This is a genomic window from Actinomadura madurae (genome assembly GCF_047130825.1).
GTDB classification, from domain to species: Bacteria; Actinomycetota; Actinomycetes; order Streptosporangiales; family Streptosporangiaceae; genus Spirillospora; species Spirillospora madurae.
This window is the reverse complement of record NZ_CP083237.1, coordinates 3,116,982-3,173,238: the sequence shown is the minus strand read 5'-3', so window position 1 is coordinate 3,173,238 and position 56,257 is coordinate 3,116,982. Positions and strand designations below refer to the sequence as shown.

The window sequence follows — 56,257 nt, the reverse complement described above, 5'->3', positions numbered from 1 at the left end:
TCGCCGCGTGGACGGAGACGCTGGACGGGCGGGCGTGGGTCGTCCCGCGCGAGGAGGCCGTCGCGCGCGGCTGGTTCGGTCCGGTCGGCGACGGGATGCTGGGGCGCGTCGGCGACGTGGTCGCCGTCCCGCACGCCGACCTCGCGATCGTCGCGACCGAGCGGGAACCATGGCTGAACAGGATGGTCGGCATGCACGGCTCCCTCGTCCCGGCCGAGCAACTGGTGCCGCTGCTCGGCACGTCCCGGCCCTGATACCTGGGGAGTTGAGATGAGTCCCGATTCGCCCCTCCCTAATCGGGGCATCGGCGGTCAAACTGGCGATGTGCACCCTCTCATCGAAGTGCCCGCGCTGGACCGGCTGCTCCGGCGGCAGACGCCCGTGGTCCTGCTGGACGTCCGATGGCATCTGGCGGGACCGCCGGGGATCGAGTCCTACCGCAGGGGGCACCTGCCCGGCGCCGTGTTCGTCGACCTCGACCGCGACGTGGCCGGCCCGCCCGGCCCCGGCGGCCGGCATCCCCTTCCCGAACCCGTCGTCTTCGAGGCCGCCATGCGCCGCGCCGGCGTCTCGGCGGACAGCATGGTCGTCGCCTACGACGACGCCGACTCCACGTCCGCGGCGCGGGTCTGGTGGTCGCTGCGCTACTTCGGGCACGACCGGGTCCGCGTCCTGGACGGCGGCTACCGCGCCTGGACGGAGGCGGGCCTCCCGGTGACCACCGCGGAGCCGGAGCCCAAACCGGGCGACTACATCGCCAACCCGGGCCGGCTGCCCGTCCTGGACGCCGAGGGCGCCGCCGAGCTGGCGACGGCGGGCGTGCTGCTGGACGCCCGCGCCGCCGAGCGCTACCGCGGCGAGCAGGAGCCCGTGGACCCGGTCGCGGGGCACATCCCGGGCGCCCGCAACGCCCCCACGTCCGGCAACGTCGGGGTGGACGGCCGGTTCCTGCCCCCCGAACTGCTCCGCGAGCGGTTCGCGCAGCTCGGCGCCACGGACGCCCTCGACGTGGGCGCCTACTGCGGGTCCGGCGTCACCGCGGCCCACGAGATCCTCGCCCTCACCCTCGCCGGGATCCCCGCCGCCCTCTACGTCGGGTCCTGGTCGAACTGGGTGACCGACCCGTCCAACCCGATCGCCACCGGCGAGAACTGACCGGCCCGCCCGGCGTCAGCCCGCGCCCATCGCGAGGAACCCGGCCGTCGCCGGCGCCCGGGGGATCGCGGCCAGGGCGCGGGCGGGGCTCAGGCCGGCCGCGAGGGAGGCGTGGAAGGCCGCCATGAACGCGGGGGTCGCCTCGTCGCGGACCGGGGTGACGCTGGCGATCACCGTGGCGGTGCCGAGCGCGAGCAGGGCGCCCGCCATGCCGAGGACGGCGTCGCCCCCGTCCGCGCGGCCGATGTCGCAGGCGGACAGGACGACCAGGCGCGGCGGCGCGGCCAGCTCGTCGAGGTCGTGGACCAGCAGCGGGCCGTCGGCGAGGCGCAGGCGGGAGAACAGGGCGTTCCCCTCGCGGAACTCGCCGTGGGCGGCGATGTGGGCCAGCGCCGCGCCGTCGAGGGCGTCCCGGACGGTCTCCGCCCGCGCGCCGTCGCCGTCCAGGACGACCGCCTCCGGGTGAAGGCGGTGCAGCGAGGCGATCTCCTCGCCGGCGTGGTGGAGGTCCGGGCCCGCCACGAGGACGGTGTGCCCGCCCGACGGCGCGCGCGTGCGGGCGTGCAGCCACGCGCCGGCGGACGGGACGATCGCGTGCGGGCGTCCGGCCAGCGAGGGGAGCACCGCCCACGGCAGGCCGTGGAGGGCGCCGGTCGGGGCGATGACCAGCTCCCGGTCGCCGAGGACGGGACGCGGCGGGGCGAGCAGGAGCCGGTCGAGGCGTCCGGCGGTGGCGGTGAGGGCGGACAGCGCCGCGGTGTCGTCCCGCTCGGCGAGGCGGCGGGCGGCGAAGCGCAGCAGGCCGATCTCGCGGAGGGCCTCCTCGCACGGCCCGAGGTGGTGGCGGCGCGGCCGGCCGTCGGCGACGGTGACGGCGTGCAGCTCGCCGCCGATGTCGACCAGCTCGACCAGGGCGCGGTCGCCGAGCGCCGCGGCGATCTCGGTGGCCGCCCCCGAGCACGGCGGGGACGCGCCGGACGGCCGGCGCCGCGTCCGGGCGCGGATCGCCGCCTCCAGCTCGGCCATCCGGGCCGGCGGCGCGGACGGGACGCCGCCGCGGGCCGTGTCGGCCGTGTGGTCGACGCTGAGGGAGCGCAGCGCGGCCAGCGCGGCGGCGCGCTCGGGGTCCCGCGGCGGCCGGACCCGGACCGGGCGCGCGATCGCCCGCCGCCGCTCCTCCACCGCGAGCAGCTCCCGCGCCGAGCCGGCGAGGCGGAGGCCGAACCCGGCCAGCTCGGCGGCGCATCCCGCCGCGCGGGCGCGCAGGTCGAGCGCGTCGAGCACCTCCGCGTGCTCCTCGGTCACCTCCAGGCCGTTCCTGACCGCCGCCACCGCGCCGCTGTGGTCGTCGCGCGCCGCGCGTTCGAGGGCCAGCGCGTGCCAGGCGGCGATCCGGGCGGGCGCTGGGCCGCGGGACCGTCCGACGGAGGTGAGCAGATGCCCCGCCGGACGTCCCAGCGACAGCGCCACACGCGCGGCGACGATCCGGGCCTCGTCGGCGGCGTCGGACCAGCCGCCGCCCTCCAGCCGGTCGGCGACCGCCACGGCGGAGCGGAGCAGGACGGCGGAACGCTCACCGCACGCCCACCGGGCCTTGAGCAGCAGATGCTCGGCCAGGAGCATCCATCCGGTGCGCTCCTGCTCGGCGAACGTCGTGCGGGCCTGTTCGGCCGCTTCCGTGGCCCGTTCGGCGTTGCCGTCGGCCAGCTCGGCGTGCGCGAGGAGCAGGAAGCCGTCCGCGACGTCGCATCCGTAGCCGTGCTCGATGGCCGCGTCCAGGGCGGCGGTCAGGACGGGGCGGGCCTCGCCCGGCAGGCCGGCCATGATGAGCGTCTCGGCCTGGTCGAACCGGCACTGCGCGAGGCGTTCGCCGGTCAGGCCGGGTTCGGCCTCGGCGAACAGGTCGAGCGCGCGCGGGACGTCCCCGCGCCGCGACGCCACGAACGCGAGGTTCCCCTTCGACATGGCCGTCTGGTGGCGCAGCCCCGCGGCCTCCCCGACGGCGACGGCTTCCACCAGCGCCTCCTCCGCACCGACGTGGTCACCGCGGAACGCCCGCGCCAGACCCAGATTGGTCAGCAACCCGTTGAGCGCGGCGGGGTCGTGTCCCTCGCGGAGGCGGGGCAGGGCGTCGGCCGCGACATCGTGCGCCTCGTCCAGCCGTCCGGCCCGCGCCAGCGCGCATGCTCTGTTCGCGGCGAGGCGATCCGCGTCGAGACCGCGCAGGGCGGTCTCCGCACGGGACGCGTTGGCCAACGCCTCGGTGACGTCCCCGCGTGCGGTAAGCAGGCCGACCAGGTTCATCCGCACCTGAGCCGCCGCATACGGGTCGGACCCGGACGCCAGTTCCAGCGCACGATGCAGGAAGGCGAGCCCTTCTTCCAGCCTCCCCAGTTCCTTGGCCGCCAGCCCGGCCACCCGCAAGGCGAGGATTCCGCCGCCGCTCTCAAGGAGGGTCTTCGCCCGCGCGAAGGCCGCCGCCGGGTCCATGGCGGCCATCCGCAGGAGCGCGCGCTCGTCCCGGCCTGTCACAGCCGGACCCAGCTCGTGACGACCGATGCCCCGCCGTCCAGCCGGAAGACCAGGCTGACCAGCCCGGACGGGACGCGCGGCAGGCAGAACAGCCCGCCCGGCTCGGCGCGCGCGGTGAGCGCGCCCGCCGTCAGGTCGCGGTGCCGGACCTGGACCAGCGCCGCCGCGGGCGGGACGAGCCGCCCGGTGATCTCGCGGTGCCGTCCGTCCCGCGTCACCTCGATCTCCACCGTGCGGTCCGGGCACGCGAACGTCAGCGTGCGGCCCGCGCCGCCTCGGACCCCGGCCGCCGCGCGCCCGCCCCGGTCGAGGGCCAGCTCCGCGAGCGCCGCGGACGGCGTCCGCCACGCGATCGACGCGCGAGCCGCCGCCAGGACGTCCGCGGGCACCGGGTCGAGGATCTCGAAGGCGTCCCGTACCTGCGCCATGAGCTCGTCGTCGTTCACGGGACGAGCCTCCGCAGCGCCTCCACGCAGCGCGCCCGTGTCGGCCCGACGCTGCCGAGGGGGATGCCGAGGGCGGCGGCCAGCTCGGCGTGCGTCGGCGCGAGCGCGAACAGCCGCAGCAGCGTGCGGCACCGCCGCGGCAGCGCCTCCAGCGCCGCGCCGACCAGGCCGAGCCGCTCGCGCGCCGCGACGACCCGGTCGGGGCCGGGCTCGGGCGCGCGCGGCGCGGGCACCGCCGGCAGCTCCCGGCCGCGGCGGCGCAGCAGCCGCAGGCACTCGTTGCGCGCGGTCGTGGCCAGCCAGCACGCCGTCGCGGCGGGCTCGCGCAGGCCGTCGATCCGCTCCACCAGCCGCAGCCAGGTGGTCTGCACCACGTCGCCCGAATCGGCGTCGTTCAACCCGTGCGAGCGGGCGATCGACCACAGCAGCCCGCTGTGCCGCTCGACCAGCCGGGCCCACGCGTCACCGTCGCCGTCGCGTGCCCGGACCACCAGCTCGTCCGTACCGTCCCTGTGGGCCACCGAAGTCTCCTCCCGAGGCCCCCCGCTCCTCGTTCACCCTAGGGCATCGGACGCTGACGAAGCGTGAACTTCGGTGCCGAGATCCGCGCGAACCCGATGCCGCGCCGGATCGAGGACGCGATCGGCCGCCGCGGCGGCGTCGATGCCCTCCACCGCGGCGAGACGGGCGATCCGCCCGGCCACGACCGGCGCCGCGAACGAGGTGCCGCTCCAGGTCGCGTAGCCGTCGAACCGGTCCGGGTCGATCCCGCCCTCGGCCGTCCGCCGTCCGTCGAACCGCACGAAGGTGCTGGCCACCCCGACGCCCTGCGCGCACGCGTCCACCCACCAGCCGTAGTTGGAGAACCAGGCCCGGTCGGCGTCGTCCAGCGCGGCGACGGCGATGACCGGTTTCATGGCGGCGGGCCAGAACGGGCGGTCCGTCGCCGCGTTCCCCGCGCACGCCACGACCACCGTGCGGCGGCCGAGCGCGGCGACCGCCTGCGCCAGCACGGGCGACGGCCGGTCGTCATAGGTGTGGCAGCCGAGCGAGATGTTGACGACGTCGGCGCGCTTCCGCTCGGCGAGCCATTCCAGCGCCCGGATCACGTCGAGTTCGTCGCCGACCCCGTCACCGCCGATGACGCGCCGGGCCCACAGCTCGGCGGACGGGGCCTGCGACAGGACGACGCCCGCGATGAACGTGCCGTGCCCCGCCTGCGCGTCGAGGTCGAAGTCCAGGTCGGCGTCCAGGACCTCCGCCACCTCGGCGCGCTGCTCGCGGTACCACTCGGTCTCCGCGTACCAGGGATGCGGCGCCAGGCCGGTGTCGAGGATCGCGACGGTCACGTCCCGCCGTGCCGCGACCGCCTCGGGGGCGGGCACGGGCGGTGCCGGACGGGGCCGGTCCGCGGGCCCGCTCCACCACATCGGCTGCCCGAGGACGAGATGGTTCGGCGAGACGCTCAGCCGGCGGTGCCGTCCACCGGAGCCGAGCGCGGACGCGAGCTCGCACACGTCCACCTTGGCCGGGGGACGCAGCCGCAGCCGGGTGGTGCCGCGGCCGTCGTGCCGCGAGTCGCACCATCGGCGGACCAGGTCCTCGGCGGCCGCGGCGTCCCGCCCGGCGACCAGGATCTCGTCGCGGCGGATCAGCGCCGGCCGTCCCGGCAGCGGTTCCACCACGACCGCGTCCGCGTGCCGCGCGAGCACCCGGTCCAGCCGTGCCTGCTGGTCGAACATTGAGTCCCTGCCTTCCCCGGACCGTCCCTGCGCCCATGGTGCCGGATCGGCGACGGTGCGTGACAAGAGATCAACCGAAAGTACTCAGTTGCGGTCACGCGAAAGATGAGGTCGCCTTGTGCGCTTTGCGCCCGCGGCCGGCCCGCGAAGGCCTACCCTTATCGCGCGAGCCGGGTGAACGGCGAGCATCCCGTGATCAAGTGTTCGACAAACAGCGAATCCACGGTGGTGCGACACGGGCCGATGATGCACAATGAGGGACGCGGACGCCGACTTGGGACGTACGAGGCCGTAGGGGAAGACGAGCCTCGGTACAGATCCAGGAGGTCCGGTGACCGCACGTGGCGTCTTCTACGTCCACTCCGCGCCACCTGCGCTGAGCCCGCACATCGAGTGGGCCGCCGCAGGTGTCCTTGGGGTGCCCGTTTCCCTTGAGTGGGCCGATCAGGCTGCGGCGCCGGGAACGCTCCGCGCCGAGCTTCATTGGGAGGGACGGCCCGGCACCGCCGCGGGCATCACCTCCGCGCTGCGGAACTGGAAACTGGTGCGGTTCGAGGCGACCGAGGACCCGACGCCCGGCACCGACGGCGTCCGCTTCAGCTTCACCCCGTCGCTCGGGGTGTTCACCGGGGTCATCGGGGCCAACGGCGACATCATGGTCCCCGAGGACCGGCTCCGCGCCGTGATGGCCAACGCCGCCGTCGGCAAGACCAGCCTGGAGAGCGAGCTCGACCGCCTGCTCGGCACCCCGTGGGACAACGAGCTGGAGCCCTTCCGCAGGGCGGGCGACGGCGCGCCCGTCCGCTGGCTCCACGCTGCTGTGTGACCGTCCGCCCGCGCGGCCGGAAGCCGCCGGCGTGGAGCGTGCCCGTCCCGCAACTCGCACGCTTCGCCCCCGGGCGGCGCCCACCCGCGGTCACGGCGCCCGCGGTCACGGCGCCCGCGGTCACGGCGCCCGCGGTCACGGCGCCCGCCGGTGGTCGCGGCGCCCGCCGGTGGTCGCGGCGCGGCGGCGGACGCGAAACGGCCCGGTGAGCCGAGAGGCTCACCGGGCCGTCGCCGTACGGGGGATCAGAGGGCGCGCTGGAAGGCCACCGACACGTTGTGGCCGCCGAACCCGAACGAGTTGTTCAGCGCCGCGGCGGGGCCGTCCGGCAGCTTGCGCGGCTCGTCGCGCGCGATGTCCAGGTCGACGTCGTCGTCGAGGTCCTCCAGGTTGGCGACGAACGGGACGATGCCGTCCCGCAGCGCCAGCACCGTGAAGATCGACTCCAGCGCGCCGGCGCCGCCGAGCAGGTGCCCGGTCATCGACTTGGTCGCGGTGATGACCACCTGCCGGGCCGCGTCCTCGCCGAGCCCCGCCTTGATCGACGCGAGCTCCGCGACGTCGCCGGCCGGGGTCGAGGTGGCGTGGGCGTTGATGTGCACGAGGTCGGCGGGCTCCAGCCCGGCGTCCTTGAGCGCCCGCTGCATCGCCTTGGCCTGCCCCGCGCCGGACGGGTCGGGCAGCACGATGTCGTAGGCGTCGCCGGAGTAGCCGCAGCCCGCCGCGATGCCGTGGATCTGGGCGCCGCGTGCGCGCGCGTGCTCCTCCGACTCCAGGATCATGACCGCGGAGCCCTCGCCGAGCACGAACCCGTCGCGGTTCTTGTCGTAGGGCCGGGACGCCCGCGCGGGCTCCTCGTTGCGGGTCGACATCGCGCGCATCGCGCCGAACGAGGCCATCTGCAGCGGGTGTATGCACGACTCGGTGCCGCCGCAGATCACCACGTCCGCGCGGCCGGCGCGGATCATGTCGATGGCGTAGCCGACCGCCTCGCCGCTGGACGCGCAGGCGCTGACCAGGGCGTGCGAGCCGGCCATCGCGCCGAACTCGATGCCGACGTGCCCGGACGCTCCGTTCGGCATCAGCATCGGGACGGTGAAGGGCGAGACCCGCGACCAGCCCTTCTCCCGGAAGACGTCGTAGCTGTTCAGGGCGGTGTGCAGGCCGCCGATGCCGCTGGAGAACACGACGCCGAGGCGCTCGCCGTCCACGGTGAAGCCGCCGTCCACGCCGGCCCGGTCCATGCCCTTCTGCGGCTTGCCGCCGGTCGGCGGGGCGAACCCGGCGGCGTTCCACGCCTCGCGGGCGGCGATCAGCGCGATCGCCTGGTTGCGGTCGAGCCGCCGCAGGTTCTGCCGCGGCATCACCTCGGACGGGTCGACCTTGAGCGTCGCGGCGAAGCGGACCGGCAGGTCCTCGACGCCCTCCCAGTCCAGCGGGCGGATGCCGGACTCTCCGGCGAGCAGGGCGGACCAGGTCGACGGGAGGTCTCCGCCGAGTGGCGTCGTTGCACCGAGACCCGTCACGACGACTCTGGTCTGGCTCTTGCTCATGGTGGGCTCTCCTTGCGGACTGTGAGGGGGGAGGGTCGGGCGCGCCGCCTCCCGGGCGGGCGGCGCGCCGTCCCCGCGGCTCAGCTCTGGAGGTTCTGGACGAAGTTGACGACGTCCTTGACCGTCTTCAGGTTGCGCAGCTCGTCGTCGGGGATCTCGACGCCGAACTGGTCCTGCGCGGCGACGGCGATCTCCACCATCGACAGCGAGTCGATGTCGAGATCGTCGATGAAGTTCTTCTCCGGGGTGACCTCGGACTTGTCGATGCCGACGATCTCGTCGATGATCTCGGCGAGGCCGTCCAGGATCTGCTGTTCGGTGGCGACGTCTGCCATGGTTCCGCTTTCTCCTTCGGTGGGTTGGTCCAGAGCCTGCGAGCAGGCGTGACGGCCTACGGGATCTGGATGACTTGGGCAGCGTAGGACAGCCCGGCGCCGAACCCGACCAGCAGGGCCGGGGCGCCGGACGGCACGTCGCCGCGTTCGATCATGCGGGACAGGGCGAGCGGGATGGAGGCGCCCGAGGTGTTCCCGGACTGCACGATGTCGTCGGCCACGACGGCGTTGGTGGCCTTCACCTTGCGGGCGATCGCCTCGATGATCCGCAGGTTGGCCTGGTGCGGGACGACGGCGGCGAGGTCGGCGGGCGTGATCCCGGCGCGCTCGCACGCCTCCGCCGCGATCGGCGCGATGGCGGTGGTGGCCCAGCGGAACACCGCCTGGCCCTCCTGCCGGATGAACGAGTTGCGGTCCTCGATGATGATCTTGTCGTACTTGTCGCCGGCGCTGCCCCACACGACCGGTCCGATGCCGGGCGTCTCGCTGCCCGCCACGACCGCCGCGCCGGCCCCGTCCGCGAAGATGATGCAGGTGGACCGGTCGGTCCAGTCGATCCACTGGGACATCTTCTCCGAGCCGATGACCAGCACGTTGCGGGCGCTCCCGGCGCGGACGGCGGCGCTGGCGGTGGCGAGGGAGTAGCAGAAGCCGGCGCAGGCGGCGTTCAGGTCGAAGGCGCCCGGCGCGTCGATGCCGAGCCGGTGCGCGACCTGCGCGGCGTGGCCCGGCATCGGCGACTCCGCGGAGCAGGTCGCGAGGATGACCAGGTCGATGTCGGACGGGTCGAGGCCGCTGTTGGCGAGGGCCTTGCCGCCCGCGTGCACGCCGAGCTCGACGATGCCCTCGTCGTCGCCGGCGATGCGGCGCTCGGCGATGCCGACGCGGGTGCGGATCCACTCGTCGTCGGTGTCGACCGTCTCGGCGAGCTCGTCGTTGGTGACGATCCGGGCGGGCCGGTAGTCGCCGAAGGCCAGGATGCGGGCGCCGGGCGCGGCCTCGGGGATGCGCAGTGCGGCGGTCATGACGCGTGCGCCTTGATCAGCTCGCGGGCCTTGTCCAGGTCCGCGGGGGTCTTGAGGGCGACCAGCTCGACGCCCTTCAGCTCGCGGCGGGCGAGGCCGGTGAGCGTCCCGGCGGGCGGCAGCTCGATGATCGCGGTGACGCCGAGGTCGCGCATCGTCGCCATGCACGCGTCCCAGCGGACGGGGGCGCTGACCTGGTCGACGAGCCGGGCGAGGAAGTCGCGTCCGGACGTGACGACGGCGCCGTCGCGGTTCTGCAGCAGCGTCGCCCGGGGGTCGGCGACGGGCGCGCCGGGCGCGAGCCGGGCGAGGGTGCCGACGGCGGGCTCCATGTGCTCGGTGTGGAACGCGCCCGCGACCTGCAGCGGCCGGAGCCGGGCCTTGGCGGGCGGCTCGTCGGCGAACCGTGCGAGCCGCTCCAGCGTTCCGGCGGCGACGACCTGGCCCGCGCCGTTGACGTTGGCGGGGGTGAGCCCGTGCTTGTCGATGGAGGCGAGGACCTCCTCGGTGTCGCCGCCGAGGACGGCGGTCATGCCGGTCTCGGTGACGGCGGCGGCCTCGGCCATCGCCCGCCCCCGCTCCCGGACGAGGACCAGCGCGGCCTCGGGGGTCAGCACCCCGGCGATGGCGGCGGCGGCCAGCTCGCCCACGCTGTGCCCGGCGACCGCGTCCGGGACGGCGTCCTCGTAGAGCACCTCGCAGGCGGCGAGCGCGGCGGCGACCAGCAGCGGCTGCGCCACCGCGGTGTCGCGGATCTCCTCGGCGTCCGCGGTCGTCCCGTAGCGGGCCAGGTCGAGACCCGTGACGGCCGACCACCAGGCGAGACGGTCGGCGACTCCGGGTATCTCTAGCCATGGCCGCAGGAAGCCGGGGGTCTGGGCGCCCTGGCCGGGCGATGCGAGGAGTATCACAGCGACCAGCCTGCCGTGATCGTCCCTTCCGCCACGATGCGGATCGCGACCAACTTTGGTCAGGGCGGTTTGTACGACCTCTACAAGCCGCGCTGGTCAGGCGTACCGGCCGGTTCAGCGGGCCTGGAAGCGTCCGAGGGCCAGGGCGATGCGCAGGGTGAAGGCGTTGCGGCCGTCGGTGGGGGCCAGGCCCGTCAGCTCGGTGACGCGGCGCAGCCGGTACCGGACGGTGTTGGGGTGGACGAACAGCAGCCGCGCGGTCGCCTCCAGCGACGACCCCTGTTCGAGGTAGGTGGTGAGCGTGTCGAGGAGCGGGGCGCCGGCGGCGAGCATCGGGTTGTAGACGTCCTCCACGAGGTGGCGGCGCGCCTCGGCGTCGCCGTCCAGGGCGCGCTCGGGGAGGAGCTCGGCGGCCTGGACGGGGCGGGGCGCGTCCGGCCAGCCGGCGGCGGCGCGCAGGCCGGCGACGGCCGCGCGCGCGGAGCGGGTGGAGTCGTAGAGGTCGGCGACCTGCGGGCCGACGACGACGGGGCCGGGGCCGCACTTGGCGGCGATCGGCCGCGCGGCCTCCATGGGGTCGGTGTCGCCGCCCACGATGACGATGACCCGGTGCCCCTGGACGCCGGCCAGGACGTCGGAGCGGGCGCGGCGGGCGGCCAGCTGCATCTGGTCGATGGTGACCTCGGGCTCCTCGTCCTCCGGGGTCATCCCCGCGATGACGGTGACGGGCTTGGAGGTCCAGCCGAGCGCGGCGGCCCAGGAGTGCATGCCGTCGTCGACCTCGCCGCGCAGCACGGCGTTGACGACGAGGGCCTCCAGCCGCGCGTCCCAGGCGGCGCGCGTCTCGGCGGCGCGCGCGTACACCTGGGCGGCGCCGAACGCCACGTCCCGCGTGTAGCGCAGGATGGCCTCGCGCAGCTGGGCCTCGCCGCCGGGCGCGGCGAGCTCGTCCAGCCGGGTCTCCACCACGTCGATGATGACGCGGATCATGTCGATGGTGTGCTGGAGCTTGACCGAGCGCAGCAGCTCGCGGGGCGCGGTGCCGAACACCTCGCCGGCGATGGCGGGCCGGGACCGCTCGGCGCTCTTGAACCACTCCACGAACGCGGCGATGCCGGCCTGGGCGACGAGGCCGATCCAGGACCGCTGGTCGGCGGGCATGCGCCGGAACCAGGGGAGCTGCTCTTCCATCCGGCTCAGCGCCGCCGTGCCGAACGTCCCCATGGCCTTCTCCAGGCGCTGGGTGGTCTGCTCGCGGATCTCGGCCTCGTTCGCGGTGTTCACCTCCCCAGAGTGCCACCACCCCGGCGGTGGCCCGCCCGAAAGCATGCATCGTGTCCCCGATCACCCGGGCATCAGCCCGGCGTCACCCCGGTGGGACGTCCGAGCGCGATGGCGGTGATGTTGCGCAGGGAGACCGACCCCGGGGCGAGGTAGTCGCTGTGGCCGCCGGGCCCCGCGTCGAAGACCCGCGCGCCGAAGGAGGGGGAGACCGGGTCGGGTCCGAGTCCCAGTCCGAAGATGCGGACGTGGGGGACGTCCTCCATCCAGTCGGTGGCGCCGCGCCCCGCCCAGACGCGGGCGGTGGCGCCCAGCGCGAACGCCGACCAGGTGGTCGTTCCGGGACTGCCGTACAGGGCGATGTCGGTGACCTGGCGCCAGGCCGCGTTGTCTGGGCCGTCCGAGGCAGCCTTACCGCAGACGACCGAGCCGTAGCTGTGGCACAGCAGGCCCACGCTCGCGCGGGGGTTGACGCTGCGGACGCCCGTCATGAAGTGGCGCAGCCGGACGGCGCCCTCGGCGGCCTTCTCGTCGGTGAGGACGTCGCTGCTGAACGTCTTGGGCGCCGGGTAGCCGAGCCAGGCGACGACGGCCAGCCCCGGGTCCGGCGACACGGAGCGGGCCTGTGCGTAGACGGCGCGTGCGCCTCCGCCCGGAGTCGACCACGGCTTGCCGCCGCGCCGGTCGAACGCGGACAGCGTGGTGTCTGCGCCTGGGACGAGGATCGCGACGCGCCGCGCCCTGGTGATGTCGCCGATGACCTCGATGGCGCGCCCGCCGCCGCGCGGGTCGAAGTAGAGGAAACGGCGTCCGGGCTGGAGGAAGTCGCCGAGCGCCTTCCTGCGGTCGGCGTCGCCGACCTCCTGCGCGGTCTTGAGCGCCTGCTCGATGGAGCGGCGCTCGGCCGCGAACCGGACGTCCAGCGTCGACGGCGACAGCTTGGGGACGGCGACCGGCGGGGCGTAGGGGTCGGCGTGCCCGGTTCCCGCGGTCGTCAGCATCACCACGCCGATGGACGCGGCGCAGGCCACGGCCCTTCGGAGACGTCGGGTGCGCGGCCTCCGGGAACGGGGTGGCCGGGGAAGCGGTCGTCGAGAAGGCGGCGAGGTCGTCGTGAGGAGCGGCGGCATTGTCGCCTTTCTACCAGTCCCGGGACACCTCCCCAGACGGGACGCCTCGGACGTCCGCCCAAGGCGGCCACGAGCCCGAGGAGGGCGAGCACGCCGGCGAACACCGCCAGCCAGGGGAGTCGCGCCAAGATCCATTCTGGCCGTCCGGGGCTGTCGTGCAGGCCGTTCACGGGTCCGAGCGTCAAGAGCGCGCCGACGGTGACGGTCATGAGCGCGGTCTGGTGCCAGAGGAAGATCGTCATCGCGGAGCGGTTGGCCGCCGAGACCACCGACCGGGCGCCGGCGTGGCGCGTCCACCGGGTCAGCGGCCCGTGGAGCAGCACCGCGAGTCCCGTCTGGGCGAGCCCGAACGCGACCGCCGCGAGCGTGGGCGGGCTGAGGTTGGACACGGCGGCGCCGGGGACGCCGACCATGCTCGCCGGGTATCCGGCGAGCAGGACGAGCAGGGCGGTCGCCGTGCCGCCCCCGGCCAGCAGGACGAGCCCGGCCCGGCGCGAGCGCAGCGCCCCGTCCGCCCACCCGATGCCGAGGTAGAACGGCACGAGCCAGGCGGTGAGGACGGTGGCCCAGCCCGTCCAGCCGGGAGCGCCGAGGGCGAAGCGGCCGAGGTCGATCGCGGCGGTCGCGCCCGTGAGGAGCACCGCGCCCCAGAGCCCCAGCCGGTTCCAGGCCGCGGCGACCAGCGGGGTGAGGGACGTCAGCGCCACGTACACGCAGAGGAACCAGAGCGGGCTCAGCACGAGCTTGATCAGCGTCCGGACGCTGTCCGCCGGGAACCCGGCCCACGACAGGGCCGCGGCGACCGGGACCCACGCGAGCACCAGGACGGGAAGGGGGCGCGCGAGCCGCACCAGGCGCCGTCGCAGGCGGGGCGTCCACGGCTCGCCGTGACGCAGTCCGCGCGCGGCCGAGTAGCCGCCGACGAAGAAGAACACGGCGAGCGTCTGGAGGACCCAGGAGAGAGGAGCCAGCTCCGGCATCGCCTTCAGCGGGCTGGTGACGCGCAGGTGGTGGGCCGGGCCGTCCGCGACGAACGCGGTGACCAGCCAGTGGCCGAGCACGACGCCGAGGATCGCCAGGGCGCGCAGGGCGTCCACGGCGCGGTCCCGCCCTTGCGGCTCAGACACGGGTGACCTCCGCGTCCCGCCCGAGGGCGATCAGGGCGAGGTTGCGCAGCGCGACGGAACCGGGCTTGAGGTAGCCGCTGTGCGGGCCGGTCCCGGCGTCGAAGCGCAGCGCGCCGAAGTCGCGGGAGACGGGATCGGGGCCGAACCCGACACCGCCGAAGCCGACGTTCGGGACGTACCGCATCCAGTCGCCCTTGCTCCGTCCCGCCCAGACGCGCGCGGGGGTCCCGAGGCCGGCCGCGTGCCCGGCGCCGGTGCCGGGGCTGCCGAACAGCGCGATCTCGTCCACCGGCAGGGGTGCGAGCCGCCGCGCGGCCTTCCCGCACACGACGGTGCCGTAGCTGTGGCAGAGCAGGGCGAACCGGGCGTGCGCGTTCATGCGGTGCACGCCGGTGAGAAGGCGTCCGAGGTCGCGGGCGCCATGCTGGGCGCGCCCGCTCGTCAGGACGGCGGTGCTCCGCGTCGAGGGCGAGCCGTAGCCGAGCCAGGCGATCACCGCGATCCGTGCGCGCGGTGCGTCGGCGCGGGCCTGCCGGTAGAGGGCACGGCTGCCACCGCCGACGAACTTGGGCGAGTCGAAGTTGCTCAGCGAGTTGTCCGCGCCGGGGATCACGACCGCGATCCGCTCGGCGTGCTCCAGGTCGCCCAGGACCTCGACCGCCCGCCCGGCGCCTCGCGCGTCGAACGACAGGAACCGCCGGCCCGGCGCCAGGAGGGCGGAGAGCGCCCGCGCCCGCTCCGGGTCATCGAAGTGCCGCGCCATGCCGAGGGCGCGCGTGATGTCCCGCGCGGTGGCCTGGTAGCGGGCGTCCAGCGTGGACGCCGACAGCGCGGGCACCGGAGACGGAGGCGCGTAGACATCGGCGCGGCCCGCCGCGCCGGCCGTCGAACCGGCCGCGGCCAGCACCGCGACGACGGCGACGGTCTTGCGGACGCTGGGCATCCGGGGCGTCCTTCCTGGTCAGCGAGTGGGGCACTGATCAGGAAGGTAGGGATCGGAGGCCGTAGCGCAGATCAACCGGCGGAGCGGTCTTCAGGGTGCGACCTGGGGGCGACGAGGTGCGACCTTGGAGTGACGAAGGGCGCCCCGGGCATCAGTCACCCGGCCGGACCAGCCCCACCTCGTACGCGTAGACGATCGCCTGCGGGCGGTCGCGCAGCCCGAGCTTCATCAGGATGCGCCCGAAATGCGTCTTGACCGTCTGCTCGGCGACCACCAGCCGCTCGGCGATCTCGCCGTTGGACAGCCCCCGCGCCACCAGGGCCAGGACCTCGGTCTCCCGCTCGGTCAGCTCCTCCAGCCGCTTGCGGGACGGCGCCCGCGGCGCGCCCAGCCGGGAGAACTCCGCGATCAGCCGCCTCGTGATCGACGGGGACAGCAGCGCGTCGCCCGCCGCGACGACCCGCACCGCGTCCGCCAGCTCCGTCGCGGACGCGTCCTTCAGCAGGAAACCGCTCGCCCCGGCCCGCAGCGCCTCGTAGACGTAGTCGTCCAGGTCGAACGTCGTCAGCATGAGGACCTTCGGGGCGCCGTCCGCGGCGCCCGCGAGCAGCCGCCGGGTCGCCTCCAGGCCGTCCATCACCGGCATCCGGACGTCCATCAGCACCACGTCGGGCCGCAGCTCGGCGACGCGGCGCAGCCCCTCCTCGCCGTTGCCGGCCTCGCCGGCGACCTCGATGTCGGGCTGGGCGTTCAGCAGCACACCGAACCCGGTCCGCACCATCCCCTGGTCGTCGACGATCACGACCCGGATGGTCACGTCGCCTCCCGCGCCTTCACCGGCAGCGTCGCGGTCACGGCGAATCCTCCCTCGGGGGTGGGGCGGGCGGTCAGCTCGCCGCCCAGCGCGGCGGCCCGCTCCCGCATCCCGACCAGCCCGTGGCCGCCGCCCGGAAGGGGGGAGCCGGCGTCCTGGCCGTCGCCGGGCGGGCCGTTGACGACGCCGAGCCACACTAGACCGTCGTCGCGGGACACCTCGACGTCCACTCGGGAACCGGGCGCGTGCCGCATGGCGTTGCTCAGCGCCTCCTGCAGGATCCGGTAGGCGGTGAGGCCCACGCCCGGTGGAAGCCCGCCCAGGTCACCGCTGAACCGCGTCTCCACGCGCAGGCCCGCGCCGCGCGCGTTGGCGACCAGTTCGTCGATCCTTTCCAGGCTCGGCTGCGGCGCTGTCTCGGCGCCGTCCTCGGCGCGGAGGACGCCGAGGATGCGGCGCAGCTCCGTCAGTGCGTCCAGCGCCGTCGCGCGGATCTCCGCGAGATCCCGGCGCGTCTCGTCCGGGACGGCCTCCACCTTGTACGGTGCCGCCTCCGCCTGGATCGCGATCATCGACATGTGGTGCGCGACGACGTCGTGCAGTTCCCGCGCGATGCGCTGCCGCTCGGTCAGCACGGCCTCGGCGTCCAGGTGCCGCCGCTCCTGCTCGGCCAGCTCGCGCCGCGCCGTCTGCCGCACCCGGACGGCGTAGCCGATGGTCAGCGGCAGCAGGAGCAGCACCGACGCGGCGGGCCCGGTCTCCGGGTCCTTGAGCCACACCCCCGCGAACGAGATGATCCCGACGCCGAGCGTGATGTCGCGGGAGCAGCGGACCGCGACCGTGTACACGCACACGATCGCCACGAACGTGCCCGCCGGGACGTACGGGACCGTCAGCCAGCCGTCGACGTTGATCAGCGCCATCGCAAGGAAGCTCAGCCGCCACGCGCCGAGCGGATGCCGGTCCCGCAGCGCGAGCGGCGCCGTCACCGCGATCGCGATGAACAGCTTCGTCCCGTCGGACACGATGATGCCGCGCCGCAGGGTCTCGGTCGTCAGCAGGGACACCGTCCCGGCGATGAGCCCGACCGTGAGCGCGAGCCCGACCAGGTTCGTGACGATGCCGTAGGGGAGCCGCCCCACACCGATGTAGCGCGTCCAGCGCAGAAGGAGGGGCCACGGCCGGTTCAGCGGGGCCGGGTCCGCTCGCCCGGTGAGCGCGGCGGCCAGGAGCACGTCCCGCAGCACGCTCCGCAGCGTGAGGTTCTCCCCGGCCATGACCCCAGGCTAGAGAAGCGCGACCCCGCCCGGATGCCACCGCGGTAGGACGAGCCGGGTCATACCTGGGTACGGTGCGAGGCGTGGAGCCCGTCGAAGCGCTGCGCCGCATCGCGTTCCTGCTGGAGCGCGCCCATGAGCCGACCTATCGAGTGCGGGCGTTCCGCGGCGCCGCGGACCTCGTCGAGCGGACGTCCCCCGATGAGCTGGCCGGCCGCGCCCGCGACGGGACGCTGACCGCCCTGCCCGGCATCGGCAAGGTGACCGCCCTGGTGATCGCGGAGGCGCTGCGCGGCGAGACCCCCGTCTACCTGCGGCGCCTGGAGGCCACCGAGGGCGAGCCGCTGGACGAGACGACGGCCGCGCTCCGCGCCGCGCTGAAGGGCGACCTGCACACCCACAGCGACTGGTCGGACGGCGGGTCCCCGATCCAGGAGATGGCCGAGACCGCCCGCTCCCTCGGCCACGAGTACCTCGCGCTCACCGACCACTCGCCCCGCCTCACGGTCGCCAACGGCCTGTCGGCCGACCGCCTCCGCCGCCAGCTCGACAAGGTCGCCGAGCTCAACGAGGAGCTCGCGCCCTTCCGCGTCCTCACCGGCATCGAGGTCGACATCCTGGAGGACGGCACCCTCGACCAGGACCCCGACCTGCTCGAACGCCTGGACGTCGTCGTCGCGAGCGTCCACTCCAAGCTCCGCATGGACCGCGTCGCGATGACCAAGCGGATGGTCGCCGCGATCGCGAACCCGCGCGTGAACGTCCTCGGCCACTGCACCGGGCGGATCGTCAAAGCCGGCGGCAAGCGCGGCGGCCTGCGGCCGGAGTCGGAGTTCGACGCCGCCCTCGTCTTCGACGCCTGCGCCGCCTACGACGTCGCCGTCGAGATCAACTCCCGCCCGGAGCGCCTCGACCCGCCGAAGCGCCTGCTGCGCCTCGCCGTCGAGGCGGGCTGCCGGTTCTCCATCGACTCCGACGCCCACGCGCCCGGGCAGCTCGACTGGCAGCCCTTCGGCTGCGAGCGAGCCGCCCGGTGCGGCGTCCCCGAATCGCAGATCGTCAACACGCTCCCGGCCGACGCCCTGCTCGCCTGGACACGCGCGAAGCTCTGAGCCTGATCGACGGTCCGGGCGAGGGTCACCGGGGCAGGGACTCGACGGCCTCGGTGACGATAAGTAGGCACGGCGGCTCCGGCGCGCTGCTCGGCCGAGACCTGCGTGGCCGTTCATTGGTGGGGTCGCTAGGGTTCGTGCAACACCCTGATCCACGCCTGGCTTCGCGTTTCCTTGACATGCACATCGACGCGACGGAAGCTCTCTGAATCGACGGCCTCGCTGGGCTGAACGACTTCGCGGTAGAACCAATCCGACGTGATGAGCCCCAAAGGCGCCGGCGGCGACGTGGCGACGGCCTCCTTGAGCTCGGACGCTTCGAGTATGCGGAAGGCGTGGTTCAGGGAACTGCCGGCGACGCCGTGCTGATCGGCATGGACCTCGCCCGCATGCAATGCCACGCGTAGCCGGATTTCTTGCGCGGACGGATGTACCTGATTGTGCTTGATCAGTTCTCGGGAGAGGGTCTCCGGGAGACGTTCTACGAAGAACGACTTCGGGACTTCCGGCGGGGCCAGGATCAAGACCCCGTCTCCCCGGTCTTCGATGTAACAGCTGTCCCACGGGATGCCCGCTTTTACGAAGGCATCGTGAAGCGCCCGGTACGTCTCGGTCCGCAGCAGGCTTCGATCATGGCTGGTGCGGCGGCGGGAGCTGAATCCGACGACATCAGCGATCACGATCGTACGGTGTACAGTCGGCAGGGAAGTGTGCGAGTCGCTTGGGGATGCATCACGCGGAGCGCCCTCATGGCCCACCCGCTCGTAGGTGATCTGGCCCACTAGTTGCAGGGCGTCGCGGACGCCTGAGGTATCTCCGATGCGCTCGTACAGACCCACCGCGCGGCGAGCGTGCCCCACAGCCTCGGGGTACTGGCGTCTCAAGTGATGGATCTCGGCGAGGTCATAGGCGGTGTTGGCCTGGCCGTTGAGGTCGTCGAGGTCTCGGTAGAGGTCATGCGCTCTGGCGAGATGGTCGATTGCCTCCCGGTCGTGGTCGATACGGCTGTAAGCGCGGCTGAGAAGCCGGTGCGATGCAGCCTGCGCAGCCAGGTCGTCGAATTGTTCCGCCAAGGCGAGGGCTGTGCGCTGGCAGTCGAGCATGAGCGTCCAGTGACCTCGCACGTCCAGGAAGGGGGCGAGTACCCAGGCCAGTTGCCAGGCGTGCCGTTCGAGCCCAGCCTGGGAGGCGCATTCGATAATGCTCGCCAGGCCTGAGACCTCGACACTGAACCAGCCCATCGCTTGGTCGTAGTCCTCGATCGTATCGACAAGGACGTCCACGGCTGGCGGCGCTGTGACGATGGGCTCCCGGCGCGGGTTGAGGAGCCTGGCCGCCTCGGTTCCCGCCTGGAGGTAGTAGTCCACGACCCGGCGGATCGCCTCCTGCGTGACCTCCTGACTCTCGGTCTGCGCCGCGAGCTCGGCCGCGTAATCATGGAGAAGATCGTGTGATCGGTAGCGAAGCGGGACCGGCTCGTCCAGCATGCCCGCGGTGACGAGCTCGTCGAGCGAGTCCCGCGCCTCCCGCAGGTTCAGGCCCGTCAGCGCGATCGCCGCGCCGAGCCCGATGTTGGGGCTGGGATGCACGCCCAGCAGTCTGAACACCGCTGCTGCCCGAGTGGAAAGCTCACCGTAGGACTGGTTGAACACCGTCCGGAGGCTCAGGGCGCCGTCACTGAGGCTCAGCACGTCCAGCCGGTCAGTGGCGTCGACCAGTTCCCCGGCCAACTCGCCGAGCGGGCGCCTGGGATGGCGGGTCGCGCGGGCCGCGACGACGGCCATGGCCAACGGCAGCCCTGCACAGAAGCGGACCAGCGTCGCGGCCGCTTCGGGGTCGGCGGCGACCCGGTCCCGGCCGAGCCGCCGTGCCAGGAACTCCTTCGCCTCCTCCATGCTCAGCGTCCCGAGGGGCAACACCTGGGCGCCGTCACGCACCACCAGTTCGTCCAGTGGGCCGCGGCTGGTCACCAGTGCCGCGCACCCCGGGCCTGCCGGGATCAGCGGCCGTACTTGATCGATGGAGACCGCGTCATCAAGAAGTATGAGGACTCGTCGATCGTGCAGCAGGGAGCGGTAGAGCGACGTCATCGTGTCGAGGTCGCCGGGGACGTCGTCCGGTCGCACGCCGAAAGCGTGCAAGAAGCGGCGCATCGTTTCGGTCGGCTCTGCCGGAGAGCCGGAACGGGCGCCCCCGAGGTTCGCGAAGAGGATCCCGTCGGGGAACCTGTCGCGGACGCGGTGCGCCCAATGGACGGCCGTGGCCGTCTTCCCGACGCCCGCGAGCCCTGAGATCAGCTGGATTCGCGGGCCGGCCGTTTCTTTCGACGCATCGGGGAGCAAGGCGTCAAGCATTGCCAGCGCATAGTCACGTCCGACATAGTCGGAGATGTTGGGCGGAAGCTGAATGGGGATCGGCAGCCGGGCCGGGCCGGTCTGCGGATCGGATTCCCGGCGCCGCAGGGTGACCGTGACGAAACCCTGATTTTGGACCACGGTCGGCTCTGGTGCACGCACGGAACGGCAATCTTTCAACGCCGACGGGATGCCGCTGCCTTCGCCCTCTACGAGCCGTATCCAGGACAGTACGTGCGCCAACCTAAAATTGCGCTTGATGGAGTGGCTCTCCAGGGCCGACAGCGAATACTCGACACCGTCCTTAAGGCTGCGGCCGAGCCACTCACCAGGGCTGGTGACCTCCAGGCGTTCGGGGAACAGCCGCACGTGAACGCATCTATTGGCGGCCGTGTAGTCGCGGTGTGCCAGCGCATTGGCGATGGTCTCCCGCACCGCCACCATGGGGAAGTGATAGAGGTCAGTGGTCTGAGCCTGGCCGGCGGTCGGCGCCTCCCCCGCGCGAACGTGTTCGGCCACGAACATGTAGGCGCCAAGGATCTGCTCGATCACTGTCCCTGTGACGGTCAGCGGCTCCCGGTCGGCGGCACGGTCGGGGCCGTGGTAGCGCGTGCACATGACCACTGCGGTGGGGCTGGTTCCGGTCGGGTCCTCGGAGAAGAGCAGCGCCCCGGCGTGGGTCAGGTGTGAGTCCCTGCGTAGCCCGGCCCGGTCGAGGAACTCCCCGACCGTCAGGGCGGCGGGAAGCCGCTCGGCGACCTCGGCGCGCAGTTGGTTTCGAAATTGAAGGAGCGCGGTGTAATCAGGTACCGCGCCGGGAGCCGGACGATCGAGATGATGTAATTGCTGCTCCTCCGCCGCCGTCCCCGGGCGCCCGGCCGTGGCCGCCGATGCTTCCACGCGCGGCGGGAAGTGGTGTGACAGGGCTTCGAGCAGGTCCTGGCCGGCCTTGGCCGGGTCCTCCCAGTACCGGGCGACCTTGGTGTTGAGGGCCAACTGCTCGACGTACGCCTGTTGCTCCATCTGGACCACGAACACGCGGACGCGCCCGCCGACCTGGGCGGCTCGTGCGATCTGGTGCACCCAGGCGCTGCCGACCGCCAGCCTGGTCGCGCACACCACGATCGGTGCGTCCGAGGCCAGTGCCTGGGAGACCTCCTTGACCAATGATTCGCCGACCATCACCGTTCCGTGGTGGGAGACGTGGTATCCCGCGGCGGCGAGCGGAGTCACCAGCGCTTGGGCGAGGTCCTCATCACCTTCCTCGTACAAGACGTAGACGGTCTGGATGCGCATGTGTCACCGGATCGCGCTGGAGAGCGCGTCCACCCCGCTCGCCCAGTCGGCCACGAGGTCGGCGTACCTCAGGTCGGCGATTATCGCGGGCGGCTCGCCTCCGGTCAGCCGGGCGGGCAGCAACCGGACACCGTGGCCGTCGAGCTGGCGCGCGAGCGTCGACATCCACTCCCGCCCCATCCACGGACTCAGTGAACCGGCATCGGAGTAGCACAACACCACATACGTCGAACCGGACAATCCGGCGTTGATCTTTCCGACGATGGAGTCGCCGGTACCGATCTCCCACTCATCCAGCCAGACCTTGTGGCCTCGGCGCTGCAACTCCAGGGAAAGCCGTTCTGCGGGCTTCCGGTCCGTGCCTCGGTGACTTACGAAGACATTCGCCATTGACGGCCTCCGCTCTTGCCGGTCACGACATCCTAGGCCTCCTTCCACCGACGGACATCGGAAGTAATCCTTCTGAAGCTTCCTAGCCGCCGAGCGCGCGGACCATGCGCATGATCGTCTCGATCTGCGCACCGCCCTTCATGTCGTAGGACGCGTCGCCCCCGTACCCCCACCAGTTCCAGCAGCCCTGCGGGTTGCCGCCCGCCCAGCTGGACGCGGTCGCCTGCGGATACAGCACGATCACGCCGTTGGTGTCGGCGTACTCGTTGAGGTACGTCTTCGTCGCGAACGTGTTACCGATGAGGCTCCGCCCCTGCTGGCAGCCGTGCAGGGCCACCATGAGACGGCAGGACGCCGACGCGCAGCCCGCCGGGATATAGGCGAACCCCGTGGCGTCCATGCTGATGGACGAGGCACTCCCACCCGGCGCGTAGGCGTTCTGGTCGAACTCCATGAGCGTGCCCTTGGGCGAGGAGGCCGGCACCGAGACCGAGCCGAACAGATGCCTCAGCATCGCGCCCACGGGATCGCCGGAGCACTTGTTGATGTACGGGGTATAGGTCGCCGAGCACGGATTGGGCCCGGTGGGACTCACCCACGCATGCCCGGCCGGCGACGTCTTGTCATACGAGACTGCGGCGCCGAAGTTTCCGTAGAACCCGGCGAGCCCGTCGTTCACGGACTGCTTCACGGTGGAGTCGTTCGTCCCGTGGAAGATCCATACGGGATGCCCGGACAGGTTCGCCACGGGATCGATGCGCCCCTGAGCGGCCCGATCCCGAGCCGTCCGCTCCAGCTCCGCGGGATTGTCGTCGTACAGGTCGTTCATACACGCGAGCTGCGCGGTGACCACGCTGCCCCGCGCGCAGTGGTACGCCCCGGCACTGAAGATGCCGGCCCCCTTGAACGTCCCGGAGTAGGCCACGTGCAACTGGTCGGCCATATAACCGCCAGACGACACCCCGCTGACGTACGAGGTGCTGATCGAATGGCGCGGAAGCGCCTCAGCGACGGCCGCGGACACGGGGGCTGCGGCGACCGTCGCGAAGGTGAGTGCGAGAGCCGCGAGAAGCGAGGTGGTTTTCATGGCGGGACCTCCTCGGTCGGTTTAACCAACTGCTCTTGGAGTTTTGTCGCCCTGTTGCCGCTGGGGGGCGGCCTCTTTGCTGCCTTTCTGCGTCTTTCTGGGGGACGGATGCTCCCAGTGGAAGGAGGGAGTGATGAGCAAGGCCAAGACAATGCCGGAGTCAGGCGCGCAGCCGCCCAAGCGCAGGCACCGCGTCTTCCCGTGGATCTTCCTGGCGATCCAGGTCGGCTTCCTGATCTGGGTCATCGGCGGAATCACCGATCGGGGCTCGTGTGAGCCCGGATACCAGGACGCCTGCGATGCGGGCACCGCGATCGGGGTGGGGCTGATCATCGCGCTCTGGGTGGCGGTCGACATCATCCTCGGGTTCACCTACCTGGTGTTCCGGATGTTCAGGAGGTGAGGGAGCAGGTATTGGTGGGGTCGCCGGATGTGGGGCGGGGGAGTGTGGTGCTCCTCGGCGGGGGTGTGCCGTCCTGCGTCCAGGACTCCAGGGCCGTGAACGCGGTGCGTATGCAGGGGAGGAGCGGGCGCAGGCGGGTGGGGTGGGTGTCGTACAGGCCGTCCACGTGGTTGGCGGCCTCGACGCGGTAGTAGCGGTAGGGGGCCTTGCCGCGGGTGCGGACGAGTTTCGCGTAGACGTCGGAGTCGGTGGTGATCGGCAGGAGCGAGTCGTACGTTCCGTGGAGGGTGATCAACGGCTTGCGGATCCGGCCGGTGAGGGACACGCGGGCGACGGCCCGGTGGACGTCGTGCGGGCGGGCGGCATAGTTGTAGTCGGTCTCCTTTCCGGTGTAGGCGGGGTCGAATTCCTCGCGGTAGATGCGCTGGGTGAGTTCCCAATAGACCTGGTCGTGGAATGGCCAGAGGAATTCTGAGCCGGGGGCGAGGCCGGCCTTCAGGAGCGCTTTGTGGGCGGCCGGGTCGCCTGTGGCGGCGTAGGACGGGTAGGCGCGGAGGACGGACGGCAGGTACGTGAACAGGTTCGGGCCGTTGGCGCGCCAGAGCGTGCCCTCTGCGTCGATTCCGCCGTCGTAGAGTTCCGGGCGGTTCTCCAGTTGCCAGCGGACGAGGTAGCCGCCGTTGGAGATCCCGGCTGCGTAGGTGCGGCGGGGGAAGCGTCCGTAGCGTTTCGCGACGACCTTCTTGGCGGCTCTCGTGAGCTGGGTGACGCGGTCGTTCCATTCGGCGACGGCGTCGCCTGGGCGGCGGCCGTCCTTGAAGAATTCGGTGCCGGTGTTGCCCTTGTCGGTCGCGGCGAAGGCGTAGCCCTTGGCGAGGGCCCAGTCGGAAATCGTGAAGTCGTTGGCGTACTGGCGCCGGTTGCCGGGCGAGCGGGCGACGACGAGGCCGCCGTTCCAGCGGTCGGGCAGGCGGATGACGAACTGCGCGTCGTGGTTCCAGCCGTGGTTGGCGTTGGTCGTGGAGGTGTCGGGGAAATAGCCGTCCAGTTGGATGCCGGGGACGCCGGTGGGGTTGCGAGTCCCGGCGGCGTGGAGGCCGGCCCAGTCGGCCGGGACGGTGTGGCCCGAGCCGGTCGTCCCCGCGGTGGTGAGGTCGTCCAGGCAGGCGGCCACCTGCTTCTCCGCTCCCGGGACGGTGATCTCGCAGCCCGGCCTCTCCTGCGCGTGCGCGGGCGCGGTCAGGGCGGCGGCGACGGCGCCGGCGGTCAGGACGGTGCGGACGATCGGCATACCGGCTCCTCGGGGAGGGACGTCAGGTGCCCGTCATGGTGAGCGCCGGTTGTGACCGCGACCACGTGGCCGGTCCACATATCGCCGAGATCCGCCATGTGCCCCCGGTCGTGACCTGCACATGATGTGGGTCACGGCCGTATCGGAGCGTCCGAATATGGGGTGGCCTCACATGGTCCGGCCCGCGGGCGCGACCTAGCGTTCCCGGTCACGGCGGCCCGGTGTGGTCCGGGTCACCGACGACGAGCGCGAGGAGGACGCATGGGCGATCCCGCCCGGGAGGCCCCGGTCCTGGAGGCGCGGGGCCTGGTCCGGGAGTTCCGCGGCTTCCGCGCCGTGGACGGCGTGGACCTCGACGTCGCCGAGGGGGCCGTCCACGCGCTGGTCGGGCCGAACGGCGCGGGCAAGACGACGCTGTTCAACCTGCTCACCGGGTTCCTCAAGCCGACCGCCGGCAGCGTCCGCCTCGGTGAGCACGAGCTGGCCGGCCGCCGGCCGGAGCGCATCGCGCGACTCGGGCTGGCCAGGTCGTTCCAGATCACGAGCCTGTTCGCCGAGCTCACCCCGCGGCAGCACGTGGAACTCGCGCTGGCCGGGCGCAGCGGCCTCGGCTGGCGGTTCTGGCGTTCGGACAAGGCGCTCGGACGCTACTCCGCACGCGCCGCCGAGCTGCTCGGGCAGGTCGGCCTGGACGGGCACACGGACGTTCCGGCGGGCTCGCTGGCGTACGGCCGCAAGCGCGCCCTCGAACTGGCGCTGGCCCTCGCGCTCGACCCGAAGGTGCTGCTGCTCGACGAGCCGACCGCGGGCATGGGCGTCGAGGACGTCGGCCGGACCGTCGAGCTCATCAGGAAGGTCCGCGACGGCCGGACGGTCATTCTGGTCGAGCACAACATGAGCGTCGTCTCCAGCCTCGCCGACCGGGTCACCGTCCTGCAGCACGGCCAAGTCCTCGTCGAGGGCCCGTATGCGGAGATCCGTCACGATCCGCGCGTGGTGACCGCCTACCTGGGAGACTCCAATGCTGCGCATTGACGGGCTGTCGGCCTGGTACGGCGAGGCTCAGGCCCTGCGTGAGGTGTCGATGCACGTCGACGAGGGCGAGATCGTCACGCTGGTGGGCCGCAACGGCGCGGGCAAGACCACGCTCCTGCGGTCGCTGATGGGTCTCCATCAGGGAGTGTCGGGAAAGATCCGGTTCCAGGACGAGGACATCTCCGCCCTGAGCTCGCACAAGCGCGCGCGGCGCGGCCTCGGCTACGTCCCGGACGATCGCGGGATCTTCGCGTCGCTGTCGGTGGAGGAGAACCTCACGCTGCCGCCCGTGATGGGCCCGAATCCCTGGTCGCTGGAGCGCGTGTACGAGACCTTCCCCAAGCTCCGGGAGCGGCGGCGGTTCCCCGGGACGAAGTTGTCGGGCGGTGAGCAGCAGATGCTCGCGCTGGCCCGGGTTTTGCGGACGGGTGCCCGGCTGCTGCTGTGCGACGAGCCCACCGAGGGCCTGTCCCCGCTGATCGTCCAGCAGATCGGCGACATCCTCCGGGAGGTCAAGGCGGCCGGGGTGACCGTCCTGCTGATCGAGCAGAACGTGCACTTCGCCGCCACGGTCGCCGACCGCCACCACCTGCTCGCCGAGGGCCGGATCGTCGAGTCCATGGACAACGACGAGGTCCGCGCCCGCGAGAGCGAACTCCTCCAGTACCTCGGAATCTAGGGAGACCCCGATGAGACTTCTCGGACGTTCGGCCGCGCTCGCGACCGCCGGAGCGCTGCTGGCCGGCTGCGCGGGCGGACCCGGCGGGGGCGGGGGCAAGATCAGCGACGACAAGATCGTCCTGGCGGTGCTGACCGACCAGTCCGGCGTCTACGCCGACCTGTCGGGCAAGAACGCGGTCGAGGCGGTGAAGATGGCCGTCGCCGACTTCAAGGCCAAGTACGGCGACAAGGCGGTCACCGACGACATCGAGGTCGTCTCCGCCGACCACCAGAACAAGCCGGAGATCGCCAACTCCAAGGCGCAGGAACTCTACGACCGCCAGAAGGCGGACCTCATCGTCGACGTTCCGACCTCGTCGGCCGCGCTCGCCGTCGCCACCGTCGCGAAGAACAAGAAGAAGGTGTTCATCGACGTCGGTGCCGCGACGACCGAGCTGGAAGGGAAGCAGTGCAACAAGTACACCTTCCACTACGGCTACAACAGCTACATGCTGGCGCACGGTACGGGCGCCGAGGTGACGAAGGACGGCGGTAAGAACTGGTACATCGTCTACCCGGACTACGCGTTCGGGCAGGACATGGAGAAGACGTTCACGGCGGCCGTGAAGGGTGCGGGCGGCAGCGTCGTCAAGAGCGATCCCACGCCGTTCCCCAACGACAACTTCTCCACGTTCCTTTTGAAGGCGCCGGGTCTGAAGCCGAAGCCGCAGGTGCTCGGGACGATGCAGGCGGGCGGTGACCTGGTCAACCTGGTGAAGCAGTACAACGAGTACAAGCTGCGCGACAAGGGCGTCGACCTCGCCGTCGGGCTGATGTTCCTGACCGACATCCACTCGCTCGGACCGGACGCCCTGGCCGGAACGCGCTTCACCGACTTCTGGTACTGGAACGCCAACCAGGGCAACCGCGCCTGGGCGGACAAGTTCAAGGCCAAGACGGGCGCCCGCCCGACGGCCGTCCACGCGGCCGACTACTCCGCGGCCCTGCAGTACCTGGAGGCCGTGCAGCGCGGCGGCACCGACAAGTCCGACGACATCGTGAAGCAGCTCGAAGGCCACAAGGTCAACGACATCTTCACCTCCACCGGCACGATCCGCCCCGAGGACCACCTGTTGCTGCACGACGCCTACGTCGCCCAGGTGAAGCCGAAGAGCGAGGTCAAGGAGGAGTGGGACTACGAGAAGATCATCAAGACGATCCCGGCGGCGGAGGCCTTCCAGCAGCCCGACCCGTCCTGCAAGCTGTAGGCGGGCGCGACGTGCTGCAGCAGGCGTTCAACGGGTTGGTGGGTGGGGCGTTCTACGCCCTGCTCGCCCTCGGTCTGGCCGTGATTTTCGGGATGCTGGGTGTGGTGAACCTGGCGCATGGCGCGTTCTACATGCTGGGGGCGTTCGGGGCGTTCATCGCGCTGGATTCGTTCGGGTTGAACTTCTGGGTGTCCCTGATCCTGGTGCCGCCCCTGCTCGGGGTGGCCGGGATCATCGTGGAACGGCTGTTCGTGCGGCGGTTGACGCCGCTGGATCCGCTGTACAACTTTCTGTTCACCTTCGGGCTGGCGCTGATTTTGCAGGATGTGATGAAGCGGCAGTACGGGGTGAACTCCCAGCCCTATCCGCGTCCGTCGCAGCTGGGCGGCACGCTCAATCTGGGGTTGTTCACCTATCCGGCCTATCAGGTGTTCGTGCTGGGGGTGTCGGTGCTGGTGTGCGGAGCGGTGTGGGTGGTGCTGACCCGGACCCGGGTGGGGATGATCGTGCGGGCGTCGACCGAGCGGCCCGAGCTGACGAGGGCGCTGGGGATCGATGTGGGGCGGTGGGTGACGCCGGTGTTCGGGTTCGGGATCGCGCTGGCGGCGTTGGCGGGGGTGTTGGCGGCGCCGATGCGGGCGGTGAACCCGCTGATGGGCGCCGATCTGATCATCACGGTGTTCGCGGTGGTGGTGATCGGGGGTCTGGGGTCGGTGTTCGGGTCGGTCGCCGCGGGGTTCGCGGTGGGGTTGCTGTCGGCGCTGGGCAACTACTACGTGCCCTCGCTGTCGCAGACGCTGGTGTTCATTTTGATGGCCGCGGTGCTGCTGTGGCGTCCCGCCGGGCTGTTTGGACGTGAGGAGGCGCTGCGATGATCCTGGCCAGGCTGGCCCGCTCGGGCCGGGCCGGACCCTTGCTGCTGGCGGTCGGGCTGGTGGCGGCGCTGGCGCTGCCGTGGATGATCTATCCGCCGGTGGCGTTGGACATCGTCTGCTGGGCGCTGTTCGCCGCCGCGGTCGACCTGCTGCTGGGGTTCACCGGGCTGCTGTCGTTCGGGCACGCGGCGTTTTGGGGCGGGTCGGCCTACTGCACCGGCCTGATCGCGCTGCACACCCCGCTGCCGTTCCCGGTCGCGATCGCCGGCGGCGCCGGCTTCGCAGCCCTTCTCGCGCTGCCGATCGGGTTCTTGTCGGTCCGGCTGACCGGGATCTACTTCGCCATGGTCACCCTGGCGTTCGCGCAGATGATGTACTTCGTGGCCAACCAATGGCGCGAGGTCACCGGCGGGGAGAACGGCCTGCAGGGCATCCCCAGAGAGTTCTTCGGCGTCGATCTGTCCGAGCCGTTCTACTTCTACTACGCCGGCCTGCCGTTCGTCCTGGCCGGACTCTGGGTCGCCTGGCGGATCGTGCGGTCACCCTTCGGGCGCGTGCTGGTGTCCATCCGCGACAACCCCGCCCGCGCCCGCGCCCTGGGCTATCCGGTCGACCGGTACCGGCTGCTGGCCTTCGTGCTGTCGGCCGGGCTGTCGGGCCTGGCCGGGGGCGTGTTCGCGGTCGGGCACGGCTTCGCCTCCCTGGAAGGGGTGTACTGGACCACCTCCGGGCAGGCGGTGATGATGGTCATCCTGGGCGGCATCGGCACCCTGTGGGGCGGCGCCATCGGCGCGGCCCTGGTCGTCCAACTCCAGGACTTTTTGGCCACCGCCGGATTCCAGGAAACCGGAATCGTCACCGGATCCATCTTCATCGTCATCGTCCTGCTGTTCCGCCGCGGCATCTGGGGCACCGCCCGCCACCTCCTGACCACCCGCCACCCACCCACACCCGACCAACCCGCACCCGAAACCAAAGAACCCGTCGACACCCCAGCCTGACCCGCGAACGCGGCTTGCCGTCCACGAGGCGGCACGCCGCGTTTCAGCGGGAGAGGCGGTGCAGCCGCAGGGCGAGCTGGAGTTCCAGAGCGCGCTCGGGGGTCTGCCAGTCGTCGCCGAGAAGCCGGGCGATGCGCTCCAGGCGCTGGCTGACGGTGTTGACGTGGATGTGCAGGCGCTCCGCCGTCCGCGACAGGCTGCCGCCGGTGCCGAAGTACGCCTCCAGGGTCTGCACCAGGGAGGTGCCCCGGCGCTCGTCGTACTCCAGGACGGCCCCGAGCGCGCCGTGCAGGAACCCCGCCACGTCCCGGTCGTCCCCGACGAGCAGGCCGACGAACCCGAGCTCGGACGCGCCGGCGCCATCACCGCGGCGGCCGAGCGCCAGCAGGGCGTCGGCGCAGCGCTGCGCCTCCCGGTGCGCGGACGCGACGCCGCCCGGCTCGGTCACCGGGCCGGCCGCGCCGACCGTGGCGGGCCCGCCGAGGGAGGCGCCCAGCTCCTTGGCGATCCGGCGCGCGGTGTCGCCCGGACGGTCGCCCGGCAGCAGCAGGACGATCTCCTCCGGCCGGGAGGCGGCCAGCCCGTGCTCCACGGCGGCGAAGGACGACGCCCAGAACGCGGCGCGCTGCCGGTGCTCGCGGTGCTCGTACTTGGCGCACAGCACGACGTGCGGCGCGTTCAGGTCGACGCCGACGCGCCGGGCCCGCGCGGTCAGGGCGTCGGTGCCCGTCCGGCGTCCGGAGAGCAGGTCGTCCAGCAGTTCGCCGCGCACCCGTCCCTCCGCCTCGGTGACGCTGCGCTGGAACAGCAGCAGCAGCGCCGTGACGAGCGCCGCGCGCTCCAGGATCCGCTGGTCGGCGTCGTCCACCTCGTCGGAGGTGCGCAGCACCAGCGTGCCGAGCATCTCGTCGCCGGTGGACACCGACGCGATCCACAGGTCGCCGCGCCTGACCGTCCGGCCCTGGGCGCGCGCGGAGTGCGCGGAGGCCGACACGCCGACCAGTTCCTCGTCGCTGAGCGGCGCCGACACGGCGCCCGTGGTCGCCAGGTGGCGGCCGTCGGCGTCCAGGACGTGCAGCGTGCCGCCCAGCAGCTCGGTCACGATGGCGCCGACGTCCTCCACGCCACCGCCGCGGACGACGACGGCGGTCATCCGGTCGTGCGCGCGCGCTGCCCGCTCCACCGCCGCGCTGCGCGCCTTGACCTCCTCGTTGGCGGCGCTCAGCTCGTCCAGGGCGGTCCGGGTCTCCTCCAGGAGGCGGGCGTTGTCGATGGCGATCGCGGCGTGCGCGGCCAGCGAGCCGAGCAGGGCGACCTCTTCCTGGTCGAACGGGCGCTCGCTGCGGTTCGCGGCCGTCAGGACGCCGATGACCCGGCTCCCAAGCTTCATCGGAACGCCCAGGATGGCGACGAGGCCCTCCTCGGCGACCGCGTCGTCGATGAAGCCGCGGTGCTGGAACTGCTCGTCCCCGAGGTAGTGGGCGCTGTTGTAGGGCATCGCGGTCTGCGCGACCAGCCCGACGAGGCCGGTGCCCATCGGCAGCCGCAGCCGCCGGAACGCCGCCGACACCGACCCGTCCGTCACCCGCATGAAGGTGTCGCCGCGCTCGTCGTCGTTCAGCGTCAGGTAGGCGATGTCGGCGTTCAGCAGCCGCCGGGCGCGCCGGGTGATCGCCTCCAGCACCGCGTCGAGGTCGCGCAGCCCGGCGAGGTCGCCCGCGGTGTCGAACAGCGCCGCCAGCTCCGCCTCCCGGCGCGCGTGCCGCCGCATGATCGTGCGGACCCGCAGCGCCGCCAGCTTGGCCGCCTCCAGCTCCTCCAGGACGGCCGGCGGCGCGCCCTCCGCCCGCGCCTGGACGAGGGGACCCTCGAACTCGACGGGGGAGGCCTCCCGGGCCAGGAGTTCGAGGAAGACGCCGCAGGTCATACGGCCCATTCTCAGTGCGCCGTCCAGCCGCCGTCGAGGGTGAGCGAGGCGCCGGTCACCATCGACGCGGCGGGCGAGCAGAGATATGCGACGAGTTCGGCGACCTCGTCCGGTTCGATCAGCCTCTTCAGGGCGGCGTGGTCGAGCATGACGCGCTCGACGACCTCGTCCTCGGGCATGCCGTGGGCGCGCGCCTGGTCGGCGATCTGCTTCTCCACCAGCGGTGTCCGGACGTAGGCGGGGTTGACGCAGTTGGACGTCACACCGTGCGCGGCCCCCTCAAGGGCGACCACCTTGGACAGGCCCTCAAGGCCGTGCTTCGCGGTCACGTAGGCCGACTTGAAGGGCGACGCCCGCAGCCCGTGGACGGACGAGATGTTGACGACGCGTCCCCAGCCCCGCTCGTACATGCCGGGCAGCGCGTCGCGGACGAGCCGGAACGGCGCCTCCACCATCAGCCGCAGGATCCGCGCGAACGTCTCGGGCGGGAACTCGTGAACGGGCGCCACATGCTGGATCCCGGCGTTGTTGACCAGGATGTCGACCCCGGACGCGAGCCCGTCCAGGGCACCCGTGTCGGCCAGGTCGGCCCGCATCGCGGCACCGCCGATCTCGGCCGCCGCCCGGTCCGCCGCGTCCCCGTCTATGTCGGCCACGGCCACCTCGGCGCCGGCCGCCGCCAGCCGCCGGGCGCAGGCGCGGCCGATGCCGCTCGCGCCGCCGGTGACCAGGGCGCGCCGGCCCGACAGATCCAGCGTCCCCGAAGTCCCCGCGGCCGCCCGCGGCGTCACGCTCGTCATGGGCAGAACCTACGGAGTGCGCCCGTTTCCTCCCATGTGGCCCGCGCACACAATCCGGTCCGGGACGGTATGGACGGGCGGCATTCGCGGCGAACTCCCATCCCGCGTGCCGCCCGGAAACCCGGGGGGCTTACCGTTAGGGCCGCACGGGAGGGGTGCCGATGACCGAGATCACGCATCGCCGCGTCCAGTCCCAGAGCGGGCTGCGCATGCACGTCGCCGAGGCGGGCGAGGGGCCGCTCGTGCTGCTCCTGCACGGCTTCCCCGAATGCTGGTACTCCTGGCGGCACCAGCTCACCGCGCTCGCCGAGGCCGGCTACCACGCCGTCGCGCCCGACCAGCGCGGCTACGCCCGCACCGGCGGCCCCGCCGAGGCCGACCAGTACACGATCCTGCACCTGGCCGGGGACGCGGTCGGGCTCATCGACGCCCTCGGCGAGGACCGGGCGGTCGTGGTGGGCCACGACTGGGGCGCCCCCGTCGCGTGGGCCGTCGCGCAGATGCGTCCGGACAAGGTCCGCGGGGTGGTCGGGATGTCGGTCCCGCACCGGCCGCGCGGCAGCGGACCACCGGTCGCGTCGATGCGCCGCATGTTCGGCGACGGCTTCTACATGGTGCGCTTCCAGGAACCGGACGCCCCGGAGGCCGAACTCGACCGCGACCGGGCGGCCACCTTCCGCCGGATGCTGTACGGGATGTCCGGTGACGGCCCAGGCCCGATGCTGGTCGCCCCGGAGAACGGCGGGTTCCTCGACGTCCTCCCCGACCCGGAGAAGCTGCCGGGCTGGCTCACCCAGGACGACATCGCCGCCTACGTCGAGGAGTACGCCGAGAGCGGCTTCACCGGCCCGGTCAACTGGTATCGCAACCTCGACCGCAACTGGGAGCTCACCGCCGCCTGGCACCGCGCCCCGATCGGCCCGCCCGCCCTCTACATCGGCGGCGACCGGGACGGCGTCGCGCTCGGCGCCCGCCACGTGATCGACTCCCTGTCCGACTTCGTGCCGAACCTCCGCGGCACCGTATGGCTGTCCGGATGCGGCCACTGGACGCAGCAGGAGCGTCCCGCCGAGGTCAACGACGCGCTGCTCGCCTTCCTTCGCGATCTTTAGGCGCTCGGGCGGCGTCACATCCCGCGAGGAGAGTGCGGGAGTCGCTGGATGGACGGGAGAGTCGCCCAGATGGAGGCGCTGCAGGACGGTGACCCCGGCCGGATCGGCCCGTACCGGTTGGAGGGGCGGCTCGGCGCCGGGGGCATGGGGGAGGTGTTCCTGGGGGTCTCGTCCGGTGGTCGTCGGGTCGCGGTGAAGGTCATCCGTGCCGAGCATCTGGACCGTCCGGAGTTCCGGGTGCGGTTCGCGCGGGAGGTCGAGGCGGCCCGCAAGGTCGGTGGTTTCTACACGGCGCAGGTGGTGGACGCCGATCCGGAGGCCGACGAGCCGTGGATGGCGACCGCCTACATCCCCGGCCCGTCCCTGCGCGATGTCGCCCCGCTGCCTCCCGCCGAGGTGGCCCGGCTCGGCGCGGCGCTGGCGGAAGGGCTGGCGGCGATCCACGCGAGCGGGCTGGTGCACCGCGATCTCAAGCCGGGCAACGTGATCATGTCGGAGGACGGGCCGCGCATCATCGACTTCGGCATCGCCCGCGCCGTCGAGGCGGGCTCGCTCACCGCCGACGGCGCGGTCCTCGGCACGTACGCCTACATGGCGCCCGAGCAGGTGCTGGGCGACAGATCCGGGCCGCCCGCCGACGTGTTCGCGCTGGGCTGCGTGCTGGCCTTCGCCGCGACGGGCCGCAGCCCGTACGATGCCGCGACGATCCCGGCCATAGTGCACCGCGTCCTCCATGAGGAGCCCGGCCTGGCCGGGCTGGCGGAGTCCCTGCGCCCGCTCGTGGCGGCCTGCCTGACCAAGGATCCGGCCGACCGGCCGGCCACCGACCGGATCCTCGCCCACCTCGCCGACCCGGCCACCGCGCCGCTCGCCGCGTGCCCGGCGACCCCGGACGCCGACCGCACGGTGGAGCGCGGCACGATGCAGGTCACGCGTGTAACGGGCGCCGCTCGGCCCACCGGTCGGATCCCGCGCCGGACGATGCTCGTCGGCGCGGCCGCGGCGGTGGCCGCCGCGGGAGCCTCGGCGTTCCTGCTCACCCGCGGCGACGGACGGCCTCGGGCGGCGCGGGCCGAGGATGCGATGCTGCCGCCCACCACGACGCTCTTCAAGGACGGGCAACCGGTGGAGCGTGTGGCGCTCAGCCCGGACGGCCGGATCCTGGTCTGCGGCGGGCCGCAGGCGAAGACCGTGTACCTGTGGGGTCCCGCCGCCGGGAACGTCATCCACGAGTTGAGCGCACCCGGCGGTGTGGCGGCCTTGGCGTTCAGCCCGGACGGGAAACTGCTGGCCACCGGTCACACGAACGCCACGGTCGTCCTGTGGGACGTCGAGTCGGCGGACGCCCGGCAGCCCCGTCCGCTGCGGACGCTCCACGCCGAGGAGACCGGTGCCCTCGCGTTCAGCCCTGACGGCCTGACCGTCGCCGGGCCGAACCGGCTCTGGAGCATTGCCACGGGGGACACCCTCGGCGACCTTTCCGGCGCCGATGGGGTGCGAGCCGTCGTGTTCAGCCGGGACGGGCGCCGTGTCATGGCGGGGATGGAAGGCGACCCGGGTTCGGTGCGGGTGTGGGACGTCCGCACCCGTGGCCCGATCACCGACGTCCCCGACCGAGGGAGGACGAGTTCGCTGGCCCTCACCCCGGACGGCCGGACGCTGGTCTCCGCGGGGGGCGGTGCCACGATCCGGCTGTGGGACGCCGCCCGCGTCCGCATCATCGGCGTCCTCGACTCCGGCCAGACCGGAGACGTCACCGACGTGGCCGTCAGTGCGGACGGCAAGGTGCTGGCCGGCGCCGGCGACGACTTCATCGTCCGGCTATGGGACCTGGCGGCCCGCCGGATGACCGCCACCCTCGCCGGGAGCGGCGGGCGGATCAGTGGACTCGCGCTCGCCACGGACGGCCGGACGGTGGTCGGCGGCAGCGTACGCAGCGGACAGGCGGCGGTGAACCTGTGGAGGCTGCGCTGATGCATCCGCTGCGCGACGGTGACCCCGGCCGGATCGGCCCGTACCGGTTGGAGGGGCGGCTCGGCGCCGGGGGCATGGGGGAGGTGTTCCTGGGGGTCTCGTCCGGTGGTCGTCGGGTCGCGGTGAAGGTCATCCGTGCCGAGCATCTGGACCGTCCGGAGTTCCGGGTGCGGTTCGCGCGGGAGGTCGAGGCGGCCCGCAAGGTCGGTGGTTTCTACACGGCGCAGGTGGTGGACGCCGATCCGGAGGCCGACGAGCCGTGGATGGCGACCGCCTACATCCCCGGCCCGTCCCTGCGCGAGGCCGCGCCACTGGACGTCCCCGATGTTCGCGCGCTCGGCGCGGCGCTGGCCGAGGGGTTGGAGGCGATCCACGCGAGCGGGCTGGTGCACCGCGATCTCAAGCCGGGCAACGTGATCATGTCGGAGGACGGGCCGCGCATCATCGACTTCGGCATCGCCCGCGCCGCCGACGCCACCGCGCTGACGTCCACCGGCGCGGTCGTCGGCACGTACGCGTTCATGTCGCCCGAGCAGGTCCGCGCGGACACGGCGGGCCCGGCGTCGGACGTGTTCTCCCTCGGCTGCGTCCTGGCGTTCGCCGCCACCGGACGCGGGCCGTTCGACGCGGCCAACGTGCCGGGGATCGTCCACCGGCTCGTCAGCGCCCCGCCCGACCTGACCGGGGTGCCCGCCGAGCTGCGGCCCGCGATCGAGGCGTGCCTGGCCAAGGACCCGGATGAGCGGCCCTCGCCCGCCGAGGCCGCCCGGCTGCTGGCGGCCCCGCCCGCCCGGCCGCGGCGCCGTGCCGTCCTGATCGGCGGTGCGGCGGGCGCCGCCGCCGTACTGGGCGTCCCTTCGCTGGTGTGGTGGCGGCCCGGCGATGCCTCGGGAGAGGGCACCACACCGCTGAAAAAGCCCCAGCCGTTGGTCCTCGCCGGCGGACCGGCGACGACGCTCCAGCTCGCGTTCACCCCCGACTCCGCGACGCTGGTCTGCTCGGGCGCGGGGCAGATCTGGCGGTGGCCCGTCGCGACCGGCCGCGGAGCCGCGCACGAGCTGGGCGAGGAGGGCACCGACCAGCTCACGGCGCTCAGCGGGGACGGTCGGCTGCTGGCGACCCTGCGCGGGAAGGGCCCGGTCCAACTGTGGGACACGGCCACCGGTACCCGGCTCCGGACGATCAGGCCCGAGGTCAGGTCGTACATCAAGACGCTCAGCCCGGACGGCCGGACCCTCGCCACCGTCGGAATCGGCATCGAGCTCTGGGGCACCGCGACCGGCCGGCGCACCGGCGCGTTCGCTCCGAGGAACGGTGCGCCCCTGCACCTGATCTTCGACGCGGCCGGTGAGCGGCTCGGCGTTGTCGGCGCCCGCGGCGACATCCAGATCCATGACCTGCGGACGCACCGGGCCAACGCCGTGCCCAGGCCCGCCAACGTGCTGTTCACGTTCGCGCCGGACGGGCGGACCGCCGCGTCCGACGTCCGGGACGAGCCGGGCTGGACGGTCCGGATCCTGGACCTGCAATCCAGGAAGATGCGGGAGCTGAACGGACACGAGGGCCGCGTGCAAGGTCTGGTGTTCAGCCCCGACAGCCGGGTCCTGGCCAGCGCGGCTCTGGACGGGACGATCCGGCTGTGGGACATGCGCACCGGCGAGAGCTTCGCGACCCTGGACTGGGTGAGGTCGGACGGGGCGACCCTGGCGTTCAGCCCGGACGGCCGCCTGCTCGCCGCCGGCGCGGGCAGCGGCAACGGAACGGTGCGCCTCTGGCGCTTCCCTTAGCGTCCCGAAAATGTCGGAGCCGTCGCGTACGGTCGCCGCGTGAACCGGACGGACCGCTTGTACGCCTTGGTGGAAGAACTGCGCGCTTGTGCGCCTCGCCGGCTCGCCGCGCGCGAACTGGCGGCGCGGTACGAGGTGAGCGTCCGCACGATCGAGCGCGACATCAGCGCGCTCCAGCAGGCCGGGGTGCCGATCTTCGCGGACGTCGGCCGCGCCGGGGGCTACACCCTCGACAAGAGCCGGACGCTGCCGCCGCTGAACTTCACCCCCGCCGAGGCCGTCGCCGTCGCGATCACCCTGTCCCGGGCGAACGGCTCGCCGTACTCGCGCTCCGCCCGCACCGCACTCCACAAGATCGTCGCCGCCATGTCCGCGGACGACGGAGCCTCGGCCCGCGAGCTGGCCGCCCGCATCCGCTTCCTGGACCCGGCCGGGAACGATGACGCGGCGTCCGTCCCCGCCGTGCTGGAGGAGGCCGTCCTGACCCGCCGGGTGGTCCGCCTGACCTATGTCGACCGCTGGGGCGCCGAGACCGAGCGCGACGTCGAACCCGTCACGTTCACCGCGTCCGACAAGGGCTGGTACCTGACCGCCTGGTGCCGGATGCGCGGCGGCTGCCGCGTCTTCCGCACCGACCGCGTCCGCCGCGCCGTCCTCCTGGAGGAGACCGCCCCCGACCGCGCCGCCGATGCCATGCCCGACGACCTCCCGTCCGACTACATCGTCCGACCCCTGGAATTCGTCTGAGGCCGCGCGCAGTCCGGAAGCGGCCCGCGGGGCCGGCGGGTGCGGGTGTTCGCGATCCCCGGCCTGGACGGCGCCACCGGCGCCGCGGTGTACGTCCCCGCGGGCACGGCCGTCGAGGAACGCCGGGTGGAATACCACTACGACCCGGACGACCACTTGGCGAGTCTGGACTTCGACAACGAGCTGCAAGGCGACCTGCGCCTGAAGCCCAACGTGTCCCTGCCCAACCACGAGATCGCCGATGACGAGGTGACCGTCGACACCGCCGAGCATCCTCGCGCCGAGGAACTACGCGAGGTGTGGGAAGAGATCTGGGGCGAAGAGCGAAGGATCTACAAGTGGTCTCACCTGCAGATCGGCGGCTACGCCTCGGACGCCGAGGGATGGGGCGACCCCGTCGTCAACTGCGCGCGAGAGACCGCCGACCCCGGGGATCTTCAGGACTGGGCGCTTCTCGCCGAATGGCGCCCCGCGATGGCCGGCTTGGAGATGGCCACCATGTACTGGGCGATCAGACGCCAAGACCTGGCGTCACGCGACTTCGACCGCGTGGCCACCACCATGTACGCCAACCCCTGACCGCGACGGGCTCGGTCAGCCGATCGGTGGTGCGAGGTATTCCAGCGCATAACCGTCGCCGGAGGGGGTCACGCGGGCGATGCCGGGTGAGTCGAGGTGGGCGCCGGCGACGAAGTGGTGCGGTCGGGTCAGTTGTTCGAGAAGGGCGGCTCGCGCGGCGCGGGCCTGGGTCTGGTCGCCGTCGAGCTCCCAGGACACCTTCGGCTGATCGAATTGGAGCGTGGGAACGTGCACGGTGTCGCCCCAGGCGAGAAGGCGGCCGGTGCCGCTCCTGAACTCGTAGACGGTGTGACCGGGTGTGTGGCCCGGTGTCGGGATCGCGGTGGTCCAGTCGTTGATCGCGACTTTCTCCGACAGGGGCACGACCCGGTCGCGGATCGGCTTGAGCCTCCCCTTGATCACCGAGGCGTCGCCCGCGCCGATCCACACGCGCTCAAGGTCGGTGAACGCCTCTGAACCGTCCGGCGCGATCAGGCCGCTCACGTGGTCCACGTGCTTGTGGGTGATGGCCACATCGGTGACCCGCGCGCGGTCGATTCCCGCTTCGTCGAGCGCGTCGTAGATCAATCCCATGGTGGGGTCGTGCCAGGCGTTGGACGCGCCGGTGTCGATGAGAACCGACCGCGTGCCGTCGGTGACGAAGAAGGCGTTCACCGACAGCCGCAGGTTGTCGCCGACCAGCGGGACGGTGGCCGGTAGCTCATCGAGCGCGTGCCCGTCCTCGTCGCGAAGTCGTGTCGGCGCCATGTCGATGTACCCGTCCCGCAACGAGATCACCTGCAGGTCGCCGAATTCGAACGTGGCATGGTGCCGGCCACTTGAGGTCAGACGCATGGAACCTCCGTCGCGTTGGGCGCACATCGAATGTCTCTTATAGAAGACACGATATCTACTTTAGAAGAAACTCTACACTGTGGGCGGCGCGGTACCCATCGATCGAGGAGCACGGTGGTCGAGCAGGACGGAAACGCGGCCGAACCGCAGCACGGTGACGACCTGGCCGGCGCGTTCGGCGGCAACGTGCGGCGACGCCGCGAGGAGGCGGGCCTGACACTGGAGCGGCTGTCCGCACAGGCGTCGGTCAGCCGGGCGATGTTGTCCAAGGTCGAACGCGGTGAGAAGAGCCCGACGATCGGCGTCGCGTCCAGGATCGCCCACGCGCTCAGCACGTCGCTCTCGGACCTGATCGGTGCACCGGCCGCCGCGTCCGGTGCGGCCATTGTCATGCGCAAGAACGATCGCCCCGTTTTCCGTGACCCGGAAACCGGCTTCGAGCGGCACATCGTGTCAGCGGCCCCCGGCGCGGGAGGAGCCGAGATGGTCGTCCACTACCTCCCCGCGCAGGTCTCCACCGGGCTGCTGCCCGCGTATCCGCCGGGTACGGAGAAACAGCTCGTGGTGCTCGAAGGCACCCTCACCGTCGCGATCGGCGGGATCAGCGAGACCCTGGGCACAGGCGACTCCCTGTTCTTCCAGGCCGACGCGGACCACGGCTTCGCCAACCGAACGAACGGTCCCTGCGAATACATCATGGTCATCTCGCGCAGAACCTGATCGGCCGCGCGGTTCGCTGCCGTCGGGCGTATCGCGGGCGTATCGAAAAACGCATACGCCACCGCAACAGCGCCCCGTCTTCCATGGAGGCGCGGACCACGGCGGTCCGTGCCGGGGGCATGGCGCCCCGGCTTCGGAGAAGGAGGAGGCCGTGGCGGGTGACGGAGGCTGGGACCGGCGTTCGCTGTTGGAGGTGGCGGCCGTGGTGGTCGGCGCCGCCGCGACCGCGCCGCTGCTGGGCGAGGCGGGCACGGCGCACGCCGACGGCGGTGACGCGGACGCGTTGTTCAAGGCCGGGAAGTTCGAATGGGCGGGCCGCGCGTACGAGGAGATCCTCAGAAAGGACCCGACGAACCTGCGCGCGGCGCGCCGGCGCGGCTATATCGGGCTGCTGTCCAACAAGTTCGCTGACGCGGAGAAATACCTCACGATGGCCCTCGAACTGGCGCCTGACGACAAGGAGACCAACGGGCTGCTGGGCGACTGCTACATCCGGCAGGACAAGCTCTCGCTGTCCGTGCCGCGCTGGCGAGCGGCAGGCGAGCAAGGGTACGCCGAATGGTTCGCGGCGGTCCGCGGCGAGCCCTATCGGATCCACGGCGACACAGGCCGTGTGCCATGGGTGCAGATGGACCCGGTGCCGCTGGTGGAGGCATCGGTCAACGGCGGACCGCCGAAGCGCTTCACGTTCTACACCGGCGCCCCGAATCTGCAGGTGACCGCGACGGTGGCCAAGGAAGCCGGGCTGAGCCCCGTGTACAAGGAGAAGACCGACTTCGAAGGCACCACCATCTGGGTGTACTACGGGGTGCTGGACTCCTTCGAACTGGGTGGTATCGAGCTGCGGAACGTCCCCGTGGGCTGGTCGTCGACGGAGTCGGGCGCAGATGTCGGAACGGACAGCGACGGCATGATCGGCACGTGGGTTTTTTACCACCTGCTGACCACCTTCGACTACGCGGGGCGGTCGCTGATCCTGCGCCGTCCGACCCCCGAAGCGGTGGACCGGGCCCGCGCGGACGCCGCACATGCGGGCGCCGAGCGCCTGCCGCTGTGGCTGTCCCGCGACCACGACCTCAGCAGCATCGGCGGCATCGCCGGCTCCGGCCCGCAGGTGATGGGCGTGAACTTCGGCGGAGACAGCGGTGCGATGGCCGCGGGCATGCCCGGGGAGGTGGCCGAGCGGTTGGGTGTTCGCACCGACCGCGACCGTCCGGTCGAGACCTTCGCCCACAGCCACGCGACCACCACCTATCCCTGCTACCCGAAGGAGATCCGCCTCGGCGGCGCCGTCGCCAAGGACGTCTACTGCGAGACGGACACGAACATGCCGGTCAACGTGCCCTGGCCCTACGGGCCGGGGTTCGACTCGATCGGCCACTTCGCCCACTGCTTCTTCAAGCCCTTCACCATCACGCTCGACTTCACCCGCATGAATCTCTACATCGCCCGCGGCCAGGCCGCATGATCACCGCAGGTAGGGAGCCAGGACAGTCCATGACACAGGTGGACACGGCGGAGGCCGGACTCCGCGCCGCCGACCCGCAAGCCGCGGACGCCGGGACGTGGCGCTCGCGCACTCGCCAGGCGATCCACGCCGTCTCCCGGCCGGACCTCTGGAAGCGCGGCCTGGTCCTCGCGGCGCTGGCGGTGCTGCTGGGCCTGCTCATGCTGCTGCACGCGCAGATCCCGAACCGGGTCGGGAATCTCGGCAGCCTGGTGGAGACGTTCCTGCCCTGGTTCGGCCTGTTCGTCCCGGTGCTGCTGGCCGGGGCGCTGTGGCGCCGCTCGGCCTCCGCGGTGGCCGCGCTGCTGCTGCCGGTCGTGGCTTGGGTGAGCCTCTTCGGCGGGCTGTTCGTAGGCGCGTCACACTCCGGCGGCGACCTCACCGTGGCCAGCCACAACGTCGGCGCGGACAACCCCGACCCGGCCGGGACCGCCCAAACCTTGGCCGCGTCCGGTGCGGACGTGCTGGCGCTGGAGGAGCTGACCGAGGAGGCCAAGCTCATCTATGAGCGGGAGCTGGCAGAGGCGTACCCGCACCGTGTGATCCAGGGCACGGTCGGGCTGTGGAGCAAGCTGCCGTTGTCCGACACCGGGCCGGTCGACATCCAGACCGACTACGGGCCGCTGGCCGCCACCAGACCGCCCGAGGTCACAAGGGACTACCTTCGGGCGCTGCGCGCAACGGTGACCACCGACCACGGGCCGCTGGCGGTGTACGTGGCCCACCTGGGGTCGGCGCGAGTGAATCCCCGGGCGGGCTTCTGGACGGTCCACCGCGACAGGAACGCTCGGGCCCTCGGGGAGGCCATCGCCGCCGAGCGCACCGAGCGCGTGGTGCTGCTCGGCGACCTGAACGGGACCATGGACGACCGCGCGTTCGCCGGCATCACCTCGCAGATGCGCTCGGCCCAGGTAGCGGCCGGAAACGGCTTCGGCTTCACCTGGCCGGCGAAGTTCCCGGTGGCACGCATCGACCAGATCATGGTCAAGGGTGTGAACCCGGTGAGCTCACGGGTGCTCCCAGCCACCGGCAGCGACCACCTGCCAGTAGCAGCCGCGATCACCTGGTGACCCCGCGACCCGCCTGGTAGTCCCTCCGATCCACCAGAGGGCATTGAAGAGGACAACGAGTAGATCGTCCAGGGCGGCCTTCGACCTTCATCCTGGTGGACGGCGGCGGATCAGCCCAATGCATCCGTTCAACGGCCATCAAGCTCCCCGTTCTCCGCAGCAGCCAGGACCGCCCCCAGGGCCCGCATGAGGGCCCCAGCCTGCGCCTCGCTTACCTCACCGATGTCAGGTGGGCGAGGAGAGTGGCGAAGTCTCGGCGGTTGAGGGTGATGTGTCCGGCGGAGGCATCTTTGCTGTCGCGGATGCCGACGTGGTCGTTGAGGTTGGCGATCTCAACACAGTCGCCTTCATTGCCGCCGCTGTGGCTGCTCTTGTGCCAATGGAGTGGGGCCGTCACCTCTCCATTGTTAGGCGGGCGAGGAGGGCGGTGAAGTGGTGGCGGGTGAGGGTGAGGTGTCCGGCAGCAGGGTTCCTGCTGTCGCGGATGGCGATGTAGTCCTGGAGGTCGGCGACCTCGACACAGTCGTTTTCGTGGGCGCCGCTGTAGGTGCTCTTGCGCCAGCGAGCCCGAGATAGCTCGGAAGTGTTCATGACGCTGACGCTATCTCTTCTATGAGTTTCAACGAAGCGGATCTGCTGAGCGCTACAGAGAGTAGTAGTTTGAAGGCGCTCTCATGGGACGCAACCTCGGTCTCGTCTTCCACGAAGATGCTCTTGCTGAGTTGGTCGCACACGGACACGGTGAGGCGTCCGGGTGGGCGCAATGAAAGCAGAAGGAACGAGGTGATGAGTCCGAGGTACTCGCTCGCGGACCAGGGAAGTACGTGCAGGTCCACATGTTCGAGCCGGGCCGCTTTGGCTAACCACCTGATCTGCGAGCGGAGGATTCTGGAATCTCCGCCGACCTGGTGATGGAGTACGGACTCCGCAATGATCGGAACATAGCGGGGTGGATTGGGGCGTCTGAGCACTCGTTGTCGGGAAATTCGGAAGTCAACCAGCGTCTTGACGTCGCGCGGGCGTTGAGCATTGCCGACTGCGATGATCTTTCGGGCGTACTCGGGAGTCTGGAGGAGGCCCGGGACGATGCTGGATTGGAAAGTGCGGATCTCTGCGGCGTCCTCCTCCAGGCTGGCGAGGTCAAGAGCGGCTGCCGAGATTCTGTCTTCGTAGGCCCTCTCCCATGATCCGAGCTTGTGGGTGGCGAGGTGGAGGAGGGATTCGCGGAGGGGGCCGTCCTCGATGGCGTAGAAGTCGAGGAGGTCGTTGAGTTCGTCGGGGGAGATGATCTGGAGGCCGTTCTCGACCATGCTCATCCAGCCCTGGGAGCGGCCGAAGCGGCGGGCGACGGTGGCGACGGTCAGGTTGTGGCGGTCGCGGGCTTTGCGGAGCGCCGAGCCGATCCGGCGCTGGCGAACGGTGGGCGCGTTCCCGGAAGGCATCTCTCCAGGATGTCACTGTGCGTGGTTGGGTGTTCACGGAATCGCGGCGCATTGAACGTTCAGTCGGGAAACGTTCAGGGCGGGCGACACGAGCGGTTCGGGCGGCGAGTGTGGCGGGCGATTCCGAATCGAAGGGAGGCGCCGGAATGGGAGCGCCTGAGACGGGAACGGCCCGGTGCGGTGTGTCGTGGACGGCGCGGTGATGAGCGGCGGGGTGGTCGTGCTCGGCACGCTTACTCTTCCCGGCGTCCGGCGGTCGGTGGGGTTCGCGCGGCGGTTCCTGCGCGACCTGCTGCCTCCGGGGCATCCCGCGCTGGACGACCTGGTGACGGTCGGGAGCGAGACCGTCTGCAACGCCATCACCCATACGGCTTCGGGCAAAGGTGGACGGGTGACGGTCAGCCTGCTCGGCGGCGGCGACTTCTACCTGCTGGAGGTCGCCGATGACGGTGCGGGCGGCGGGCGGCCGCAGGTCAAGGGGGAGACCGGGGCCGAGGGCGGGCGTGGGCTCAAGATCGTGGAGGCCCTGGCGGAGGCATGGGGATTCCGGACGGACGGCGACCGCACCATCGTGTGGGCGCGTTTCGCCTCGCCGTGCGGAATCTGGCTGGGAAACACCGACAGGGGGTTGTCGGAGTGCTCCCGGAGGCTGGTGCCCGCAGCGTTCGAAGGAGGAGATCCATGAGTGTTCCCGCGTTCAACACCGTCGCGTGGTTCCAGGTCGGTACCGACGCGCCCGAGGCAGCCCGCCGCTTCTACGGCGACATGTTCGGCTGGCAGTTCACGCTCGACCCGGACGACGACGGCTACGACCTGATCCGCTACCCGGGGGCCGACATCCCCAGCGGCGGCATCGCGCACATGCCCGACGCGTCCGGCAACCACGCGATCTTCTATGTTCTCGTCCAGGACGTGGACGCCGCCTGCGCCGAGGCCGAGAAGCACGGCGGCAAGGTCGCCGCGCCCGCCACCACGACGGGCAACGGCCTGAGGTTCGCCCACCTGGCGGACCCGTCGGGCAACGAGTTCGCCGTCTTCACGCCCCCGGCGCGCTGATCTAAAACGCGAGAAGGGCCCCGGAAACCATTCCGGGGCCCTTCTCCGGTGATTGCGGCCTACACCTCCGCAATCACCCCTTAGATCAAGCGTCGCCGCCCGTGTTGCTCTCGGCGCTGCCTACACCGCCTGCGAAGACGTCGCTGACGCCGGCGTCGAGGCGGTAGCGCTTGATGGCCTGCGGCAGGGTCTCCGGCTTGACCTCGCCGTGCCGGGCGAGCCGGGTGAGCACCGCGAGGACGACGGACGCGGCGTCCACGTGGAAGAACCGGCGGGCGGCGGCGCGGGTGTCGGAGAAGCCGTACCCGTCGGTGCCGAGCGAGGAGAAGTCCCCGTGCACCCAGGGCGCGATCTGGTCGGGTACGGCGCGGGTGAAGTCCGATACCGCCACGATCGGCCCGGCGACGCTGTCGAGCGTCCGGGAGACGTAGGGGACGCGCTGCTCGGCGTCGGGGTTGAGCAGGTTCCACTCGTCGCAGTCGCGGGCCTCGCGGGCCAGCTCGTTCCACGACGTGGCCGACCAGACGTCCGCGGCGACGCCCCAGTCCTCGGCGAGGAGGCGCTGGGCTTCCAGGGCCCACCGGCCGCCGACGCCGGACGCGAGGATCTGGGCCCGCGGGGTCTCGCCGTTCCCGGAGGCGACCTCCGGGGCTTCCCGGTACCGGTACAGGCCCTTGAGGAGCCCGTCGACGTCGAGGTTCTCGGGCTCGGCGGGCTGCTGGTACGGCTCGTTGTAGACGGTGAGGTAGTAGAAGACGTCCTCGCCGTTCGGGTGCTCCTCGGACGTCCCATACATGCGGCGCAGCGCGTCCTTGACGATGTGCGCCAGCTCGAACGCCCACGTCGGGTCGTAGTGGACGCACGCCGGGTTCGTCGCCGCGAGGAGCGGGGAGTGGCCGTCGGCGTGCTGCAGGCCCTCGCCGGTGAGGGTGGTGCGTCCGGCGGTGGCGCCGAGCAGGAAGCCGCGGCCCATCTGGTCGCCGAGCGCCCACATCTGGTCGCCGGTCCGCTGAAACCCGAACATCGAGTAGAAGATGTAGACCGGGATCATGTGCTCGCCGTGCGTGGCGTACGCGGTGCCCGCGGCGATGGTGGACGCCATCGAGCCGGCCTCGCTGATGCCCTCGTGCAGCATCTGGCCGCTCTCGGACTCCTTGTACGACAGCAGCAGCTTGCGGTCCACCGCGTCGTAGGTCTGCCCCTGCGGCGAGTAGATCTTGGACGTGGGGAAGAGCGAGTCCATGCCGAACGTGCGGTACTCGTCCGGGGCGATCGGCACGAACCGGGCGCCGATGTTCTCGTCCTTGATCAGGTCCTTGAGCAGCCGGACGAACGCCATGGTCGTGGCGACGTTCTGCTTGCCGGAGCCCTTCTTCATCTCGCTGTAGACGGGGTCGCCCGGCAGCTTGAGCGGTTTGGCCCGCACGACCCGCTTCGGCAGGAACCCGCCGAGGGCGGCGCGCCGCTCGCGCATGTACTGGATCTCGTCGGAGTCCTCGCCCGGGTGGTAGTAGGGAGGCAGCGGGGCCTCCAGCGCCGAGTCGGGGATGTCCAGGTAGAGCCGGTCCCGGAACTCCTTCAGCTCGGCCTTGGTGAGCTTCTTCATCTGGTGGGTGGCGTTGCGGGCCTCGAAGTCGGAGCCGAGCGTCCAGCCCTTGATGGTGTGCGCCAGGATGACCGTCGGCTGGCCGACGTGCTCGCGGGCCGACTTGAACGCCGCGTACACCTTGCGGTAGTCGTGCCCGCCGCGGGACAGCTTGCGCAGGTCGTCGTCCGACAGATGCTGGACGATCCTGCGCAGCCGCGGGTCGGCGCCGAAGAACTTCTCCCGGATGTACTCGCCGGACTCGACGCTGAACGTCTGGAACTGCCCGTCCGGGGTGGTGTTCATCTGGTTGACCAGCACGCCGTCGACGTCCTGCGCGAGCAGCGGGTCCCAGTCGCGGCCCCAGATGACCTTGATGACGTTCCAGCCGGCGCCGCGGAAGAACGACTCCAGCTCCTGGATGATCTTGCCGTTGCCGCGCACCGGGCCGTCGAGCTGCTGCAGGTTGCAGTTGACGACGAAGGTGAGGTTGTCGAGCTCCTCGCGGGCGGCGAGGCCGATCGCGCCGAGCGACTCCGGCTCGCCCATCTCGCCGTCGCCGAGGAACGCCCACACGTGCGACCGGGACGTGTCCTTGATCTTGCGGCTGTACATGTAGCGGTTGAACCGCGCCTGGTACACCGAGTCGATCGCGGTGAGGCCCATGGACACCGTGGGGAACTCCCAGAAGTCCGGCATGAGCCGCGGGTGCGGGTAGGACGACAGGCCGCCGCCCGGGTGCGAGTGCTCCTGCCGGAACCCGTCGAGCTTGTCCTCGGGCAGCCGGCCCTCCAGGAACGCGCGGGCGTAGATGCCGGGGGCGGCGTGGCCCTGGATGAAGACCTGGTCGCCGGACTCGCCGTGGTCCTTGCCGCGGAAGAAGTGGTTGAAGCCCACCTCGTACAGGGAGGCGGCGGAGGCGTAGGTGGCGATGTGGCCGCCGACGCCGAGCTCGGGCCGGTTGGCCCGGGACACCATGATCGCCGCGTTCCAGCGGATGTAGGCGCGGATGCGCCGCTCGACGTGCTCGTCGCCGGGGAACCAGGGTTCGGACTCCGGCGGGATGGTGTTGATGAAGTCGGTGCTGCGCAGGCCGGGCACGCCGACCTGCTGCTCGCGCGCCCGCTCCAGGAGCCGCAGCATCACGTAGCGCGCCCTGCCGCGGCCTTCTGTCTTGATGACCGTGTCCAGCGACTCCAGCCATTCCCGGGTTTCGTCCGGGTTGATGTCGGGCAGCTGGCTCGGCAGGCCGTCGCTGATGATCGAAAAGCGTTGACGTCCGGAAGCCACGGGGTCCCCTCTGTCCTTACCGTCCTTGCTGGTGAGACCTGCGCGCCACCGAGCGGGAGGCGGCCGGTCCCCGGCAGACTGTTGTCGCCTCGGTTCGTGATCCATCGTCGCCGTTTATGACGGCTAACGCATCTCTACCAACCGGTAACCATTCTCCCCGGTCAACCGGGGTACCCACCCTGTGGAGAGCCGTTTTTCCGGCGACATGGGGAGTAGTGATGAACGGACGGATCGGAGACCGGCTGCACGTGCACGGCAACGTCGTCGGGCAGCCGGACCGTACGGGCGAGATCATCGAGGTGCGCGGAGAGGCCGGCGGCCCGCCGTACCTGGTCCGCTTCGACGACGGCCACGAGACCCTGGTCTACCCGGGTCCGGACGCCGTCATCGAGCCCCGTAAGCAGGTTTCGCGCTGAGCAGACGGGCGGCCGGAGATCGCGCCGCCGCGGACGCGTTCCGCGGCGCCGATCGGGTACACCGGGGATCATGGAGAGCACCGTGGTCCGGGTGGCCACCGGTACGAGCGAGGCCGTGCACGACATCACGGCCGAATGCGAGCGGTTCGCCGCGTCGGCGGGCGGCGACGGGTTGCTGCACGTCTTCGTCCCGCACGCCACCGCCGGCGTGGCGATCATCGAGCTGGGGTCGGGCAGCGACGACGACCTGCTGGCGGCCCTGGGTGACCTGCTGCCCGCGGACGACCGGTGGCGCCACGCGCACGGGTCGCGCGGGCACGGGCGGTCGCACGTGATGCCCGCGATCGTCCCGCCGTTCGCGACGCTGCCGGTCGTCGGCGGGCGCCTCGCGCTCGGCACCTGGCAGTCGGTGGCCCTGGTCGACCTCAACGTGGACAATGCGGAGCGCCAGGTTCGGTTGTCCTTCATTAAAGGATGAGCGGGGGCCGAACCGGAGCGGCGGGATACGCGGGGCGGCGCATCACCCTCCGTGGACGTGCGGTGACGGCGATCTCCGTATTCGGGTCGATGAGGCCACCAAATGCCGGGAAGACACTTGCGCAACGGGGCCTCACTTGTGTGGACTGTCCCGCAAACACCGCGCAGGTGCGGACGGGCCACCCGTCTCGGGGGGTCGGAAGGACACGAGCACGGCACCGTGCGGACTGACGACAATGGGAGGACTTTCGTGAGCGCGACCGCGGGTCAGGCGCAGTCTGAGCGCAGCCTGGCCGAACGGCTCGGCCTGAAGGCGGGCCAGGTGGTGCAGGAGATCGGCTACGACGACGACGTAGACGAGGAGCTTCGTCGCTCCGTCGAGGAGCTCACGGGGAACGAGCTGGTCGACGAGGACTACGAGGACGTGGTCGACATCGTGCTGCTGTGGTGGCGCGAGGAGGACGGCGACCTGTTCGAGGGTCTGACCGACGCGATGATCCCGCTCACCGGGGGCGGCAACATCTGGCTGCTGACGCCGAAGGCGGGCCGGGACGGGCATGTGGAGCCGAGCGACATCGGCGAAGCGGCGCAGACCGCCGGCCTGTCGCAGACCAGCAGCGTCAGTGCCGCCAAGGAATGGTCCGGCACGCGGCTGGTCGCGCCCAAGGTCCGCAAGTAGCGGCGGGGCTGGAGCCACTCTTGGCCGTCGACGTAGGCGATGCCGCGCCGGACTTCGAACTGAGGGACCAGCACGGCGCCCCGGTGAGGCTGTCGGGCTTCCGTGGAGACAAGAACGTCGTCCTGGTGTTCTACCCGCTGGCGTTCAGCGGCGTGTGCACGGGCGAGCTGTGCACGATCCGGGACGAGCTGCCCAGCCTGGGCGATCCGGACGACGTGCAGGTGCTCGCGGTCTCGGTCGACTCGATGTTCGCCCTGCGGGCCTGGTCCGACCAGAAAGGATTCGACTTCCCGCTGCTGTCGGACTTCTGGCCGCATGGCGGGACGGCACGAGACTACGGCGTGTTCGACGAGGCGAAGGGGCTGGCGTTGCGGGGCACCTTCGTCATCGACACCGAGGGCGTGGTCCGCTGGAAGGTCGTGAACGCCATTCCGGACGCACGCGACATCGGCGAGTACCGCAAGGCGCTCGCCGAACTCTGAGCGAAACGGACCGGTTCCGGTGCCGTCCGCGACCATCCGTAACGGATGGCCGGAACCGGTCCCCCGCACCCTTGGAGGTGTGATGCCCTGCTTCCGCTGCGGGGCGCGGCAGACCGACCCCGTGCGCGGCGCGAGCCCGTGGAAGCGCGGGGTGCGGGCCGACCACCAGGTACTGATCTGCCCGGCCTGCCAGGCCGCCCATGACTGGGCGGACACCCTGGACCGCTGCGCGGCGTGCGGCTCGGCCGCCCTGGTCTGCCGGCTCGGAGAGGTGGAGTGCCGCGACTGCGGGCACACCCGCGACGCCGTCCGGGACGATCTCGGCGGCGCCGACCTGGTGCACTCGGGCGCGCAGCCGCCCGCCGACGGGGGCCTTTCAGAGGAGGTCGCGGCGGCGCTGTCGCGCGTCCTGAAACGGGGTCCGGCCGGCTGATCCGGGGCGCCGCGGGGGACGGCCGGCACCCGTCCGATTCGTACGCCTCGTCCGGTCTTGACGCGGTGTTTTGCCTGCTGCGACGCTTCGCGGATGCCGATCGTCCTGCTACGCCTGGTCAGCCGGATCACCGGGCGGTCCTGGCGCGTGCCCGCGCTCGTCCTCGCGGGCGCGTTCCTGCTGGGCTGGGTGCTGATCGCGGTGTTCGAGGAGCCCGGCGCGGACCTCAAGAACCCGTCCCAGTACGTCTGGTACTTCCTGGTCAGCGGCACCACCACCGGGTACGGCGATCTCGCGCCGGAGACGGTCGGCGGCCGGATCGGCGGCGTGCTGATCATCGTGGCCGGTCTCACCGCGGGGCTCGTGCTGTTCGCCGAGCTGACGCTCTGGATGGCGAAGGGCAGGACCATGAAGGCGAACGGGCAGGCGCGGCTGCACAGGCGGCGGCACGTCGTGATCGTCGGATACGAGCGGGAGGCCCTGCGCGCCATCATCGGCCAGCTGCGCGCCGACCCCGCGTACGCGCGGACGCCCGTCGTCACGATCTGCTGGCCGGGGCAGCTGACGGGCGAGAATCCCGACCCCGACCTGTACGACGTCGTCGCGTTCGACGACACCGCCTACGAGAGGGCGTGCCTGGAGCACGCGCGCACGGCCGTGGTCGTGGGGCACTCCGACGACGAGACCGTCCGGGTGATGCTCGGCGTCGCGGCCTACCTGCGGCGCAAAGGCGCCCCGCCGGTCCACCTGCTGGCGGGGCTGCGCGACGGCGGCCGCCGCGCGGAGATCACCGAGGCGCTGGACCTGATCAGCGCCGACATCGAGCCGGTGGACGTCGACGACCCCGCCGTGGTCGCCGTCGCCATCCGCAACCCGGGCGTCGCGGCGATCTACCACAACCTCGCGAGCACGCTCGACAGCGACGGGACGCTCTACCGCGTGGACGTCCCCGAGGACGCCGGCGAGTGGTCCCGCCTCGACGTCGCGGTCTTCCTCCTGCACCGGGGGAGCACGCTGCTGGCGGTCGGCGAGTCGCACGGCCCGAACGCCCGGTTCCGGCTCACAGCCCTCCCGGACGAGCGCATCCGCGGCGGCCAGTCCCTCGCGGTGGTCGCCCCCGAGCGCCCGGAGATCCCCTGGCACGAGCTGTGAGGGACCGGGAGAGCGCCCCGCACGCCCGCTGGGGCGCTCTCCCGGCGGCCGCGAGCGCGCGGCCCGGGGCACAGGTCCGAAGCCCCGGGGCCTCCCCGCGCACACGCGGAGCCGTTGCCCCCCACACCTCCCGGTTCGCTCGCGCTCAAGCGTGTTGCTTGTGGGGGGGCGACCCCCCACACCCCCCGGTTCGCTTCGCTCAGGCGGCTTGGCGGTGGTCGGCGTCCAGCAGGTGGTACAGCAGGAGCAACTGGGTGATGGCGAGGGGGTCGCTGGTTCCGGAGTCGCCGAGGCGGCCGAGCGCGCCGGGGTCGGGGAGACCGGTGCCGGCGCGGGGGCCGAGACGCTCCCAGATGGCCTTCTTGACCACCTGCGACTCCTCCGGCGAGACGTACCCGTGCACGTGCAGGGCGTCCACGGGACGGCCGTCGGTGTCGCGGTGCAGCCGCAGGTGCATGGCGGTCCCGGTGTCGCCTGCGCCGCCGTCCAGGACGTCCGCCAGCTCGGGATGGTCGATGGTCGGACGCAGCAGCAGCTCCGCCGACAGCGGCGTCCCCGGCGGGTCGAGGCGACCGGCGACCGGCGCGAACCGGACGACGATGTCGGCGTGCCTGCGCTGCGGCCGGATGTAGGCGGCGCTCTCCGGTTCGCGCCGGGCCAGCTCCGCCATGACCTGCTCGGGGCTGTAGCCGCGCTTCTCGCAGTCGCGGCGGACCTTCCAGGAGTGCCGCAGCGGCTCGGGCGGGTCGAGGTAGACGGTGATGTCGAAGCAGGCCCGCGCGAGCCGGGTGTGCAGCGGCAGCAGCCCCTCGACGATCACGAAGTCGCGTGGCTCGACCAGTTCCGGCCGGACGAGCTTCCCGGTCGTGTGGTCGTACACGGGTTTGAGGATCGGCTCGCCCATGGACAGCAACTGCAGGTGCTGCTCCATGACGTCGATGTGGTTGCAGTCGGGGTGCAGCGCCGTGAACGGCTTGCCGGCCCGTTCGGCGCGGTCGTAGCGGTGATAGTCGTCCACGCACACCGCGGTCATCCGGTCGGCCCCCAGACACCGCACAAGCCCCCTGGTCAGCGTGGTCTTGCCCGCCGCGCTGTCCCCCGCGATGGCGAGCATGACGGGGCGGCGGCCCGACCCGCGCGCCCGGAGCATATGCACGATCCGATGGGGCACCTGGCTCCTCCGTCCTGCGGAATTCAGTTTTCGTGATGCAGCGTAGGCAGGTGCGCCGGGCCGTTCTTCCCCCAAACAGGGGAGAGCGGGGGTGAACCCGCGGGGCGCCTTCCCCGGCGCGGCTACTGGTGAGTAGCTTTCGGTTGTTATCGTGCCGGGATGAGCGCCCCCGTACGCGTCGTCCTGGTGGACGACCACGAGATGATCCTCGCCGGGCTGACCGCGATGCTGGCCGGGTTCCCCGGCCGGGTGCGCGTCGTCGGGCAGGCGGGGACGGGGGAGGAGGCGGCCCGGCTGGTCACCGCCCTGCGCCCGGACGTCGTCCTGCTGGACGTGCGGCTCGGCCCGGAGAGCGGCCTGGACCTGTGCCGGCTGATCACGGGGCGGGTGCCGGAGTCGCGGGTGGTGTTCCTGTCGGTGTACGACGACGAGCAGTACGTCTTCGAGGCGCTGCGGGCCGGGGCGGGCGGCTACCTGCTCAAGCGGGTGGACGGCCCGGAGCTCGTCCGGCGGCTGGAGGAGGTCGCGCAGGGCGAGACGGTCGTCGACCCGACGCTCGCGGGCCGGATGGCGGTGACCGCGGCGCGGCTCACCCGCGGCGAGTTCTGGCCCGGCGCGAACCGGGGGCTCACCCAGCGCGAGAGCGAGGTGCTGTCGCTGCTCGTCGGAGGTTTGTCGAACAAGGCGATCGCGGCGCGGCTGGTGCTGAGCGAGGAGACCGTGAAGAGCCACCTGCGCGCCCTGTACCGCAAGCTGGAGGTGACCGACCGGTCGGCGGCGATCGCGGTCGCGCTGCGGGAGGGGCTGTTCCGGTGACGGCTCCGCTGGAGCTGCTCGCCGGGCGCGGCGGCGACCTCCTCGTCCGCATCGCGGGGGTGGCCTGTTCCGGCCGCGACCTGCCGGGGATGGCCGAGCGGCTGGCCGAGCTCGTCGTCCGGTCCGCGGGGGCGCTGACGTTCTGCGACGTGTACGTGCTGGACGACGACGAGCGCGTCCTCGAATGGCCGGGCCCGCCCGTCCCGCTGGGGGAGGGGGACGTCGGCCGGGCCGCCGCGCACGGCCGGGTCCGCGCCCATCCGGACGGGCGCGGCGCCGCGATCCCCGTGCACGACGAGGGCGCGGTGATCGCGGTCGTGGACGTCCGGTCCGCGGGCCCGTGCCCGCCCGACGACCTCGCGCTCGCCACCGCGCTCGCGGGGCTGTTCGCGCCGGTGCTGTCCTCGTGCCGGCGGCTGCGCACCGCGCGTGAGCGCGAGCACGCCGCCGAGCGGTTCGCCGAACGGGCCGTCGAGGCGCAGGAGGCCGAGTGGTCGCGGCTGAGCCGGGAGATCCACGACGGCGTCGCGCAGCGGCTCGCCAGCCTCGGCTTCCACCTGTCGGCGGCCGAGCGCGCGATCCCCGAGCACCATCCCGAGGGGCTCGCGCAGATCATGATGGCGCGCCGGCTCTGCGAGCTGGCCGCGGCCGAGACCCGCGCGGCGATCGGGGGCCTGCGCCCGCCCGTCCTGGACGATCTCGGCCTGTCGGCCGCGCTCGCCACGCTCGCCCGGGAGGCCGGGGACGGTCCGGGCGCCCCGTCCGGTCCGCTCGACGTGACGGTGACCGTCGAGGGCGAGCTGGAGGACGAGCTGCCCGACCACGTCCAGACCGCCCTGTACCGGATCGCGCAGGAGGCGGTGGGCAACAGCCTGCGGCACGCGGACGCGACCTGCGTCGACCTGCTGCTGGAGCACTCCCGCGACCGGGTCCGGCTGAAGGTCACCGACGACGGGGCCGGCTTCTCCATCCGGGACGTGCTCGCGCAGGGCGGCCGGGGCCGCCGCCCCGACTCCTACGGGCTGCGCGGCATGCGGGAGCGCGCCGAGCTCCTCGGCGGGCGGTTCACGGTGACGAGCCGTCCGGGCGTCGGCACGACCGTGGAGGCGGTCGTTCCGATCCCCGGCCGCCGCCGGGTCACGCCGGGTCCAGCACCCGGAAGGTGATCCCGGCCTTCACCAGCCGGTCGATCAGCGCGTCGCCCATCGCGGCCGCGGTGGTGACCTGGCCGGACGTCGCGGGCAGGTCGTCGTGGGCGAGGCACAGCGCCGACTCGGCGAGCATCTTCGCCGTCTCGCCGTAGCCCGGATCGCCGCCCGCGACCTCGGTGACGACGCGCTCGCCGCCGCCCTCGCCGACGAACGTCACGCGGAACCAGTTGCGCGCGCGTTGCTCCTCGGACGGCCCGTCCCCCGGCGCGCGGAGCCGCAGCAGCAGGTTGCGGGTGGGCGGGAGCGAGGCGAGCGCGAGGAGGGCGCCGGAGCCCGCCGCCATCCCGGCGGCCGTGGCGAGGCGCCGGACGGCGGCGTAGTGGCCGTAGGAGAAGTCGGGCCCGTACCGGTCGAGCGAGGCCGCCGACCGGACGACGATCTGCGGGTCGATGGTCGGGAGCGGCAGCGTCCAGCCGCCGCCGATGCGGGCCTTCGGCGACGGGCGCCGCGAGATGCGCACCCTGCGGCCCGCGGGCGGCTCTTCCACCTTGCGGCGCTCGCGCTCGGCGCGCACCATGCCCGCGGCGTCCCCGAAGATGCCGACGGCCGAGTGCAGGGTGCCGCCGGACGCGTCCCCGCGCGCACGCAGGAACCCCTCCACATGCAGCGGGACGCCCTCCGGGAGCTGCTTGACCGTGAAGTAGGCGCCGAGGTCGTGCGGGATCGAGTCGAACCCGCAGGCGTGCACGATCCGGGCGCCGCTGCGCACGGCCTCCCGGTGGTACTTAACGTACATCCGGTCGACGAACGTCGGCTCGCCGGTGAGGTCGACGTAGTCCGTGCCCGCGCGCGCACACGCCGCCACCAGCGGCTCCCCGTACCGTACGTAGGGGCCGACCGTCGTGATGACGACGCGCGCCGACTTCGCGACGTCCTCGATGGAGGCGGCGTCGGTGGTGTCGGCGTGCAGCAGCGGAAGGTCGGCGCACGCGGCGTCCAGCTTCGCCAGCCGGTCGCGGACGGCGATCAGCTTCGCCCGGTTGCGGCCGGCGAGCGCCCAGCGCGTGCCCGGACCGGCGTGCGCGGCCAGGTACTCGGCGGTGAGGGCGCCGGTGAAGCCGGTGGCGCCGAACAGGACGATGTCGTACGGGCGGGCGGCGGTCATGTGGGCCCCTTTCACG

At 72.0% G+C, this 56,257-nt stretch carries 55 protein-coding genes (1 of these 55 running past the window's edge); 28 read left to right on the top strand and 27 right to left on the bottom strand.

Translation table 11 applies throughout. The annotated features are described in order from the left end of the window. Positions 1-254 carry the end of an alkaline phosphatase family protein gene (locus K8Z49_RS14325; RefSeq protein ID WP_412519177.1) on the top strand. Its footprint begins 868 nt before the window's first position, so only the last 254 of its 1,122 coding nucleotides appear in the window; its start codon lies off the left edge, out of view; the stop codon is at positions 252-254. 70 nt (positions 255-324) lie between these two features. Continuing rightward, positions 325-1,155 (top strand): sulfurtransferase, encoded by an 831-nt coding sequence (locus tag K8Z49_RS14320; RefSeq protein WP_021600132.1) that lies wholly within the window; start codon positions 325-327, stop codon positions 1,153-1,155. A gap of 15 nt (positions 1,156-1,170) precedes the next feature. Here the strand turns inward: K8Z49_RS14320 and K8Z49_RS14315 are convergent, their stop codons facing one another. From K8Z49_RS14315 to K8Z49_RS14300, 4 genes are read right to left on the bottom strand one after another with little or no spacing between them, the layout of a single operon-like run. Then, positions 1,171-3,687, bottom strand: coding sequence for a CHAT domain-containing protein (locus K8Z49_RS14315; RefSeq protein ID WP_412519175.1), 2,517 nt, complete (start codon positions 3,685-3,687; stop codon positions 1,171-1,173). Continuing rightward, on the bottom strand, positions 3,684-4,133 hold the full coding sequence (locus tag K8Z49_RS14310; protein ID WP_083598454.1) for a hypothetical protein: 450 nt from the start codon (positions 4,131-4,133) through the stop codon (positions 3,684-3,686). The genes K8Z49_RS14315 and K8Z49_RS14310 overlap by 4 nt, the downstream gene beginning before the upstream one ends. Next, positions 4,130-4,654, bottom strand: coding sequence for an RNA polymerase sigma factor (locus K8Z49_RS14305; RefSeq protein ID WP_111829738.1), 525 nt, complete (start codon positions 4,652-4,654; stop codon positions 4,130-4,132). The genes K8Z49_RS14310 and K8Z49_RS14305 overlap by 4 nt, the downstream gene beginning before the upstream one ends. 33 nt (positions 4,655-4,687) lie before the next feature. Then, positions 4,688-5,875, bottom strand: coding sequence for a S8 family peptidase (locus K8Z49_RS14300; RefSeq protein WP_412519172.1), 1,188 nt, complete (start codon positions 5,873-5,875; stop codon positions 4,688-4,690). 331 nt (positions 5,876-6,206) lie between these two features. On the opposite strand from K8Z49_RS14300, the gene K8Z49_RS14295 reads away from it, so the two are divergent. Continuing rightward, positions 6,207-6,701 carry a DUF3145 domain-containing protein gene (locus K8Z49_RS14295; protein ID WP_024936641.1) on the top strand — a complete coding sequence of 165 codons (495 nt, stop codon included), beginning with the start codon at positions 6,207-6,209 and terminating at the stop codon, positions 6,699-6,701. 245 nt (positions 6,702-6,946) lie between these two features. Here K8Z49_RS14295 and K8Z49_RS14290 read toward each other — a convergent pair whose 3' ends face one another. The 10 genes from K8Z49_RS14290 to K8Z49_RS14245 form a co-directional block, all read right to left on the bottom strand. Next, positions 6,947-8,254, bottom strand: coding sequence for a beta-ketoacyl-[acyl-carrier-protein] synthase family protein (locus K8Z49_RS14290; protein ID WP_021599353.1), 1,308 nt, complete (start codon positions 8,252-8,254; stop codon positions 6,947-6,949). An 80-nt stretch (positions 8,255-8,334) separates the two neighbouring features. Continuing rightward, complete coding sequence (locus K8Z49_RS14285) at positions 8,335-8,589, bottom strand: acyl carrier protein (protein ID WP_021599354.1); 255 nt, start codon at positions 8,587-8,589, stop codon at positions 8,335-8,337. A gap of 56 nt (positions 8,590-8,645) precedes the next feature. After that, a complete protein-coding gene (locus K8Z49_RS14280) occupies positions 8,646-9,614 on the bottom strand; it encodes a beta-ketoacyl-ACP synthase III (protein WP_021599355.1) in 969 nt (322 codons plus the stop codon). Next, complete coding sequence (locus tag K8Z49_RS14275; protein ID WP_412519169.1) at positions 9,611-10,525, bottom strand: ACP S-malonyltransferase; 915 nt, start codon at positions 10,523-10,525, stop codon at positions 9,611-9,613. Before K8Z49_RS14275 ends, K8Z49_RS14280 begins: the two co-directional genes overlap by 4 nt. A 114-nt stretch (positions 10,526-10,639) precedes the next feature. Next, positions 10,640-11,809: a PucR family transcriptional regulator gene (locus tag K8Z49_RS14270; RefSeq protein ID WP_024936643.1), complete on the bottom strand. Its 1,170-nt coding sequence runs from the start codon at positions 11,807-11,809 to the stop codon at positions 10,640-10,642. 71 nt (positions 11,810-11,880) lie between these two features. Continuing rightward, entirely contained in the window at positions 11,881-12,807 is a 927-nt protein-coding gene (locus K8Z49_RS14265) for an alpha/beta hydrolase (RefSeq protein ID WP_412521054.1), read from the bottom strand. Beyond that, positions 12,807-14,063, bottom strand: coding sequence for an acyltransferase family protein (locus K8Z49_RS14260; protein WP_412519167.1), 1,257 nt, complete (start codon positions 14,061-14,063; stop codon positions 12,807-12,809). The genes K8Z49_RS14265 and K8Z49_RS14260 overlap by 1 nt, the downstream gene beginning before the upstream one ends. Beyond that, complete coding sequence (locus K8Z49_RS14255; RefSeq protein ID WP_412519165.1) at positions 14,056-15,006, bottom strand: alpha/beta hydrolase; 951 nt, start codon at positions 15,004-15,006, stop codon at positions 14,056-14,058. Before K8Z49_RS14255 ends, K8Z49_RS14260 begins: the two co-directional genes overlap by 8 nt. Positions 15,007-15,157: 151 nt before the next feature. Beyond that, positions 15,158-15,823 carry a response regulator gene (locus tag K8Z49_RS14250; protein WP_412519163.1) on the bottom strand — a complete coding sequence of 222 codons (666 nt, stop codon included), beginning with the start codon at positions 15,821-15,823 and terminating at the stop codon, positions 15,158-15,160. Beyond that, entirely contained in the window at positions 15,820-17,097 is a 1,278-nt protein-coding gene (locus tag K8Z49_RS14245) for a sensor histidine kinase (protein ID WP_021597628.1), read from the bottom strand. The genes K8Z49_RS14250 and K8Z49_RS14245 overlap by 4 nt, the downstream gene beginning before the upstream one ends. Positions 17,098-17,180: 83 nt before the next feature. On the opposite strand from K8Z49_RS14245, the gene K8Z49_RS14240 reads away from it, so the two are divergent. Beyond that, positions 17,181-18,209, top strand: coding sequence for a PHP domain-containing protein (locus K8Z49_RS14240; RefSeq protein ID WP_021597629.1), 1,029 nt, complete (start codon positions 17,181-17,183; stop codon positions 18,207-18,209). Positions 18,210-18,337: 128 nt separating this feature from the next. Here K8Z49_RS14240 and K8Z49_RS14235 read toward each other — a convergent pair whose 3' ends face one another. From K8Z49_RS14235 to K8Z49_RS14225, 3 genes are all read right to left on the bottom strand, one after another. Next, a complete protein-coding gene (locus K8Z49_RS14235) occupies positions 18,338-21,859 on the bottom strand; it encodes an ATP-binding protein (protein WP_412519161.1) in 3,522 nt (1,173 codons plus the stop codon). Positions 21,860-21,862: 3 nt separating this feature from the next. After that, entirely contained in the window at positions 21,863-22,249 is a 387-nt protein-coding gene (locus tag K8Z49_RS14230) for a toll/interleukin-1 receptor domain-containing protein (protein WP_412519159.1), read from the bottom strand. 82 nt (positions 22,250-22,331) lie between these two features. Beyond that, complete coding sequence (locus K8Z49_RS14225; protein ID WP_412519157.1) at positions 22,332-23,336, bottom strand: PHB depolymerase family esterase; 1,005 nt, start codon at positions 23,334-23,336, stop codon at positions 22,332-22,334. A 133-nt stretch (positions 23,337-23,469) separates the two neighbouring features. Between K8Z49_RS14225 and K8Z49_RS14220 the strand changes: the two genes are divergently transcribed. Next, positions 23,470-23,739 carry a hypothetical protein gene (locus K8Z49_RS14220; RefSeq protein WP_021597631.1) on the top strand — a complete coding sequence of 90 codons (270 nt, stop codon included), beginning with the start codon at positions 23,470-23,472 and terminating at the stop codon, positions 23,737-23,739. Here the strand turns inward: K8Z49_RS14220 and K8Z49_RS14215 are convergent. Further along, entirely contained in the window at positions 23,729-25,030 is a 1,302-nt protein-coding gene (locus tag K8Z49_RS14215) for a tannase/feruloyl esterase family alpha/beta hydrolase (protein ID WP_412519155.1), read from the bottom strand. The two genes, K8Z49_RS14220 and K8Z49_RS14215, sit on opposite strands and share 11 nt — an antisense overlap. Before the next feature lie 261 nt (positions 25,031-25,291). Here K8Z49_RS14215 and K8Z49_RS14210 point away from each other — a divergent pair, with 261 nt between their 5' ends. Genes K8Z49_RS14210 through K8Z49_RS14190 form a run of 5 tightly spaced genes read left to right on the top strand, consistent with a single transcriptional unit; the run spans position 25,292 to position 29,869 of the window. Beyond that, a complete protein-coding gene (locus K8Z49_RS14210; protein ID WP_021597633.1) occupies positions 25,292-26,065 on the top strand; it encodes an ABC transporter ATP-binding protein in 774 nt (257 codons plus the stop codon). Then, positions 26,052-26,744 (top strand): ABC transporter ATP-binding protein, encoded by a 693-nt coding sequence (locus K8Z49_RS14205; RefSeq protein WP_075025100.1) that lies wholly within the window; start codon positions 26,052-26,054, stop codon positions 26,742-26,744. The genes K8Z49_RS14210 and K8Z49_RS14205 overlap by 14 nt, the downstream gene beginning before the upstream one ends. A 10-nt stretch (positions 26,745-26,754) precedes the next feature. Continuing rightward, complete coding sequence (locus K8Z49_RS14200) at positions 26,755-27,993, top strand: ABC transporter substrate-binding protein (RefSeq protein WP_021597635.1); 1,239 nt, start codon at positions 26,755-26,757, stop codon at positions 27,991-27,993. 11 nt (positions 27,994-28,004) lie between these two features. After that, on the top strand, positions 28,005-28,868 hold the full coding sequence (locus K8Z49_RS14195) for a branched-chain amino acid ABC transporter permease (protein WP_111829747.1): 864 nt from the start codon (positions 28,005-28,007) through the stop codon (positions 28,866-28,868). Further along, positions 28,865-29,869, top strand: coding sequence for a branched-chain amino acid ABC transporter permease (locus tag K8Z49_RS14190; protein WP_412519151.1), 1,005 nt, complete (start codon positions 28,865-28,867; stop codon positions 29,867-29,869). The genes K8Z49_RS14195 and K8Z49_RS14190 overlap by 4 nt, the downstream gene beginning before the upstream one ends. A 43-nt stretch (positions 29,870-29,912) precedes the next feature. Here the strand turns inward: K8Z49_RS14190 and K8Z49_RS14185 are convergent, their stop codons facing one another. Next, positions 29,913-31,796 carry a helix-turn-helix domain-containing protein gene (locus tag K8Z49_RS14185; protein ID WP_244938395.1) on the bottom strand — a complete coding sequence of 628 codons (1,884 nt, stop codon included), beginning with the start codon at positions 31,794-31,796 and terminating at the stop codon, positions 29,913-29,915. Between the two features lie 11 nt (positions 31,797-31,807). Next, the gene (locus K8Z49_RS14180; protein WP_021594425.1) at positions 31,808-32,596 is read right to left on the bottom strand and encodes a 3-hydroxybutyrate dehydrogenase; all 789 of its coding nucleotides are present in this window, start codon (positions 32,594-32,596) and stop codon (positions 31,808-31,810) included. Positions 32,597-32,757: 161 nt separating this feature from the next. On the opposite strand from K8Z49_RS14180, the gene K8Z49_RS14175 reads away from it, so the two are divergent. The 5 genes from K8Z49_RS14175 to K8Z49_RS14155 are packed head-to-tail and all read left to right on the top strand — an operon-like array spanning position 32,758 to position 38,795. Then, entirely contained in the window at positions 32,758-33,708 is a 951-nt protein-coding gene (locus tag K8Z49_RS14175) for an alpha/beta fold hydrolase (RefSeq protein WP_021594424.1), read from the top strand. Positions 33,709-33,756: 48 nt separating this feature from the next. Then, positions 33,757-35,682, top strand: a complete 1,926-nt coding sequence (locus tag K8Z49_RS14170; RefSeq protein ID WP_412519148.1) for a WD40 repeat domain-containing serine/threonine protein kinase — start codon at positions 33,757-33,759, stop codon at positions 35,680-35,682. Further along, positions 35,667-37,469: a WD40 repeat domain-containing serine/threonine protein kinase gene (locus K8Z49_RS14165; protein WP_412519146.1), complete on the top strand. Its 1,803-nt coding sequence runs from the start codon at positions 35,667-35,669 to the stop codon at positions 37,467-37,469. The genes K8Z49_RS14170 and K8Z49_RS14165 overlap by 16 nt, the downstream gene beginning before the upstream one ends. 39 nt (positions 37,470-37,508) lie before the next feature. After that, positions 37,509-38,216, top strand: coding sequence for a helix-turn-helix transcriptional regulator (locus tag K8Z49_RS14160; protein ID WP_024936067.1), 708 nt, complete (start codon positions 37,509-37,511; stop codon positions 38,214-38,216). A gap of 39 nt (positions 38,217-38,255) precedes the next feature. Further along, the gene (locus K8Z49_RS14155; protein WP_412519144.1) at positions 38,256-38,795 is read left to right on the top strand and encodes a DUF1963 domain-containing protein; all 540 of its coding nucleotides are present in this window, start codon (positions 38,256-38,258) and stop codon (positions 38,793-38,795) included. A gap of 15 nt (positions 38,796-38,810) precedes the next feature. On the opposite strand, the gene K8Z49_RS14150 is transcribed toward K8Z49_RS14155, so the two are convergent. After that, entirely contained in the window at positions 38,811-39,629 is an 819-nt protein-coding gene (locus K8Z49_RS14150; protein WP_412519142.1) for an MBL fold metallo-hydrolase, read from the bottom strand. A gap of 114 nt (positions 39,630-39,743) precedes the next feature. On the opposite strand from K8Z49_RS14150, the gene K8Z49_RS14145 reads away from it, so the two are divergent. The 3 genes from K8Z49_RS14145 (at position 39,744) to K8Z49_RS14135 (ending at position 42,926) form a co-directional block, all read left to right on the top strand. After that, positions 39,744-40,349 carry a helix-turn-helix domain-containing protein gene (locus K8Z49_RS14145; RefSeq protein ID WP_412519140.1) on the top strand — a complete coding sequence of 202 codons (606 nt, stop codon included), beginning with the start codon at positions 39,744-39,746 and terminating at the stop codon, positions 40,347-40,349. A gap of 151 nt (positions 40,350-40,500) precedes the next feature. Further along, positions 40,501-41,817 carry an aspartyl protease family protein gene (locus tag K8Z49_RS14140; protein ID WP_412519138.1) on the top strand — a complete coding sequence of 439 codons (1,317 nt, stop codon included), beginning with the start codon at positions 40,501-40,503 and terminating at the stop codon, positions 41,815-41,817. A 29-nt stretch (positions 41,818-41,846) separates the two neighbouring features. Next, complete coding sequence (locus K8Z49_RS14135; protein ID WP_412519136.1) at positions 41,847-42,926, top strand: endonuclease/exonuclease/phosphatase family protein; 1,080 nt, start codon at positions 41,847-41,849, stop codon at positions 42,924-42,926. Positions 42,927-43,137: 211 nt separating this feature from the next. Here K8Z49_RS14135 and K8Z49_RS14130 read toward each other — a convergent pair whose 3' ends face one another. The 3 genes from K8Z49_RS14130 to K8Z49_RS14120 are packed head-to-tail and all read right to left on the bottom strand — an operon-like array spanning position 43,138 to position 44,368. After that, positions 43,138-43,323: a DUF397 domain-containing protein gene (locus K8Z49_RS14130; protein WP_412519134.1), complete on the bottom strand. Its 186-nt coding sequence runs from the start codon at positions 43,321-43,323 to the stop codon at positions 43,138-43,140. Then, on the bottom strand, positions 43,320-43,517 hold the full coding sequence (locus K8Z49_RS14125) for a DUF397 domain-containing protein (protein ID WP_412519132.1): 198 nt from the start codon (positions 43,515-43,517) through the stop codon (positions 43,320-43,322). Before K8Z49_RS14125 ends, K8Z49_RS14130 begins: the two co-directional genes overlap by 4 nt. Continuing rightward, positions 43,514-44,368, bottom strand: a complete 855-nt coding sequence (locus tag K8Z49_RS14120; protein WP_412519130.1) for a helix-turn-helix domain-containing protein — start codon at positions 44,366-44,368, stop codon at positions 43,514-43,516. Before K8Z49_RS14120 ends, K8Z49_RS14125 begins: the two co-directional genes overlap by 4 nt. Positions 44,369-44,543: 175 nt before the next feature. Here K8Z49_RS14120 and K8Z49_RS14115 point away from each other — a divergent pair, with 175 nt between their 5' ends. Both K8Z49_RS14115 and K8Z49_RS14110 read left to right on the top strand, forming a co-directional pair. Further along, positions 44,544-45,053, top strand: a complete 510-nt coding sequence (locus K8Z49_RS14115) for an ATP-binding protein (protein ID WP_143118292.1) — start codon at positions 44,544-44,546, stop codon at positions 45,051-45,053. After that, complete coding sequence (locus tag K8Z49_RS14110) at positions 45,050-45,424, top strand: VOC family protein (RefSeq protein WP_021594409.1); 375 nt, start codon at positions 45,050-45,052, stop codon at positions 45,422-45,424. The genes K8Z49_RS14115 and K8Z49_RS14110 overlap by 4 nt, the downstream gene beginning before the upstream one ends. 85 nt (positions 45,425-45,509) lie before the next feature. Here K8Z49_RS14110 and aceE read toward each other — a convergent pair whose 3' ends face one another. Continuing rightward, entirely contained in the window at positions 45,510-48,299 is a 2,790-nt protein-coding gene (aceE, locus tag K8Z49_RS14105; protein ID WP_021594408.1) for a pyruvate dehydrogenase (acetyl-transferring), homodimeric type, read from the bottom strand. Positions 48,300-48,517: 218 nt separating this feature from the next. Between aceE and K8Z49_RS14100 the strand changes: the two genes are divergently transcribed. The 6 genes from K8Z49_RS14100 to K8Z49_RS14075 all read left to right on the top strand — a co-directional run bounded on the left by K8Z49_RS14100 (position 48,518) and on the right by K8Z49_RS14075 (position 51,938). Then, a complete protein-coding gene (locus K8Z49_RS14100) occupies positions 48,518-48,715 on the top strand; it encodes a DUF1918 domain-containing protein (RefSeq protein WP_021594407.1) in 198 nt (65 codons plus the stop codon). A 70-nt stretch (positions 48,716-48,785) separates the two neighbouring features. Beyond that, complete coding sequence (locus K8Z49_RS14095; RefSeq protein ID WP_021594406.1) at positions 48,786-49,193, top strand: YjbQ family protein; 408 nt, start codon at positions 48,786-48,788, stop codon at positions 49,191-49,193. A gap of 249 nt (positions 49,194-49,442) precedes the next feature. Continuing rightward, on the top strand, positions 49,443-49,871 hold the full coding sequence (locus K8Z49_RS14090) for a DUF3052 domain-containing protein (protein WP_021594405.1): 429 nt from the start codon (positions 49,443-49,445) through the stop codon (positions 49,869-49,871). A 20-nt stretch (positions 49,872-49,891) separates the two neighbouring features. Further along, on the top strand, positions 49,892-50,353 hold the full coding sequence (locus K8Z49_RS14085; RefSeq protein ID WP_021594404.1) for a peroxiredoxin: 462 nt from the start codon (positions 49,892-49,894) through the stop codon (positions 50,351-50,353). Between the two features lie 82 nt (positions 50,354-50,435). Continuing rightward, positions 50,436-50,786 carry a hypothetical protein gene (locus K8Z49_RS14080; protein WP_021594403.1) on the top strand — a complete coding sequence of 117 codons (351 nt, stop codon included), beginning with the start codon at positions 50,436-50,438 and terminating at the stop codon, positions 50,784-50,786. Positions 50,787-50,879: 93 nt separating this feature from the next. Further along, on the top strand, positions 50,880-51,938 hold the full coding sequence (locus K8Z49_RS14075; protein WP_412519125.1) for a potassium channel family protein: 1,059 nt from the start codon (positions 50,880-50,882) through the stop codon (positions 51,936-51,938). A 199-nt stretch (positions 51,939-52,137) separates the two neighbouring features. Here K8Z49_RS14075 and K8Z49_RS14070 read toward each other — a convergent pair whose 3' ends face one another. Next, entirely contained in the window at positions 52,138-53,109 is a 972-nt protein-coding gene (locus K8Z49_RS14070; RefSeq protein ID WP_024936066.1) for a phosphoribulokinase, read from the bottom strand. 159 nt (positions 53,110-53,268) lie between these two features. Between K8Z49_RS14070 and K8Z49_RS14065 the strand changes: the two genes are divergently transcribed. Both K8Z49_RS14065 and K8Z49_RS14060 read left to right on the top strand, forming a co-directional pair. Next, positions 53,269-53,925 carry a response regulator gene (locus K8Z49_RS14065; RefSeq protein WP_021594400.1) on the top strand — a complete coding sequence of 219 codons (657 nt, stop codon included), beginning with the start codon at positions 53,269-53,271 and terminating at the stop codon, positions 53,923-53,925. Beyond that, positions 53,922-55,091 carry a GAF domain-containing sensor histidine kinase gene (locus K8Z49_RS14060; RefSeq protein ID WP_021594399.1) on the top strand — a complete coding sequence of 390 codons (1,170 nt, stop codon included), beginning with the start codon at positions 53,922-53,924 and terminating at the stop codon, positions 55,089-55,091. The genes K8Z49_RS14065 and K8Z49_RS14060 overlap by 4 nt, the downstream gene beginning before the upstream one ends. Here the strand turns inward: K8Z49_RS14060 and K8Z49_RS14055 are convergent. Further along, positions 55,063-56,241 carry a saccharopine dehydrogenase family protein gene (locus K8Z49_RS14055; protein ID WP_111829763.1) on the bottom strand — a complete coding sequence of 393 codons (1,179 nt, stop codon included), beginning with the start codon at positions 56,239-56,241 and terminating at the stop codon, positions 55,063-55,065. The two genes, K8Z49_RS14060 and K8Z49_RS14055, sit on opposite strands and share 29 nt — an antisense overlap. Between the last annotated feature and the right edge of the window lie 16 nt (positions 56,242-56,257).

Coding starts and splice junctions, on each gene's coding strand:
- K8Z49_RS14220 (WP_021597631.1), top strand. CDS start 23,470: ATGAGCAAGGCCAAGACAATGCCGGAGTCAGGCGCGCAGCCGCCCAAG.
- K8Z49_RS14055 (WP_111829763.1), bottom strand. CDS start 56,241: ATGACCGCCGCCCGCCCGTACGACATCGTCCTGTTCGGCGCCACCGGC.
- K8Z49_RS14170 (WP_412519148.1), top strand. CDS start 33,757: ATGGACGGGAGAGTCGCCCAGATGGAGGCGCTGCAGGACGGTGACCCC.
- K8Z49_RS14215 (WP_412519155.1), bottom strand. CDS start 25,030: ATGCCGATCGTCCGCACCGTCCTGACCGCCGGCGCCGTCGCCGCCGCC.
- K8Z49_RS14285 (WP_021599354.1), bottom strand. CDS start 8,589: ATGGCAGACGTCGCCACCGAACAGCAGATCCTGGACGGCCTCGCCGAG.
- K8Z49_RS14205 (WP_075025100.1), top strand. CDS start 26,052: ATGCTGCGCATTGACGGGCTGTCGGCCTGGTACGGCGAGGCTCAGGCC.
- K8Z49_RS14135 (WP_412519136.1), top strand. CDS start 41,847: ATGACACAGGTGGACACGGCGGAGGCCGGACTCCGCGCCGCCGACCCG.
- K8Z49_RS14180 (WP_021594425.1), bottom strand. CDS start 32,596: ATGACGAGCGTGACGCCGCGGGCGGCCGCGGGGACTTCGGGGACGCTG.
- K8Z49_RS14125 (WP_412519132.1), bottom strand. CDS start 43,517: ATGAACACTTCCGAGCTATCTCGGGCTCGCTGGCGCAAGAGCACCTAC.
- K8Z49_RS14245 (WP_021597628.1), bottom strand. CDS start 17,097: ATGGCCGGGGAGAACCTCACGCTGCGGAGCGTGCTGCGGGACGTGCTC.
- K8Z49_RS14185 (WP_244938395.1), bottom strand. CDS start 31,796: ATGACCTGCGGCGTCTTCCTCGAACTCCTGGCCCGGGAGGCCTCCCCC.
- K8Z49_RS14120 (WP_412519130.1), bottom strand. CDS start 44,368: ATGCCTTCCGGGAACGCGCCCACCGTTCGCCAGCGCCGGATCGGCTCG.
- K8Z49_RS14110 (WP_021594409.1), top strand. CDS start 45,050: ATGAGTGTTCCCGCGTTCAACACCGTCGCGTGGTTCCAGGTCGGTACC.
- K8Z49_RS14255 (WP_412519165.1), bottom strand. CDS start 15,006: ATGCCCAGCGTCCGCAAGACCGTCGCCGTCGTCGCGGTGCTGGCCGCG.
- K8Z49_RS14175 (WP_021594424.1), top strand. CDS start 32,758: ATGACCGAGATCACGCATCGCCGCGTCCAGTCCCAGAGCGGGCTGCGC.
- K8Z49_RS14150 (WP_412519142.1), bottom strand. CDS start 39,629: ATGCGTCTGACCTCAAGTGGCCGGCACCATGCCACGTTCGAATTCGGC.
- K8Z49_RS14230 (WP_412519159.1), bottom strand. CDS start 22,249: ATGGCGAATGTCTTCGTAAGTCACCGAGGCACGGACCGGAAGCCCGCA.
- K8Z49_RS14075 (WP_412519125.1), top strand. CDS start 50,880: ATGCCGATCGTCCTGCTACGCCTGGTCAGCCGGATCACCGGGCGGTCC.
- K8Z49_RS14080 (WP_021594403.1), top strand. CDS start 50,436: ATGCCCTGCTTCCGCTGCGGGGCGCGGCAGACCGACCCCGTGCGCGGC.
- K8Z49_RS14280 (WP_021599355.1), bottom strand. CDS start 9,614: ATGACCGCCGCACTGCGCATCCCCGAGGCCGCGCCCGGCGCCCGCATC.
- K8Z49_RS14065 (WP_021594400.1), top strand. CDS start 53,269: ATGAGCGCCCCCGTACGCGTCGTCCTGGTGGACGACCACGAGATGATC.
- K8Z49_RS14100 (WP_021594407.1), top strand. CDS start 48,518: ATGAACGGACGGATCGGAGACCGGCTGCACGTGCACGGCAACGTCGTC.
- K8Z49_RS14200 (WP_021597635.1), top strand. CDS start 26,755: ATGAGACTTCTCGGACGTTCGGCCGCGCTCGCGACCGCCGGAGCGCTG.
- K8Z49_RS14095 (WP_021594406.1), top strand. CDS start 48,786: ATGGAGAGCACCGTGGTCCGGGTGGCCACCGGTACGAGCGAGGCCGTG.
- K8Z49_RS14225 (WP_412519157.1), bottom strand. CDS start 23,336: ATGAAAACCACCTCGCTTCTCGCGGCTCTCGCACTCACCTTCGCGACG.
- K8Z49_RS14265 (WP_412521054.1), bottom strand. CDS start 12,807: ATGCTGACGACCGCGGGAACCGGGCACGCCGACCCCTACGCCCCGCCG.
- K8Z49_RS14235 (WP_412519161.1), bottom strand. CDS start 21,859: ATGCGCATCCAGACCGTCTACGTCTTGTACGAGGAAGGTGATGAGGAC.
- K8Z49_RS14300 (WP_412519172.1), bottom strand. CDS start 5,875: ATGTTCGACCAGCAGGCACGGCTGGACCGGGTGCTCGCGCGGCACGCG.
- K8Z49_RS14210 (WP_021597633.1), top strand. CDS start 25,292: ATGGGCGATCCCGCCCGGGAGGCCCCGGTCCTGGAGGCGCGGGGCCTG.
- K8Z49_RS14290 (WP_021599353.1), bottom strand. CDS start 8,254: ATGAGCAAGAGCCAGACCAGAGTCGTCGTGACGGGTCTCGGTGCAACG.
- K8Z49_RS14190 (WP_412519151.1), top strand. CDS start 28,865: ATGATCCTGGCCAGGCTGGCCCGCTCGGGCCGGGCCGGACCCTTGCTG.